Below are 55,728 nucleotides of genomic sequence, written 5' to 3' on the forward strand. Positions count from 1 at the left end.
CGCCCAGGTGGTGACGATCACCATCCACGGCACCAACGACGCGGCCGTCATCACCGGCACGGCGAACGGCGCAGTGATCGAGGCCAATGCGGCGCAGTCGACCGGCGGCACCCTGGTTGCCACTGATCCCGACAGCTCGAACGCCTTTGTCGTGCAGACCAACGTGGCCGGCAGCAACGGCTACGGCACGTTCTCGATCGACGCTACGGGTCACTGGACCTACGCCATGGGCAGCGCCCATAACGAGTTCGTGGGCGGCACCGACTACACCGACAGCATCACGGTGGCGACGGCTGACGGCACCTCGCAGGTCATCACCGTCACCATACACGGCACCAACGATGCACCTGTAGTAGATCTGAACGGCGCTTCAGCTGGATTCTCGACGACCTTGAACTATACAGCTGGATCTGCCGCCGCTGCCATCGCTCCTGCGGGAACAGTAACGGACATCGACTCCATCAACTTCGGCGGCGGCTCGCTCACTGTCGGGTTCACGGCAAACGGCGCGCTCACGGACCAGTTGACCATCCAGAATCAAGCCCCCGGCGCTGGCCAGATCACCGTCAGCGGCAACAGTGTGAGCTATGGTGGCACACTCATTGGTACCTTCACCGGCGGCACGAACGGGTCGAATCTGGTCGTGACCTTCAACGCCGCTGCTACGCAGGCGGCAGCGCAGGCCCTCGCCGATCATATCCTCTATGCCAACGCGACCAGCGCCACCATCGCCAAGACGGTGACCTACACGTTGGTGGATGGAGACGGTACGGCCAATGGAGGCGCGGATACCAGTAGCGTTACTGCGACGATCAGCGTTACGGGTAGCGACCTTACACCGCCGAACGTCTCGATAAGCCACCAGCTTTCGTCGAGCCAACAGGAGTCGACCTTCACTGTTCATGCGACGGATGCCAGCGGTATTCAGAGCGTTCAATTGTATGACAACGCTAGCGGTGCGCCCGTTCTCATCTATACGATGACCGCTGCGGAACTGGCTGCTGGGTCAGTGAGTGGAGACTACGTCCATACATTTATCGACGGCGCGCCTCCGTTCCCAGTCAGCAACTCTGTTCATCAAATAAGCGCGGTCGTCACCGACAACAGCTCGGCACACAATTCCAGTACGGCTGTGGACAGCGTGACATTCAAGACCAATGCTGGCGGTGGGAGCAGCTCCAAGTTCACGGCCCCCGCCGGCACGTCCGGCGAGCCTATCAACCTTGCTCTCACCGACCCCTCGCATGAAAGCGCGCTCATCACCGTCACGGTGAAGGACGTGCCTTCGGGCTGGACCATCGACGGTGCGACCCATAATGCCGACGGAAGCTGGACGACACAGACCAACGACCTGCACGGGCTGACCGTCACCACGCCGGTTAACTTTACCGGCGCCGCCGTTCTCGATGTCGAGATGACCTGGATCAATGCCGACGGCACCACGGGCACCGCATCGATCGCCGATAATGTCGAGGCCTACGCACCGGGTTCGCCGATCTTTGCCTGGTCCGGCGACGACGTGCTGACCGGCTCGCACGGCAACGATCTCTTCGTCTTCTCGCAACCGATTGGCGCCGACACGGTGCACAATTTCGATGCGGCCGCCGACCAGATCGATCTCATCGGCTATAACGGATTGGCGGACTTCGCGGACCTCCAGACGCATATCGCCGATGATGCCAACGGCAATGCGGTGATCGCGCTCGGCGACGGACAGTCGATCACGCTGGACGGCGTGCATTCGGGCGCACTCACAGCCAGCAATTTCGTGTTCGACCAGACGCCGGTGGTCAACAATTCAGGCACCATGACGATCGGCGACGGCGCGTTGCTGCCGCTCAGCGGCATTATCAACAACAGCGGCCTCATCTCGCTCGACTCGACCGGCAGCGATACGCTGCTGCAGGTCATCCAGCACGGCGTGACCTTGCAGGGGGGCGGGCAGATCCTGCTGTCCGACAGCGCCGCCAATATGATTTCCGGCACAGGGCCGGACGTCACTCTGGTCAACGTCGACAACACGATCTCGGGCGCCGGCCAGCTGGGCGGCGGCATGCTCAGCCTCGATAACCAGGGCACCATCATCGCCACCGGCTCGCACGCGCTGATCATCGATACCGGTGGAAGCGTCGTCACCAACTCCGGAACGCTCGAGGCAACGGGTTCGGGCGGCTTGACGGTCGCCGGCGGCCTGGCGAATTCAGGCATGCTCTGGGCCAATGGCGGCGACATCGTGATCCACGGCCAGGTTACCGGCGACGGCGATGCCACCATCGGCAATTTGTCGAAGCTGGAATTCGGCGGCGCCTCGTCGACGGACGTCACCTTCGGACACGACGCTGCCGGCACGCTGCAACTCGACGATTCCTTCGACTACAGCGGACGGATCGGGGGCATCACCAATGATGACAGGCTGGACCTCGGCGATATCCTGTTCGGTGCGGGAACGACGGCCGTCTATCAGGCAAACCAGGATGGCAGCGGCGGAACGCTGACCGTTTCGGACGGCACCCACGGCGCCGCGCTGCATCTGGTCGGCAATTATGATGCGAACGCCTTCAAGCTTGCCGATGACGGCCAGGGTCATACTGTCGTTTCGTACAATCCGGCGGAATTCACGCTGACCGGCATCGGCAATGGAGCGATTTCAAGCGACTTCGTGGTGTGAGCGAAAAGGGCCGCCGGCTACGGCGGCTCCCTGACCTGACGAGTATCGAGTGGGGTTCTGGAAGTGGATAGCAAGTCTCGAATTGTGAAGGATGCGCTTCGGGCATGCCGCCGCTATTTCCTGGTTGCGGCGGCATTCAGCCTCGCGATCAACCTGCTCTACCTCGCTTCCCCCCTCTACATGCTGCAGATCTACGACCGGGTTGTCACCAGCGGCAGCGAAACCACGCTCGTGATGCTGACCCTGGTGTTGCTGGCAGCCTTCCTTTCGCTGGCGGGTCTCGACCTGGTTCGCGCCTGGATCCTGACGCGTGCCAGCGCCCGGCTCGACCGTCTGCTTTCGGCAAAGATCCTCGCCGCGTCCGTCGAGGCCCCATCGCCCGGCTCCTCGCCGAGCCAGCCGATCCGTGACTTCGATACGTTCAGGCAGGTCATCACCGGCAGCGGCATCCACGCTTTGTTCGATCTGCCATGGTCGCCCATCTACATCGGCATCATCTTCCTGCTGCATCCGTGGCTCGGCTTCTTCGCACTGGGCTGCTCGCTGCTCCTGATCGGCATGGCCGTGCTCAACGAGTATCTCGTGCGCTCGCCGCTGAAGCAGGCCAACGAGCTGGCGACGAACAACTATAACTTCACCGAGATGAGCCTCAGGAACTCCGAAGTCGTTCGCGCCATGGGGATGATCGACGGTCTCATCCGCCGCTGGGGGCGCGACCGCAACCTCGCGCTGCGGCGCCAGGCGGAGGCAAGCGACCGTGCCGCCTTGATGTCGGGCCTCATCCGGTTCCTGCGGCTCACCATGCAATCGCTGATCCTCGGCCTCGGCGCCTATCTGGTCATCGAACGGCAGATTACCGGCGGCACCATGTTCGCGGCGAGCCTCCTGCTGGGCAGGGGGTTGCAGCCTGTCGAGCAGATCGTCGGCCTCTGGCGCAGCCTAATCCTGGCGCGGGCAGCGTTGGCAAGGGTCGAGAGGCTGGTCGACGGGGGCGCGCGCAACGAAAGAGCGTTCAACCTGCCGAAGCCCAGCGGCATGATTTCCGTCGAGCAGGTAAGCTTTGCAATTCAAAGCCAGCAGAAAGTGCTTCTGCGCGACGTGTCGTTTCGGTTGGAAGCAGGCGAGGCGCTCGGAATCGTTGGCCCCTCCGGTGCCGGCAAGTCGACCCTGGCGCGCCACCTTGCCGGCGTCATGCAACCCAGTCGCGGCACAGTCAGGCTGGATGGCGCCGACCTGTCGCAATGGGGGCACGACGCATTAGGTGATCACATCGGCTACCTGCCGCAAGATATCGAACTCTTCTCCGATACCGTCGCCGCCAACATTGGGCGCTTCAAGGCCAATGTCGACCAGGAGGTGATCGAGGCCGCGCGGCTCGCCGGCGTACACGAGATGATTATCCGACTGCCGCAGGGCTACGAGACGCAGATCGGGGAGGGCGGCGCCGTGCTGTCGGGAGGATATCGGCAACGGATTGCTCTTGCCCGGGCGGTGTTTGGAACGCCGAAACTGATCATTCTCGACGAGCCGAGTTCCAATCTCGACGCCGATGGCGATCGTGCGCTGAGCGACTGCGCGATCGAGCTCAAGCGCCGCGGCAGCACTGTTATCATCGTCTCGCACCGGCCCTCGACCTTGGCGAATGTCGACAAGATCCTGCTGTTGCGCGATGGCGCCGTCGAGGCGTTCGGCATGAGAAACGAGATCGTGGCGCTGCTCAACCAGCGCGCGGCTCCAATGGCGGTGGCGACCCAATGAGCTGTGGTCGGAGAGATCGATGAGCGACAGTGCCCTCACTTACCATAGCCTGCCTGGCGAGTCGGGCATCCTGGCTCCGGATTCCATCCGGGTGCCGGCCTATATTGGCCTGCTGATCATAATGGCCTTTTTCGGCATTTTCGGCGGCTGGGCGGCTTTTGCCCCTCTGAACGGTGCCGTGCTCGCCGATGCCATCGTCAAGGTGGAAGGCAATCGCAAGAGCGTCCAGCACTTCGACGGCGGTACGGTGAAGGAGATCCGCGTTAAGGATGGCGACGTCGTCAGGAAGGGCGACATAATGCTGAAGCTGGACGACACCAGGATTCGGTCCGAGTTCAATCTCTATGCCCAGCAATATGCACTGTTGCGCGCCACCGATGCCAGGATCCGCGCCGAATTGGACGGCAGCCAGGCGGTTGCCTTTCCCAAGGACATCCTCAAGGAGCACCAGGGCTACCTCAAGGACGCAATGGCAAACCAGATCGCCGACCTGGAAAGCCAACGCGCCTCGATGGCCGGCGCAAGGCAGATCCTCGAACGGCGCATTGCCGAGCTCGAGGAGCAGATACGGGGCAAGCAGTCTCGGGTCGAATCCTACCGGGCCCAGCTCAAATCGACGATCGGCGAGAAGGCCAGCCTGTCGAAGCTGCTCAAGGCCGGTTTGACGACCCGCCCACGCGTCCTGGAACTGGAAAGGTCGGCCTCGGATTTGCAGGGCTTGATCGATGATAATCTCGGCGCCATCGGCGGCACCCAACAGAGCAAAGCTGAGCTCGAGAGCCAGATCGCACAATTGACCAATGAGCGCCGGACCAAATTGTCGGCCATGCTGATCGATACGCAATCGAACCTGTCCGACCTCATACCCAAGATGTTCGCCGCCCAGGCCGCCATGGACCGGGCCGAAGTGCGTGCACCCTATGATGGCCAAGTGATGGATCTCAGCGTTTTCTCGATCGGTGCGATCGTGGCGCCGGGCCAGACCATCCTTGACATCGTGCCGACCGAGAATTCACTGATCGTCCAGGCACAGGTTCGCGTCGAGGATATATCGAACCTGCGTCCCGACATGGCCGCCGAAGTTCGTTTCACATCATACAAGCAGCGTTCGATACCCATAATTCATGGACGCGTCGCCCGCATTTCGGCGGATCGCATTACCGATACCAAGACCGGCTTTCCCTATTACCTCGCGGACGTAGCGGTCGATCCCGTGGAATTGGCGGCCGCCCCACAGATCGCGCTTTATCCGGGCATGCCGGCGTCAGTCATGATCGTTACCGAGCAACGCACGGCGCTCGACTACATTCTAGGCCCGCTGGTTGTGTCGTTCCACTCAGCGTTTCGCCAGAAATGACGGATCAGTCCATCACCGCACGCGGCGAGAACTCCCGTTAAACAAGTCGCGAAGAATGCGTGTCTCCGCGTTACGGCGCGCCTGCCATCTTGTGAAAAATCGAGGAGACACTCGGATATAGGTGCGGGCGTGATGTGCGCGCTGAATTGGTTCAGCCGCTTGCGAAGCCCAATATAGAAGGCTCTATGCTGTCTCGAGTGATGTCGACCGTCGCAAGGGTGACAGGCAGCTTAAACCGTCGTGGGCCAGCGCTGCCCGGATTTAAATAAAGCACGCCATCCACTGTCTCCATCCTCGGCACATGCGAGTGACCGGACACGATCAAATCGATGCCTTGGGCAACCGGGTCGATCTGCAGCGTCTTGAGATCATGAAGCACGTAAATTGCTCGCCCGGCGAGGCGTACGAGCTCGGTTTCCGCGTATGGCAGCGCCCAGCCACCGGTGTCTACGTTTCCTCTGATCGCGGTAACCGGCGCGATACAGCGAAGCGCCGTGATGATCTCAGGGCGACCGATGTCTCCTCCATGAATGATGTGGTCGACCCCTGCCAGGCAACGCGCCGCCTCCGGCCTCAGCAAGCCGTGCGTGTCCGAGATGACGCCAATTCTGAATGTCATGGCCCTGCCACTAGACGGTGAGGGTGGTGAAATCCGTTGCGATAAGGCTGTTCGCAAACGCCTGAACGGCTTCCGCGAGAATTTCTTCGTCGTAATAGCGGCCGGAGATGTGCGTAAGAACGAGCTGCTTTACATCGCTGGTCGCTGCCAGCGATGCTGCCTCCGCGGCTGTCAGATGTCCGTATTCGCGCGCCATCGCTGCATCTCGTTGCAGGAATGTGGCTTCGATGACAAGCAGGTCGGCGCCGCTCACCTTGTCGGCCAATCCATCAGTGGTTTCGGTGTCGCCTACAATGACCAGCTTCTTGCCAGCCTCGGGTGGTCCGAGGACTGCTTCGGGAGCAATCGTTCGGCCGTCGGGAAGAGAAATTGAGCGGCCTTCGGCCAAATCTTTCCGGATCGGACCGTCTGGCACACCGAGAGCTACCAAGCGGTCCGAACGGAGGTGACGACGCGCCGGCGTCTCGAAGACGAAGCCATAGCTGTCGGTGTCGCGATGGCGAACTTGAAAGCAATCGACGGTGAACTCATCCACCTCGAACACGCGTCCGGGGGCAAGCGGCACGAGTTGCAGCGGGATCGGCGCGCGTCCCTTACCCCAAAGGCCAGCGAGCATGCGGGCGACGACGTCAAGAGTGTCTGCGCTGCCATGAATGGTCACATGGTTCTTGCTCTGCCGGAGCCGAAGCGTCGAGAACAAGCCTGGAATCCCGAGCACGTGGTCGAAGTGCGCGTGCGTGAGGAGCAGGCGATCAAGTCGCCTGAATCCGGCGCCGCTGCGCAGAAGCTGACGCTGGGTGCCTTCCCCGCAATCGACCAGCACCCGTTGACTGCCGGCTTCAACGAGCAGCGCCGGGTGATTGCGCCCGGCCGAGGGCACGCTGGCCGAGGTCCCGAGGAAGGTAAGCCTGAATGTCATGCGAGCAGTCTACCTCGCGGGCAACGAGACCTCAAAGCGGGCGAAGGAGCGGTCCTAGATAGACTTCGCGTAACCGGCTTGGAGCGACAAAAGAGTGAGCGTGAGCGCATTCGGCATCGCGTGTCGCGTATCGCGCCAGATTATAGGCAGTGAGATAGCTCACAATCTTCTCCGATCCCTCTTCAAGAGGGCTGCGTTACACCAGCACCTTTGCTCAAGAGAACGGACAGCCAAGGCCCTCGTGTGGAAAGGGCAACGCTTTCACGCTTGCGGGAGCTGAGCCACTGTGGGGCGGATGACTCACTGTCAGGGCCTCAGGAACCGAAAGGCGAAGCGATCGGTCTTGCCCTTGATCGAAGGATCGAACACCTTGCTCGAGTGCGGATCGTCCTTGTTCGCCAGCATGGTGCTTTCCGCGTCCAGGACGAAACCGGCCGCCTCCACCTCCTCGCGAACGGATGCAGGCTCGATCCGATGTAGCGACTGTGCCTCGCTCGTGCCGGCCCCAACGGCGGCGGCGTGGTCCACGATAACGTAGGAGCCACCGGGCTTCAGCCGCTCGTAGACGGCTTGATTGAAGTCGGCCGCCGTCGCGCCCCCGGCTTGAATCAGAGCGGTGTGGAGATCGTGATAGAACAGATGCAGCCATATAACATCCGCTGGCTGCGTGACCTCCGGCATCGCCACAAGGTCCGCCGAGACGGCTTCGACGTTCTCTCGGCCCGGCTCCTTCGCGAGCGTCCGCATGCGGCCGACCGGATCGTCCTTGAAGTGGGCGACTTCGGCCGGCACGAAGCTGTAGACACGTCCTTGGGGTCCCACGATGTCTGAGAAGACGCGGGTCCAGTCGCCGTCGCCCGGGTAGACGTCGATGACGGTGAAGCCCGCATCTGGGCGTGCGAACCGGATCAACTCGGATAGCTTGGATTGGTCGTACATCGAGATCTCCTTTCGATTGAGCATTCGACGAGCGCGAGGCGTGCGAGGGGGCGATCCACGGCTGATCCGCCGTCCACCCCATTCCGATGGCCGCTGATGGCCAGCGCTACGCCGGTCCGGACGCGTCCATCTGCGAGGCACGTGCCAGTGCTTGTGTGTCGACGTATTCCCGGATGTTGGTCAATCTGCCGTCCCGGACCGTGATGGCGAAGGTCCAGTCGTCCTCGAACGTCTTGTTCGTGGCCTTGATCCTTCCCCTCGCGGAGCCCCTCACGGTCTGGATGGTCTTCTCGATAGTCATGGGAATTTCCCTATTTCGCGCGGACCGGATCACGCTCGGTCCGGTCCGTGCATCGTGACCCTGCCGGTGGGCAGGTCGTGTTCATCGGTCGAACTTGACCAGGTCCTTGAAGATCAGATGACCCCAGCTATTTCCGCGCGCCTGGACCAGCAGCCCACCTTCCGAAAGCCCGCCAAGTTTGATCGGCGAGAAGCCGAGATTTTCCGCGAGCGTACCAATCTCCGCTGCGGCAGCGTCATCGTCGCTCGCCAGGAACACGACTCTCCTGCCGCCATGCACTGCTGAATCTTGGTCAAGGGTGGCAGCGCCCAAATGGTTGAAGCCCTTGACCAGTCGTCCACCGGGGAAAGCCTGCGCGATGAACTTGGAAGAAGGCTGTCCTCCCAGCTTCTCAGGGGGCACGCCGTAGGCATTGGTCACATCGACGATGGTCTTCCCCTTCCAGGTGGACAGCGCCTTCGCGACATCCGGATGCGACTCGAAACGGACTGCCAAAAAGATGATGTCCGCCTTGACCGCGTCCGCCAGCTTTTTGGGGATGATCGTAGGCCCGATCGCGGCCGCGTCCGCGGCAAAGCTTTCCGGGTCGCGCGTGGTTGCGACGGATACCTCGATGCCCTTGCGAGCAAATGCCTTGGCGAGGGCTCGGCCGATATTGCCGAAGCCGATAATTGCGTAGCTCATGATGTTTCTCCGATCTTGTGTGATGCCGAGGTCAGACCTGGGCCATGCCTCCATCGACGGCGAAATCTACGCCGGTGATGTAAGAGCTTTCGTCAGAAGCAAGGAACGTGACGGCAGCCGCGATTTCCTCTGGCTTGCCCCTGCGACCCATTGGGATCTGTGAAGCAAACTGGGCGGCCGCTTGCTCGGCTTGCTCGGGGGTAAGGCCCGTCGTTGTCGCCAATGCCGGGGTCTCGATTGGTCCGGGACTCATTGAATTCACGCGAATTTTGCGATCTTTCAGTTCCAGTGTCCAAGCGCGCGCGAAGTTTCGCACCGCCGCTTTACTCGCTGCGTAGGCGCTGAACCCTGGCAGCCCCAATACGTTGGAGACCGAAGAGGTCAGGATGATCGAACCGCCGTCACTGAATAGTGGAAGCGCCTTCTGTACCGTGAAAAACAACCCCTTCACATTCACATCGAAGGTTTGGTCAAAATGGGCCTCAGTCGCTGCCGCGAGCGGTGCGATTGTCCCTGCGCCTGCGTTCGCGAAGAGAATGTCGATGTGGCCGTGTTTCTCTTTCACGACGGCATAGACCCGGTCCAGATCCTCCAAGCGCGACACGTCGCCTGCGACCGTCGTAACGTTTCTCTCGATGAAGGCCGCGGCCTCCTTCAGCTCTTTCTCTCGTCGCCCGGTGATCACGACGTGCGCGCCTTCTTCAACGAAGCGCTTGGCTGTCGCCAAGCCGATCCCGCTGCTTCCGCCGGTGATGACAGCGATCTTACCTTGTAGCTTTTTCATGATCTTCTATCCTTCGTTGTGTGAGCCAGGCGCGGGACGCGCCAGCGTCAGAGTTGCGCCAGGCCGCCATCAACGGCGACCTCGCTGGCGGTCATGAAGCTGCTGTCCGACGACGCGAGAAAGGCAGCCACCGCCCCGATTTCCGCCGGATCGGCCATGCGCTGGAGCGGAGTCATCGAGGCGAAGACCTTCTGTCCTTCCTCGCCCAGCGCTTCCTTTGCGAGGTCGGTCGCGGTCGCCCCGGGCGACAGCACGTTTACGCGGATACCGGTGCCCTTCAGGTCCTCCGCCCAGGTCCGCGCGAGGTTGCGCACTGCCGCCTTGCTCGCGCTGTAGGCAGTGAACCCCGGTGCGCCCGTGGTGCCGGCGCTCGATCCGGTCACGATGATCGAACCCCCCGGGCCCATCAGCGGCAGCGCCTTCTGGACCGTGAAGATCGTACCTTTCACGTTGGTGCCGAAGGTTTCGTCAATATGCTCGGCGGTGATCTGGCCGAGCGGAAGCGGGCCTCCAGCCCCGGCATTGGCGAAGACGATGTCGAGGCTTCCGCGTTCGGCCTTCACCGCAGCGTAGAGCCGGTCGAGGTCGGCCTCATCCGAGACCGAGCCTTTCACCGCGCGGGCATTGGGCCCGAGGTCCGCCACAGCGGCGTCGAGCGCTTGCTGCCGGCGGCCGAAGATGAAGACGAAGGCGCCTTCCTCGATGAAGCGCTTTGCAGCGGCGCGGCCGATGCCGGTAGCGCCGCCGGTGATCACGGCGGTCTTTCCATTCAGTCTGTTCATGTCGTGCGTCCTTCGTTTCGCCATCTCGGGTCTTTGGCTGTACGGTGGGTCAACCCGAGAGCCTGAACATGGGATCGCCGAAGTCGGGCGGTGAGTGCGGAATCGTGCACATCGGTGGTGCGAAAACGATCCAGTCAGACGATTGAACGCCGCAACAGTCGCGCACATTACAGCTCGGCGTGCTAGAATGGGTTTCGGAAGGCGCAGCTGGCGGCGCGGGAATGCACCATGATTGACTGGGATGACGTTCGCTACTTTCTTGCCGCCGCGCGCGGCGGCTCGGTGCGGGCTGCCGCCGAGCGCCTCGGCGTGTATCACTCGACCGTGCTGCGACGCATCGCTCAACTTGAGGAACGCCTCGGGGCGCAGATGTTCGAAAAGCTGCCTTCGGGCTACCGCCTGACGGCTGCGGGCGAGGAGGTCCTCGAGCTCGCGAACCAGATGGAAGCGTCGTCGCACCAGCTGGAGACGCGTGTCTTCGGTCGCGACCAGAGCGCGCGCGGGCTTTTGCGGGTGACAGTTCCACCGTTCCTCGCCACACACCTGCTCATGCCGGATCTCGCCGACTTCGCGCGTATGCATCCGGACATCGAGATGGAAATCTTGACCACTGGCGAGGTGGCGAATCTGACTAACCGAGAGGCCGACGTCGCGATCCGCATTGTCGCCGACCGCAAGACCCTGCCGCTCAATCTTCACGGCCTGAAGGGACCGGAGGTGTTCAGCGGCGTCTACATGTCTCGCGATCGACTACCCGCGTTGCGTGCGGGCACGCCTGATCCCCTCCGGTGGATCGCAATAGACAATCATGGAATTCCGGACTGGGCGCGCGAGGGAGAAGTTCACATCACGGGAGCTCCGTTCAGGACTCCGGATGCCGAGACGCAGATCATCGCGGCGCAGCAAGGGATCGGGATGACGAAACTGCCGTGCTTTGTCGGAGATGCCGACCCCCTGCTCGTGAGGGTGCCGGGCACCAACCCGCCCATGCATGGGACACTCTGGATTCTCACGCAGGGGGAGACACGCAAGACGAAGCGCGTTCGGCTTTTCACGGAGTTCGTATCCCGCAGGCTCGCCGCGTACGCTCCGCTGATCGCGGGACTGTCCGTAACGCGTGACTAACGCCCGTCTGGGACTTGGCGGTCGCCTGCCCTTCATGAGACATTTCGGGATCTCGATCGTCCATCAAAATTTTGGGTTGGTTGCCCGCCAAGCCTCGTACTCTTCGGTCGCACTTGGGTGCAGCGGATAATAGCGTTGCAACGACCCGCCCTCCATGAGCTTCATGCGTGAGAACTCCTCCCAGTCGTGATGTTTCTGGGATTCTTCGATCACCTTCGCGGCCATCGCAAGGGGTAGCACCACCACCCCATCATCGTCGGCGACGATGATGTCGCCGGGGATCACGGTGACACCGCCGCAGGCAATCGGAACGTTGACGGCATTGGGATAAATGCTGGTTTGCACATGGTAGTTGGGCGTCCAGCCGCGCAGCCATAGGGCCAGATCGAGCTTTTCGACATTGGGCCGGTCGCGCATGCAGCCGTCGATGACGATGCCCGCGCCGCCTCTGCCCTTGAAATACGTCGACATCATATCGCCGAAGACGCCCGAACTCATGTCGCCGCGCGCATCGACCACGACCACATCCCCTTCCTGTGCGTGGTACAGCACATGCCGGTGCAGCTGTGTTTCCGGATCGGCATATTCTCCCTCGTTGAAAAGATCGGGCCGCTGCGGCAGGAACTGCAGCGTCAGCGCCGGCCCGACGATCGATCTCCCGTGGTTCTGCGCCACCGGGCCGACCATATGCGGATTGCGGAAGCCCATATGGCCAAGCGTGCCGGCAACCGTCGCGGCGCCGATCTCCTTTAGCGCGTCGATCAGATCCTTCGGCGGCCGCGTGATGTCGGAAGTATGCGTCATTGTGGACTCCGATTGAAAGGGAACTACCAGTTCGTGACAGAACCATCGCGGCGCTTGAGGTGGGGCGCTTCCCAGAAACGGAAGCTCTGCGCCTGGACGGCCTCTTCGTTGACCTCGACGCCGAGCCCCGGCAGATCGCCCACCGGGTAGTCGGGGCCGTCGAGCCGTGGTTGCACCGGGAAAAATTCGGAATTGTCGAAGCCGAGCCTTGCTTCGGGGGCCCTGGTTTCGAGCCACGCGAAGTTGGGGACCGCGGCGGCCAGATGCACGGTCGCGGCCGTGCACACTGGACCAAGCGGATTGTGCGGCATCAGGTCCACATAGTGTGCCTCGCTCCAGCCAGCGATTTTCATTGCCTCGGTGAACCCGCCGGCATTGCAGATATCGAGCCGGTTGAACTGGTGGATGCCGCGCTCGATATAGGGCAGGAACTGCCACTTGCTGGCAAATTCCTCGCCAATGGCGAAGGGGATGTCGGTCATCGTGCGGAGGGATTCGTACGCTTCTGGCGTCTCGTCGCGTATCGGCTCCTCGAGAAAATCGAGCACGCCGCGGTCGAGCTTGTTGCAGAAGCTCGCCGCCTCCGCCACCGACAGCCGATGATGATAGTCGATGCCGAGGACGACATCGTTACCCAGCGCCCGGCGCGCCTTGTTCAGCATGGTCGCGGTAGCGCCGATCGACTCGCGTGGCTCGAAAACATCCCTGCTGTTTTGCCCGACGGGAAAGAAGCGGATCGCCTGCCAGCCTTGTGCGCGCAGTTCGCGGGCCCGCTCGATGGCAACGTCGCCCTCGGCTTCGTCTCCGGTCGAGGCGAAGGTGGGGATCCGGTCGCGCTGCTTGCCGCCCAGCAGCTCGTAGACCGGCACCCCCAGCGCCTTGCCCTTGATATCGTGGAGGGCGATATCGATGGCCGAAATAGCCGCCTGCAGAACCCGCCCGCCTTCGAAATACTGGCTGCGATAAACCTCCTGCCAAATCCGCCCGATCTGCATGGGATCGCGGCCGACAAGAAACTCGCGATAGTGCTCGACCGCGCCGGCCACGGCCTTCTCGCGGCCGCTCAGGCCGCTCTCGCCCCAGCCGAAGATGCCCTGGTCGGTCTCGACCTTGACCAGCATCTGATTGCGCGTTCCCACCCATGCCGGATAGGGTTTGATCGCCGTGATCTTAAGTTTCGTAGTCATCCACGCCCGCGTCCCACACGCATCCGCCCTGTCTCAGTCGACCTCGAGAGCCATCTCGGTCTCACCGTCGAACAGATGCATCCGCTCCTGGTCGAACTCGAGCCAGATCCGCTCGTCGGGCGCGACGGCAATGTTGGGCGGCACGCTGACGTTGACGATGGCACCGGACAGGAAGGCCTGCACGAAGGTGACGTCTCCGGTTGGTTCCACCGTGTAGACCTTGGCCGGGATGCCGCCTTGCACCGCGCTCTTGTGCAGCTTGATCGTCGAGTGGCGTGCGCCGAGCACGATTTTCCTGGTCGTTGCCCCCGTGACCTTCTGGACGTTGCGCGGCGAGAGCCCGAGGCTCCAGCCCTCCGCGCTGGTCAGCACGGTGTTGCCGTTCGCCGTCAATGTCTCCAGCGGAATGAGGCTCATTGCCGGGCTGCCGATGAAGCTGGCGACGAACATGTTCACCGGATGGGCAAAGACCTGCGCCGGTGAATCGTATTGCTGCAGGAAGCCGCCGTTCATCACCGCCATCTTGTCGGCCATGGTGACGGCTTCGAGCTGGTCGTGCGTCACATAGATGATCGTCGCCTTGAGGTCCTGGTGGAAGCGCTTGATCTCCGACCGCATCTGTACGCGCAGTTTCGCGTCGAGGTTGGAGAGCGGCTCGTCCATGAGAAACACCGCGGGATCGCGCACGAGAGCACGGCCCAGCGCCACACGCTGCTGCTGCCCGCCCGAAAGTTCGCGCGGCTTGCGCTCGAGCAGGTGCGTCATGTCGAGCACGCGCGCCGCTTCCTTAACCTTCTTGTCGATCTCGTCCCTGGGCAGTTTGCGCATCTGTAGCGGGAAAGCGAGGTTCATGTAGACCGACTTTTGCGGATAGAGCGCGTAGTTCTGGAACACCATTGCGATGTCCCGGTCCTTGGGGTCGAGATCGTTGACCACCTGGTCGCCAATGAGGATGTCGCCCGATGTGATCGGGGTCAGCCCGGCAACGAGATTGAGCGTGGTCGTCTTTCCGCAGCCTGAAGGGCCGACAAGCGCAACGAACTCGCCGTCGTTGACCGTCAGTGAAACGTCGTTGACGGCCTTGAAGCCGCCATAGGTCTTGACGAGATCTTTGAGGACCACGTGGGCCATCGGCAACTCCCTAATGCTTGACCGCGCCTTCTGTCAGGGCGCGTACGAAGTATCGCTGCAGGACGAGGAACAGCACCACGACAGGCACGCTCATCATGAAGCTCGCCGCCATCAGTCCCGGAAAGTCCGTCGTGTTTTCCGAGAAGAAGCGCTGGATGCCGACCGGCAGGGTCAACTGTTCATTTTTGGAGAGGAACGTGTAGGCGTAGATGTACTCGTTCCACGCGCCGATGAAGGAATAGATCGCGGTGGCGATGATCCCCGGCGTCGAGAGCGGCATCACGATCATGATGAAGGCCTGGAACCGTGTTGCCCCATCGATACGCGCCGCCTGCTCGAGCTGCACCGGGATGTTGTCGTAAAAACCCTTGAGCAGCCAGATCGCCAGGGGCAGGCCGAAGGTGAGATAGGTCAGGATCAGCGAGCCATGCGTGTTCACCAGCCCGATCGCACGCATCAGGATGAAGAGCGGCACGAGAAAGATCACCGCTGGGAACATGTTGCGCAGCAGCACGGCGAAGAACAGGAAGTTCCGGCCGGGGAAGGTGAAGCGCGAAAACGCGTAGGCCGCGGGGACGGCAACGATCACCGAAAGGATTGTCGTGACGGTCGACACGAACAGGCTGTTCCAGAAGAAGCGCAGGAAGTCCTGGCCGACGCTGTTCTGCGGATCGAGCAGCTTCTTGTAGCTGGCAAGCGTAGGCTCGTTTGGCCACCATTGCGGCGGGAATTGCGTCGCCGCGAAGCCGGACTTGATCGAGGTGATCAGCATCCAGATCATCGGCACCGCGGTGTAAATCAGCATGAACAAGAGGAAGATGCGCCCGGCCCAGCGCCATCCGTCGACGCGCATGCGGCGATGGGGCCGGCCTCGGGAGGCTGTCTCTGCAAGCGTGCTCATGTGCTCCCCTCTTTCCGCTCGTTGCCGCTTAGCGCCCGGACGTAGAAATAGCCCAGCGTCATCAGGATGAGGAACAGGAGCACCGAATAAGCCGATGCCACGCCCCAGCGCTGGCGGCCGAAGGCGAGCTCATAGATGTGGGTTATCCAGATATGCGATGCGTTCGACGGCCCGCCTGCGGTCATGATCCAGGGGATGATGAAGGAATTGAAGTTGGCCACCGCGAGCAGCAGGATCGTCACCACCGAGACGTTGCGCAAGTGCGGGAAAGTGACGTGCCAGAAGCGCTGCCATGCATTGGCCCCGTCGACCTTGGCGGCCCGCAACAATTGCTCGGGGACTGTCTGCAGGCCGGCCATCATCATGATCATGGCAAACGGAAACTCGCGCCAGATATTGACGACGATCAGGGAGGGCAGCACCGTGCTGACGTTGTCGATGAAATTGGGTGGCCGGTCAGTCAATCCGAGGCCGACCAGCACCGCGCCGATGATGCCGAAATCCGAATGGTAGATCCACTTCCAGATATAGGAGGCGGCAACGGCGCTGATCACCCAGGGAATGATCAGGATGGCGCGCAGGACGCCGCGGCCGACAAAGTCTCGGTGCAGCGCCAGCGCCGTGGCAAACCCCAGGACAAAGGAGATGAAAGTGGATCCGAATGTCCAGATCAGGGTGTTCCAGGTTACTTTCCAGAACACATCGCTGGTGAGGATGGTGGTGTAATTGTCGAAGCCGATGAAGGTCTTGTCGCGGAGCTGCAGACCGGGCGGCGTCTTATAGAACGACAGCTCGATCGTGTAGTAGATCGGATAGGCGATGACGACGAGCATCACGGCGATCGCCGGGAGCACGTATGCGTAGTCGGCGCGATGGGCCCAGACGTTCCGCAATGCGCCTGACCCGCCGGGTTGCGATTTTCGGCGAGCCTCGGCCTTGCCGGTCACGATCGTCACTGTGGCGTGCCCTTGTTTTTCGAAAAGAACCGGCTGCGCTCTTGGCGCAGCCGGTTCGCAGGTCAGGTTGGGACTAGAGCCCGCCCATTAGGTCTTTCACCTTCTTGGCCGCATCGTCCGCTGCCTGGTCGACGGTCATCGCGCCGGTCAGCGCATTCTGCAGCATGTCCGGGACGATGATATTCATGATCTCGGGGGATTCCGGCAGCGCCGGGAAGGGGATGCCATAGGGCAGCATCGAAGTCGTGACATCGAGGAACTTGATATGGTCCAGACGTTCCTTCATCCATTTGGTCTTGAAGCCGTTAAGATTGCCCGGGTTCGAGCCGGCATAGGCCATCTTCAGCGACCATTCGGGGCTCGCCCACATGCAGATCATCGCCTTCGCGGCCGGCTCGTCCACCTTGCCACCCTCTACATACTCGGGCTTCAGGATGTGAATGTTCGAGCCGCCGAACACGACGGCGCGCTTGCCGTCAGGACCGGTCGGGATCAGGCCGTAGCGCATATTGTCGATGACGGTCTGCGCCTTGTCCTTGTCGGTCCCGGTCGCCTTGGCCTGCAGGTCGAGCATGACGTTGTAGTCGGACGGGTGGGAAACCATCATGCCCAACTGGCCGGCGACGAACAGAGGCTGGTTGTCGGCCTGCTGGTTGGTAAGTGCCGAAACCGGAACCGACTTGTCGCGGACATACATGTCGTATGAGGCTTGCAGCGCCGCCTTGCTCTGCGGGCTGTCGAGTTCCACCTCCTTGTAAGTCGGGTTCGCGGTGGCTTCGTCGAAGACGCCGCCGCCATAGGCCCACAGCTGTGGCATGAAGCGATAGGGCGTATTGCCGGCATTCTTGCGAGCCACGAGGCCGTAACCGGCAATGCCGAGCTTGTCGTGGATCTGCTTGGAATATTTGACGACGTCGTCCCAGGTTGCGGGAGCCTTGTCCGGATCGAGACCCGCACGCTTGAAGATGTCGGCATTCCAGATGAACGCCATCGTCTCGTTGTTCGTTGGAACGCCGTATGTGACCCCATCCCAGGTCACGGCCTTCATGGCGCCGGGCCAGAAATCCTCGGTCGAATAGCCCACATCCTCCGGTTTGAGCGGCTGTAGATAGCCTTTCGAGGCGAATTCGGTACCGCCCAGGATTTGCAGGCGCACCGCCATCGGCGCGGCATTGCCCAGGAGCGCGGTGCGGAACTTGTCGAGAAGGTCGTTATAGGTGAGGGCCTGTTCCTCGAGCTTGATGTTCGGATAGGTCTTGCGGAAAGTCTCGAAGAAATCCTTGTAGTACTGGCGCAGCAGGTCGGGATCGCCCTCGAACACGCCCTGATACCAGAAAGTCAGTCGCCCCTTGTAATCCAGCGGCGTGACCTTGGCGCAATCGCCGGCCGTGTCGAAATCCTGTGTTCCCGCGATGGAGCGCACATATTCGGGCGACCATTTGCTGAGGTCGACCGGTGGCGCACCCAACGCCGATGTGGACATAAGTGATGCCGTCAAAATACCGACGACAGTGCCGCGCAGGACCGCACTGCCGAGCATGATCCTCGTCATAGGTATCCTCCCTGGTTCTCCGCCCTGCGATCGCGAGGATGGTTATTGCAGTACGGTGTATCCTCTCGACCACTTGGTACGTTTTCAGAACATGGATTGCCTGTCAACGCACGAGATCGTACATTGTTTATGGGAACCGTGCGTGATATCGGACAGACTGTGTATTAATTTGGGGAGCCGGCCCTTGGCCGAAACAGACGATTTCAAAGCCAAGCCACCCCCGGGGATCGACGCCACCGGAGCCTCCAGCGAGGGTGCCTCGCTTTACGAACTGATCAGGGAAGACATCATCGAGGGACGGCTCGCCGCCAACGAACGGCTTGTTGTGACCGATCTCGCCCGCCGCCACGGCACGTCGACCAATCCCGTGCGCGAGGCCCTGCAACTGTTGCGGGGCGAGGGGTTCGTCATCTTTTCTCCCAACCGCGGGGCGCGTGTAAGGCCCATCGATCAGGATTTCGTCCGCGATATCTACGAGATCGGAGTTCTGATCGAGCCAGCCCTGACGCGATGGTTTGTAGGTATGGCCACCGGCGAGGACATCGCCGAACTCGAACGCATCCAAGGCCTGATCGAAGAGAACAATTTCGCCGACACGTTCAGGCACAGTGAACTGGATACCGCATTTCACACGGTGATGTACCAGCGGCACTATAACCGCCATGCCGCCGAGCTCTGGTGGAAGCATCGCGAAGTGCTGCGAGCGGTGAGCCGGCGTTTCAATTTCACGCTCGCGCGGCGTGCCGCGATCATTCGTGAGCATCGCGAACTCATTGCGCTCATCAAGGCCGGGGAGGCCGACAAGGCGGCCGAACTCATCTCCCGCCACGTCGAGGGTTCCGGCCGGCATGTTCTCGAACAGATGCGTGCACGCAACGCCGCTCGGGCCGGATAGGACGAGGGGTCAGGTCTGGAACAGCGTGGTTGACCACTAGTGAAAAGGCAGTTGAAATGAAAATCACGAGCGTTCGGCCGTGGCTGATCAAGTCTGGTGCTTCCTATTGGGGGGAATTCCTGTTCGTCGAGGTAACGACAGACGAGGGAGTGAGCGGCTGGGGAGAGATCACCACCACCACGAAGCTCGCCAACCGCGCCCTCTGCACGATCCTTCGACAGATCGGAGCCGCCGTGACAGGCGAAGATCCGGCGCGTATCGAATGCCTCTGGCACAAGATCTTCCGCGGCTTCACCTATATGGGTAGCCGTGGCGCCGCGGTCGAATGCGTGAGCGCGATCGACATAGCCCTCTGGGACATCAGGGGCAAAGTCCTCGGCAAGCCGATCTACGAGCTGTTGGGCGGGCCGGTCCGCGATGAGATCGCGCTCTACACCCATCCCAACCAGGCCAAATTCACCAGCAAGGACGCTGTGGTGCGCGAAATCCTGGACATCGTCGAGTCCGGACATACTGCTCTAAAGTTCGACCCCTTCCCCCACCAGGGTCGCGATGCCGACGGTGTGTCGCGCGAACAGCGGGACGGCTATCTCGACGGCGGCATGACCCGCAAGGACGAGCGCGAGGCTGCCGAACTCACGGCTCTGATCCGAGAAACGGCAGGCCCCGACATCGACATCCTCATCGATGCGCACGGCCGCTTCGATGTTCCGACCGCCATTCGCCTCTGTCGCAGCCTCGAGGAAGCCGGCCAGATCGACTGGTTCGAGGAGCCATGCCCGCCCGAGAGCCTTAACGCCCTCAAGCAGGTTCGCGAGAAGGTCAGTGCCGCTATCTCTTGGGGCGAGCGTGGCCACACAAAGTGGGATTTCGTGCCGGTTCTTGAGAACAAGCTCGCCGACTACATCATGCCTGACGTCACCTGGACCGGCGGAATTACCGAACTCAAGAAGATTTCCGCCCTGTGCGAAGCCTACTACATCCCAGTCTCGCCGCATGACGCCGCGGGACCGATCAACGTGGTTGCGGGAGCGCAGGTGATGATGACCGTTCCGAACTTCTACAAGCTCGAAACGTCGGAGTGGAATTTGGGCAAGTACGATCATCTTATCGACAAGCCGCTCGATGTTTCGAACGGTAGCCTCAAGCTCTCGTTGAGGCCGGGTCTCGGCATCGAGATGAACCGCGATTACCTGCAAGCCCATGAGATCGAACTGGGCTAGCAACGCAATCGGCAGCATGCGGGCGACAACCCGCAAATCAGAACGAGGATAAGTCATGCCAAGGACCGATGGAGCCGACGAGGCCCTCAACCGGGTCAACACCGACTCGAAGCCGTCCGAGCTTCGCATCACCGACATGCGGGTGGCCGAGATCGTCGGTGCGCCGTTCACCTCGGCGCTGCTCAAGATCTATACCAACCAAGGCATCGTCGGGCTTGGCGAGGTGCGCGACGGCGCCAGCGCCACCTACGCGCTGATGCTGAAGAGCCGGCTGCTTGGCGAGAACCCCTGCGACATCGATCGCCTGTTTCGCCGCATCAAGCAATTCGGCGGGCACGGTCGGCAGGGCGGCGGCGTCTCGGCGGTCGAGATCGCGCTCTGGGATCTCGCCGGCAAGGCCTATGGCGTTCCCATCTACCAGATGCTCGGCGGCAAGTTCCGCGATCAGGTGCGCGTCTATTGCGATACCGATGCCGAGAAACCGAGCGGCACCGAAACCGGAAAGCGCCTCAAGCAGCGCATGGACCGTGGTTTCACCTTCCTCAAGATGGACCTGGGCTTGATGCAGATCGCCCATGTCCCGGGCGCCGTATCCGCGCCCGCCGGCGCGCTCGAAGGGTTTCATGCCAATCCGCGCGGCCGTGGCGGCACGCTTGAGGAGCGCAAGGCCCGCAATCTCGCCTACGACGCGCAGAACGTGCAGCACCCGTTCACCGGCCTGCATTTCACCGAGAAGGGGATCGACCTGCTCGAGCAGTACATCCACGAGGTTCGCGAGGTGATCGGATACGAGATCCCGCTCGCCATCGACCATGTCGGCCACATCTCGCTGCAGGACGGCATTCGCCTGTCGCGTCGCATCGAGAAATACGCCCCGGCCTGGCTGGAGGATGTGATCCCCTGGCAACACACCGAGCAGTACCGGCAATTGCAGGGGGCCACCACGGTGCCGATGTGCACCGGCGAAGACATCTACCTCAAGGAAGGCTTCGAGCCGCTGCTCAAGAGCGGCGGCCTCTCCGTCATCCACCCGGACCTGCTCACCAGTGGGGGTATTCTCGAGACCAAGAAGATCGGCGACATGGCGCAGGATCACGGTGTCGCCATGGCCATCCATATGGCCGAAAGCCCGATCGCCGCGATGGCCGCCGCGCATGTCGCGACCGCTACCGAAAATTTCATGGCGCTCGAATACCACTCCGCCGATGTCGACTGGTGGGACGATATCGTCACAGGCCTTCCCAAGCCGCTCGTCAAGGACGGCTTCATCACCGTGCCCGACAAGCCGGGGCTGGGCATAGACGATGTGGTCGACGAGGTGATCAGCCAGCACCTGCAGCCCGGTGTCGCCGGGATATGGCAATCCACCGAGCATTGGGACAATGAATATAGCTGGGACCGGACCTGGAGTTAGCCCAGACTCCTGCCCTCACTCTCCTTGGCTCACAGGGCCGACGACTGACCATTCGTGTCGACCTCTCCCAAGGGAGAGGCGAAGAAAGAAACGGACGAAACCATGATCTATGAACTGCGCATCTATGACTGCCTGCCGGGCAGGCTGCCGGCGTTGCTCAAGCGCTTTTCCGAGCAGACGCTGGCCATCTGGGAGAGGCATGGCATCCGCCAGGCCGGGTTTTTCACCACGGTGATCGGCGAAAACAGCAATCGCCTCACCTATTTCCTAGCCTGGGAATCACTGGCCGAGCGTGAGGCGAAATGGACGGCTTTCGTCACCGATCCGGCATGGCACAGGGCCCGGGACGAGTCCGAGCGCGACGGGCAGATCGTTGCCAATATCAGCAGCCAGCTGCTCACGCCGACAGCTTTCTCGTCCGTGAGATAGGACTGCGCGATGAAGATCACCGACCTTCGCTGTGCCGTTATCGGCAAGCACCCCATCGTTCGCGTCGTGACCGACGAGGGCCTCTATGGACTGGGAGAAGTCGAGTTCACCAAGACCTACCTCAAGCCCTTTGTGCTGCATTTCCGCGAGGCGCTGATCGGCGAGGATCCGACCGATGTCGAGCGGGTCATGTTGAAGATCCGCCAACGCGGTTCTTTCAAGCCCTACGGCGCGACGGTCAGCGCTATCGAACATGCGCTTTGGGACATTGCCGGCAAGGCCGCGGGCGTGCCGGCCTATAAGCTGCTCGGCGGCAAGGTGCGCGACAAGGTACGCGTCTATAACGGCTCGATCCGCCAGAAGCGCACAGGCGACCGGCCGGAGGACTATGCCGCAGACGTCAAATGGATGATGGAGCAGCCGCAGAACTTCTTCATGGTTAAGCAAGGAATCTCGTTCCATTCCAACATGAAGGACACCATCGAGGACTTCCATTACGGCGTGACGCAGAAGAAGGCCGGCTATCACGGCGCCATGGATCAGGGCGTGATCAGCGAACGCGGTTTCAACCACATGCTCGACTGCGTGATCGCGATGAAGGAAGTGCTGGGCGACAAGGTCAGCCTGGCACTCGACTGCGGCCCGGGCTGGATGCTGCCCGATGCGATCAAGTTTGCCCGCGCGGTCGAGAGGTACAATTTGATGTGGCTGGAGGACATGCTGACCGGCGACTATGTGCCGTGGGTCAATCCGCAGGCCTACCGGGAACTGACCACCTCCACCTCGACGCCGATCCATACCGGCGAGCAGATTTACCTCAGGCAAAATTTCAAGGAGCTGATCGAGACACAGGCGGTGCGCGTCATCGGCCCCGATCCTGCCGACATCGGCGGCATTGCCGAGCTCAAATGGGTCGCCGAGCACGCCTATATGCACTCGATTCTGATGGCGCCGCATGGCACGGCGAATGGCCTGCTGGGCCTCGGCGCGCTGATCAACGTCTGCGCCACCTTGCCCGCCAATTACGTGGCGTTCGAATACCCCAGTGCCTCGGACCCCTGGTGGAACGACATCGTCATCGGCCTGCCCAAGCAGATCGTGAGGGACAGCATGGTGGATCTGCTGGAAGCACCGGGGCTAGGCCTCGATATCGACGCCGAAAGCGCCAGGAAGTATTTGCTGGCGGAGGATGCCGGATTCTTCGATTGACCGGCGACGGTGGCCCTCGATCTCACCGACCGAGGGCCCGCTTCAAAGACTCGTGGATGCACATCCCATCACAACAGAAGCCGGCGCATTGTTGACGCGCGCCGACCTTGCTTAATTATGGCGGATCTCGGTCCCGAGCACCTTCAGGCATTCGCGGATGAAGGCAGCGAGGGCTGTCCATCCCTTGGCCGACACCATGGTTCCGTCGACATACGCCTCCGTCGGCGAGAGGTCGATGTAGGTGCCGCCGGCCAGCGTCACTTCCGGTTCGCAAGCGGCGAGCGCGCCGACCTTCTTGCCGCGCACGACACCGTCCACGGCAATCAGAATCTGGACCCCATGGCAGATCGTGAAGATCGGCTTCTGGCTATCGTGGAAGTGGCGCACCATGGCTTGCACCCGTTTGTCGGTGCGGATGTATTCCGGGCCGCGGCCGCCGGCGCAATATACGGCGTGGTATTGATCGAGCTGCTTTTCCGCCTCGGCAAACGTCTTGTTGATCACCTGAAAATGGCCGAGCTTTTCGGTGTAGGTCTGGTCGCCCTCGAAGTCGTGCAGGGAGGTCTTGATGAGGTCTCCTGCCTTCTTGTCCGGGCAGACCACGTGGACCGTGTGACCGACGGCTTCCATTGCTTGCTGGTAGACGAAGATCTCGTACTCCTCGGTGAACTCGCCGGTGAGCATCAATATTTTCTTGCCTGACATGATCATGTCCTCTGTCGTGTGAAAGGGGCGGGGCGAGTCATGCTGCGCCCCGCATTGATTGCGTTCTTCAGAACGGAGAGTCGGGGAAGAAGTATTCCTTGGCGTTGTCCTTGGTGATCAGCGGCGCGTCCAGCTTGACGGCGCCGCGAACCGGGGCCTGGCCAACCAAATTGGCCATGGTCATGTATATGGCCGTCTTGATCATGGACGGCGGGTAGGGAGTCTCGACGGGGGTCATGGTGTCGCCGTCGATGACCTTCTTGACGATGTCCTTCATGCCGTTGCCGCCAAGCGCCAGCTTGATATCGGTGCGGCCCGACTGCTTGACCGCCTCGAGCACCCCCAGCAGCATGTCGTCGTCGTTCGCCCACACCGCGTCGATATGCGGATATTTGGCGAGGTAGTCCTGCATCAGCTTGAAGGCTTCGTCGCTGTTCCAATGAGCGTACTGAATGTCGAGAACCTTGAGGCCGGTCCCGGCGATGGCGTCCTGAAAGCCCTTGATGCGCTCGTCGTCGATCACCGTTGGGATGCCGCGCAGGACAACCAGGTCGCCCCTGCCGCCAAGCTTGTCGATCATGTATTTCGCGGTGTTGCGCCCGACGGCGATGTTGTCGCCGGCGACGTAGAGGCCCTGGATGGTCGGGTCGGTCAGGCCACGGTCGACGACGGTGATGAAGGTGCCCTTCTCCTTGATGGCCTTGACCGGTTCGGTCAATTCTTCCGAGGAGTAAGGCAGGATCACCAGCGCATCGATCTTGCGTGAGGCGGAGAGATCCTCGATCGCCGACACCTGATCGGCCGCCGACGGCGACGTCTTTACGATGACCTCGACGCCGGGGAAAGCCGCGTTGATTTCCTTGGCGGCCGTCTGCGCGTGATAGACGACGCCGGCGGTCCAGCCGTGGTCGGCGGCCGGTATCGAAACGGCGATGACTTTCTTGTCCTCGGCCATGGCATGGCCCGTGAGCAGCAGCGTGCCGAGCGCGGCCGCAGCCATCCATTTTTTACTGAACATTTTCTTCTCCCAGATTGGACCTGCAAAGACGCACCCGTGTGGTCCGGACACGGGGCTATTTCGAATTCGAGAACCTCTGAATGAGCATCGCGATGATGATGATGACGCCCTGAACCGCGGCGACCAGGTACTCGGAGACGAAGTCCGACAGCACCATGAGATTGGCGATCAGCTCCAGAATGACGGCGCCGGCGACGGTTCCCCAGACATGACCCTTGCCGCCACGCAGCGCGGTGCCGCCGATCACCACGGCGGTGATCACCTGCAGTTCCCAGAGCTGCCCGGTGGTCGGCGTTGCGGCACCCAGTCGCGGTACGTAGCAGATCGCGGCGATGGCCACGCAGACGCCTTGGACGACGTAAGCAATGGTGCGCGTCTTGATGACGGAGATGCCGGAATAGCGCGCGACGTCCTCGTTTGCGCCGACCGCCGCACATTTGCGCCCATACTTCATCTTGTAGAGGACGAACGATGCGACCGCGGCGACGGCGACGGATATCAGGATCGGGATCGGGACACCGCCGACGGTGCCGAAATAGACCGGCCGATATGCTTCGCGCAGCGACCGGTCTATCGGTATCGTGCCGCCGTCGGTCAGATAGGTGATCAACGCGCGGAAAATGCCCATTGTGCCGAGCGTCGCAATGAACGGTTCGATCCGGCCTATGGTGACGATCAGGCCGTTGGCGAGGCCACACATAAGACCGACCAGGGTCGCCACGAGCATTCCAGCCGGTATCGCCCACAGGCCGGCGTGCGGCGCCACCGCGTTCATGAACATGATGGTGATGCCGGTGACGAAGGCGGCCATCGAGCCGACGGAAAGATCGAGCCCTCCCGACGAGATAACGAACGTCGCGCCGACAGCGATGATGGCGATGAAGGCGCTGCGGGTGATGACGTTGGCAAGGTTGGTCGCGGAGAGGAAGTCTGGATTGATGAGGAAGCCGACCACCAGCAGGGCGGCCAATGCCAGGAAGGGACCCACGTCGGTCCAGGTGATGTTCAAATCACCGACGCGATGTGTGGATGGGGATCCGGTCATGACAGCCATTCTGTTCCTCCCTCGGCCTTCGGCCTCGGTTTCGGGCCGCTTGTCGCCAGCAGCGCCACATTGCTTTCGGTCATCTCGGCGCCTTGGACCTCGCCCGTCAGGCGGCCTTCCCGCATGACGAGGATGCGGTCGCAGATGCCGATCAGCTCCTGCATTTCCGACGAGATGACGATGCAGGCTTTGCCGCTGCCGACGATGGCGTGGATGAAGGCGTAGATCTGAGCCTTGTTGGCGATGTCGATGCCACGGGTCGGTTCATCGATGACGACCACAGAGGGGTTGGTGAGCAGCACCTTGGCGAGCAGCAGCTTCTGCTGGTTGCCGCCGGAAAGCTGTCCCGCCTTCACGCCAGGGCTCTTGAGCCGGATATCGTAGCTCCGGACGGCCTCTGTCAGCGCGGCCGACTCGCGGCGTCTGCTGAGAGCCAGTGCGGGATGGAACCGTTCAAGTGCGGAAAGCGTGAGGTTGGGCGCCAGCCGTTCCTCGAGGAGCAGGCCCTTGCTCTTTCGGTCCTCGGTCAGGTAACCGATGCCTGCGTCGATCGCTTCGCGTTGCGAGCGGATCCGGACGGGCCGTCCCTCGAGTTCGATCACGGCGTGGGCCGGACGCAGGCCCACCAGCCCTTCGAACAATTCCGTGCGGCCCGCGCCGATCATGCCGGCAAAGCCAAGAATTTCGCCCCTGTGAACGGTGAAAGAGACGTCTTCGGCGTAGCCCGGGACGGTGGCGCTTTTCACGCTCAGCATCGGCTCATCGGACGGTGCACTCTTCTGCGGGTAGAGCGTTGCAAGCTCGCGGCCGACCATCAGGCGTGCCATGTCCATCTGCGTCAGGGCCGTGCCCGGATAGGTGCCGATCATCCTGCCGTCGCGCAGCACGGTCACCTTGTCGGCAAGCTGCTGCACCTCATCCAGCCGATGGCTGATATAGAGGACGGCCGTGCCGTGGGCCTTTAGCTGCCGGACGATTTCGAGGAGCCGATCCACTTCCTCGCCGGTCAGCACGGCGGTCGGCTCGTCGAAGATCACGACCTTGTAGTCGTCGAGCAGCGCGCGGGCGATCTGGACCAACTGGCGGTCGGCCAGCGAGATGTCGCGCACCAGCGCGGTCGGCGAGACCGAGCAGCCGATCCGTGCCAGCTTTTCGGCTGCCAGGCGCCGCATGGTGCGGTCGTCCATCACATGGCGGCGCGAAAGCTCGCGGCCGAGAAATAGATTGTCCGTCACCGTAAGCGCTTCGGCGAGCAGGATCTCCTGGTGGACGAGGGCGATACCGGCTTTCTGGGCCTGGTCGGGCTTGGCGAACGTCACCGGCCGACCGGCCATGGACAAGGTGCCGCGGGTTGGCTCGGCATAGCCGGACAGCAGCCGCATCAAAGTGGATTTTCCGGCACCGTTCTCGCCGATGATGGCGTGGATTTCGCCCGGCAGTATGTCGAGCGTGACGTCGGAGAGCACGGTCACCGGCCCATATTGCTTCGAGAGACCCTGAGAGCGCAGCACCGGCTCCACGGCCCCAGGCGCATTGCCGCCGGGCAGCGCACTTCCTCCCTCTCCGGCAATATTGGCGGTAACGGACATTCGTTCAGGCCTCAATCGAAGGCCGGCAGCAGGCGATCGCGCGAGTGCTCGATGTGGGCGCGCATTGCTTTCGCGGCGGCATCCGGATCGGCAGAGCCGAACGCGGCGAGGATCGCCTCATGCTCGTCCAGCGCCTCCTCGGTCACGCGGGAATGGTACATCAGGCGGAAAATGTGGAAGTGGGTGTGTTGATAACCCAGCGTCTCGCGGATGAGCTCGTTTTCAGCGTATTCCATGATCTTGTCGTGGAAGATCGCGTCCTGCCGGGCGAAGTTCGAATAGCGCAGGCGCTCGTCCTTGCCCTCGCGGCGCGACATCACGCCTGCGGCCTCCAGCAGCGTGCCGAGTTTGGCCTCGTCCATCGTGGCAGCGGCTTTCGCCGCGCCGTGCGGTTCGAGCAGGAGACGCATTTCGTACAATTCGTCGAAACGACGCCGCGTGATCTGCGGCGCGGCGCGATATCCGATCAGGTGCGTCTTCAGAACCAGTCCTTCGCCTTCGAGACGCCCCAGCGCCTCGCGGATCGGCGTATGGGAAACGTCGAATTCCTTGACCAGATTGTCGACGGTGATGCGCGAACCGGGCGCGATCTTCAGCGACATCAGCTGGGCGAAGATGGCCTCGTAGACGTCCTCGGCCAGGCTGCCGGCCCGCTGAATGCGGCCCGCTCCCGTGGGCGCTTCACCATTATTGCTCAAACTGACAGATTGCATTTTTCGCCTCTCGACTGGGGAGACTGCTAACACGAGGGTTTGACCGATGCAATACTATATCCTATACGATTTTATCGGCGCCGCTCAATTGAGGATTTTCGGTGCGGATTTTTGCAATGTGTTTCTCCGAAACTCCCCAAGGATGCAGCCTGTCATGAGCCTTCTCACAGCCCTCCGGCTCCCACGCGAAATTCTATTCGGAAAGGGACAACGTCATGCGCTGCCAGCCGTGGCCGGCCGCCATGGCCGCCGCGCCCTGGTCTGCACCGACGAGCGTTTCGCCGGCACCGGCGTGTTCGCCGAAATGATGGAATCCCTGCGGTCGGCATCAATCGACGTGCTGGTTCACGACGGTGTTCTCCCGGACGTGCCGCGCGATTCGGTGGCGGTCTGCGTCGAGGAAGCGAGGGGCTTCCGGCCAGATATGGTGATCGGCATCGGCGGCGGCAGCTGTCTCGATTTCGCCAAATGTGCCGCCTTGCTGATCAGCCACGGCGGCGAGCTGCGGGACTACTACGGCGAGTTCAAGGTCCCGGGGCCGATGCTGCCGCTGATCGCCGTGCCGACAACGGCTGGCACAGGATCGGAGGTGACGCCCGTTGCAGTGATATCGGATCCGGACCGGACGCTCAAAGTCGGCATATCGAGCCCCTATCTCATTGCTGCCGTTGCCGTCTGCGACCCCGAACTGACAATGACTTGTCCGCCGGGCCTGACCGCGGTTGCCGGTGCCGACGCGCTCACGCATGCGATCGAGGCCTTTACGGCCATGCGCCGGGACGGGGACTTCAGCCTGCCGCAGCGCCACGTGTTCATCGGCAAGACGCCGATGACCGACCATTTCGCGCTGCTGGCCGTCAAACTTCTCGGCCGCAGCCTGGAGAAGGCGTGCATTGACGGCGGCGACGCCGAGGCGCGCTCCGACGCGATGATGGGAGCGCTGGCTGCGGGTTGCGCATTCGGCACCGCCGGCACGGCGGCAGCGCACGCGGTGCAATACCCGGCCGGCGCGCTCACACATACGCCGCATGGGCTGGGAGTGGCGACAATGATGCCTTACGTCATGAGCTACAACAGCCGCGTGGCCGCGGCTGAGATCGCCGAGATAGGGATTGCTCTTGGCCTGGAGCCGAACGGTCGTGGCGTCGACGAAATGGCGGACGCGACCATCGAGGAGATCAGGCGCTTATTTGCGGCGATCGGCATCACCCCGACGCTGGCCGGTCTGGGGCTTCCGGCCGACAAGCTCGACTGGACCGCCGAGCAGGCGCTCGGCATCGATCGCCTGATCAAGAACAACCCGCGCCCATTCGACCTTGCCGCCATGCGCCGCCTTGTCCAGGCGGCCTATGACGGCGATCTCACCGCCTGCGCCATGTGAACGTCAGGAACAAGACGATGAACCTTCCCTACAATGCCTTCCCTCTCGATCAGGATCCGTACGACGTTCGGGGCTTTCCGCACCGGCTCTATATTGGCGGACAATGGCTGCCGTCGTCCGACGGCGGGCTCATCGAGGTCACCGATCCATCCTCCGGCGCGGTGATCGCGGCGGTCCCCGATGCGACCCTGGAGGATGCCGCCGCCGCGGTCGAGGCGGCGGCCAAGGCCGCCAAGGGGTGGCGCGAGACAGCGCCGCGCAAGCGCTCGGAGATTCTCAGGCGCTGTTTCGAGCTGATGGTCGAGCGGTCGGAGACGCTTGCCATGCTGATCTCGCTGGAGAACGGCAAGGCCCTGCGCGACGCGCGTGGCGAGGTCGCCTATGCAGCTGAATTCTTCCGCTGGAACGCCGAGGAAGCGGTTCGTATCACCGGCGAGTTCGGCACCGCCCCGTCCGGCGCGAACCGCATCGTCGTCGACTACCAGCCGATCGGCATCTGCGTCCTCATCACGCCGTGGAATTTCCCCGCCGCGATGGCGACGCGCAAGATCGCACCGGCACTCGCGGCAGGCTGCACGGTCATTCTGAAACCGGCCAGCGAGACGCCGCTGACCGCCTATGCGCTGGCCGCGCTCTACAGCGAAGCCGGCGTACCGGACGGTGTCGTGAACGTGCTGACGACGTCGACACCCGGCCCCCTGACGTCGGCCATGCTGGCCGATCCGCGCGTCAGGAAGCTCTCCTTCACCGGTTCGACCGGGATCGGCCGGGCCTTGCTCGCCGAGGCCGCCAAGCATGTGATTTCCTGTTCCATGGAGCTTGGCGGCAATGCACCCTTCATCGTCTTCGACGATGCCGATCTCGACGCGGCCCTCGACGGCGCCATGATCGCCAAAATGCGCAATGCCGGCGAAGCCTGTACGGCTGCCAATCGCATCTACGTCCAGTCCGGCATCCACAATGCGTTCGCCGACGGTCTTGCGCGGCGCATGGCTGCGCTCAAGATCGGCGCCGGCACCAAGGCGGACACCGAATGTGGACCCATGATCACCAAGAAGGCGGTCGACAAGATCGACCGGCTGGTCAAGGACGCGGTCAACCGTGGTGCCAAGGTGCTGTGCGGCGGCTCGGTGCCTGAAGGGGATGGCTTTTTCTATCCGCCGACCGTCTTGTCCGAAGTCTCGCCGGACGCCGACATGGCGCATGAGGAGATCTTCGGCCCGGTGGCGCCCATCACCCGCTTCGAAAACGAGGCGCAGGCCATCCTCCACGCCAACAACACCGAATACGGCCTCGCCGCCTATCTCTATACCCGCGATGTGGCGCGCGGCATGCGGGTGGCCGCCGAGATCGAGGCCGGCATGATCGGCCTCAACCGCGGCCTGATGTCGGATCCCGCCGCGCCCTTCGGCGGAGTCAAGCAGAGCGGCCTCGGGCGGGAAGGGGGCCAGCATCACGGCATCGCCGAGTTCATGGAGGCCAAATACATCGCTGTAACCTTCTGAGCGGACACCATGTCGAAGGACCCTTTTCGCACCCGTGACCACGTTGCCGATTTCGATGACATCGTGGCCGACATCGTCGCCCGCAGCACCGCGACGCGGGCTTCGCTGCCGATGCTGGCGGACATCGCCTATGGCCCGCACGAGGCCGAACGCCTCGACCTGTTCTTTCCGGAGGGACCGCGCAGGGACCTCCCGGTGCACATCTTCATCCATGGCGGCTATTGGCGTATGTTCGCCAAGAGCGACTATTCCTACATTGCCGAAACGGTGACGAGCGCAGGGGCAATCGCGGTCGTGATCGACTACGCGCTGATGCCCGCCGTCAGGATGGCGGCAATCGTCGACCAGGTCCGGCGCGCGAGGCAATGGGTGCTGGATAATATTGCCAGCCATGGTGGCGATGCCGGTCGGCTAAGCGTCAGCGGTCATTCCGCCGGGGCGCATCTGGCGACCTTTTTATTTGACGAGGGGTCGGCACATCCGCCCTCGGCGGCACTCCTGCTCGGCGGGCTCTACGATTTGAAGCCCCTCCAGCAATCCTTCCTTGAGCCCTTGATAGGCCTGACCGACACGGAAGTTGAGGCGTATTCGCCGATGAGCAAATCCCACTCGTCGCGGACAAAGGTCACGCTGCTGGTCGGCGAGCGGGAAACGGAACCGTTTCACCTGCAGGCCAAATTGTTTGCCGATCGCCTGACGGAGCAGCGCCTGACGGCTTCGAGCGACATCGTCGAGGGGCGCAATCACATGGACAGCGTCCGGGATTTGGGTGTCAGGCATACAAAAGCGGGCACTTGGCTGTACGACATGATCCGAGCCGCTTGATCGATCCTGTCTCAGCCGAAACCTTCCCCCGTTAAGCCTTGCGCAACTCATGGCGCGTAATCTGCCTGCCAGATTGCGAGGCACCATGAAGCGCCAACCACTATTGCTTTTCGCCTTTCCTGCCTGTGTCCTGCTGATCCTGGCGGCGGAGCGAATGGCCACGCTCCTGCTCGGAACTTACCCCGCAAGCCCCGACATGTGGAAGATCTGGCTCGCCTTGCATCCCTCGTCGGGCATGGTCTGGCAGCAGGTCGATGTCTATCTGGGAGGGTCGATGGTCCTGGATTTCGCTCTGCTGGGCGCGGCCCTGGTGGTCTGCTGGATGGCAAGCCGGGCCAGAAGGTCGGCCGCATTCTTTCTTGCCAACCACGGCATCTTGGTCCTCGCGGCGTCGATGATTTTCATCGGTGGCCGTTCGCAGACCGCCAGCACCATCGCCGCGTTCACGGCGCCGAGCGGCTTTCGGTTCTCGCTGATGATGGACTTCACCTGGCTGAACTGCCTGCTGGCGGTCATCGGGGTCACCGCCTGCGCCTATTGCCACCTTGCCTATATCCGTGAACTCGGCATGCGCGTTGAATCGCGGCGCGTCCGGATCATGGCACTGCAGCGGGATTTCTAGACCAGCGCAGCGCTACGGGGCCGCGCGCAGGTCCCGTCCTAGTTTATCTTGTGATAGGTGACCTTGCCTTCCGGCGATACGCTCCGCTGGTAATTGGAGCTCGGCGCGGGAGGCGCTGCCGGTGCCGACCGCCTTCGCGTTACCCGCGGCATATCCCCGATGGCGGGCTCCGCGTCGGCGGCGCTGGCGACCGCCGCCATGTCTTCGGCGGGCGAGGGGAGTTCCACGACGCGCGGCTCGTCGCCACCGTGATTTCCCGACATCTCCGGGGGCTGCCGGGCGATGTTGGCGTTGACCTCGCCGAAGCTCGCCCGCAGCCGGTCGTCCAGCGCCTCGAACCGGCTTTGAAATCCATTGTTGACGGTGTCGAGCCGCGCGCTCATGCGCTGCTCGAACTGGCCGAGGTCCTCCAGCCGCGCCTCGATTGCGCGCAGATCGTTGATGCCGCGGTAGAGATAGACGGCCGTGGTGGCGTTCAGCAGGGCAAACAGCGCCAGGCCGACAGAGACGGCAATGGCGAGCCTGGATCGGCTCTTCTCCCTGTCGAGCAACAGCGGTTCGACCGCTATCACAAGGTCGTCGGGATCGCTGATCGTCGTCATTGGACCACCACCTTGGTGCCGACAGGCACGCGCCTGAAAAGATCGATGACATCGGTATTGGTCAGGCGAAAACAGCCCGACGTGCCGTCGAACCCCACGCCCGAAGGGTCGTTGGTGCCATGGATGCGATAGAGCGTGTCGCGGCCGTCCCGAAGCAGATAGAGCGCCCTTGCGCCGAGTGGATTGTACGGGCCCGAGGGCACCATGTCAGGCAATTCCGGCTGGCGGGCGCGCATTTCCCTGGGCGGTCGCCACGCAGGCCACTCGGTCTTGGCTCCCACCTGGACCGTACCCGTCCAGCCAAATCCATCGCGTCCGACACTGATCCGGTAGCGCAGGGCCTCGCCCTTGCCGGTCACCAGATAGAGCGCTTTGTCCTGCTTGCGGATGATGATGGTCCCAGTCTTCTCCTGGGTGGAAAACGCCACCGTCTTGCGCAGGCTGGGGCCCATGGCCGGCAGAGGCGGGCGGCTGTCCGCCAACGCGGTCTGCCCGGCCGCGGGCGCCAGCGCCAGGCCAAGCAGGCAGGCGGCTGTCAGCCGCAAGCGATGGCCGCTAGCGGGCCGCATCGTCGAGCCGCTCGCGGAACATCTTCTTCAGGTCCTTGTTGAAGCGCGCCCGCCCATCCACTTCGGACGGCAGCATGGCGCGGTTCAGCGCGTCGGCCAGCAGGGCGTTGTCGAGGCCGACCGACTTGATGTGCGGCGCCTTGAAGATCTTCTCCAGCTCGCTGCGCGAGAAGTGGTTGCCGAACCATTTGCGCTTGTGCTTGTTGGCCACCAGCGTGATCGAGACGGCATTGCCGCGCAGCTCGCGGATCTTCTTGTAGAGCCGTTTGCCTTGCCGCAGCGAAGCGACATTGAGCTCGAAGACGATGAAGATCTCGTCGCTCGTCGACAGCACGGAATTGTGCCAGGGCGTTTCGATGTTCGGCAGGTCGATGACGATGTCGTCGAAACGGTAGGCGACGAGGTCGAGCAGCCGGAAGACGAAGTCGGCGCCCTGCGGCTCGAACGGCAGCTGCGGCCGCTCGAAGGCGTAGAGCGTCAGGCCGGAAGGCCGCGACAGCTTGATGACATCCATCAGTTCGACATCGAGCCGTTCCGGCTGGCCGATGATGCCGCCAAGGTCGAACTGGTTGAACAGGTTGAGATAGGCGCCGCAATTGGCGCTCTGGAAATCGAGGTCGACCAGGCAGGTCGAGGCCGCGCGCTCGGTCGATTTCGAGGCCAGGAATTCGGCCGCCGACAGCGCCAGCGTCGTGGCGCCGGCGCCGCCGCTGGCGCTGATGAAGGTGATGATGCGGCTCTTGGCGCCCTGGTTGCCGCTGTCATGGAAGGTGACGGCGTTGAGCAGTTCCTTGCCGTCGAGCGGCTTGTGCAGCCAGTCCGAGGCATTCATACGCACCAGGACACGCGTCCGCTCCGAGGTTAGCTCGTCGGAAACCGCGATCAGCGGCACATCAGCCCACAGCGCGCGCGCCTCGACGATGCCTGGATTGCCGAGCAATTCGCCATTGCCGAGGTCGAGGATGACGATGCCCGGACGCGTGTCGGCCGGCGGCCCCTTGAGGAAGTCGCCCGTCTCGGCAACCCGCACATCATAGATCGCCAGCGCATCGAGCCGCGTCGCCACATCGCGCTTGAAATTCGGATCCGAGGAAAACAGCGCAACCTGCTTTCGCTTGGTGGGGGTAACCTTAGTGCTGATGGCATTCATGGCCAGGTGCTCTTGATGTCTTCGCCCGTAACCGTGCTCAGCATGGAGGGCATGTTGATGTTGGCGAAACCCATCAGTCCTTGGAGGAAGAAGAACTGGAAAGTCCTGTTTTGCAGGCTGACGGCGATTGTCGGCACCGGCCCTCCAAGCCGGGTCTGATATCCAAGGCCGCTGGCCGTGTAGGTGATGACGACGTTGCTGCGCAGCAGGCCCGGGAAGAAGTGGCACATTCCAGCCCGCTGGTTTGCAGCCAGATCGGGGCAGGCGTCGTCATTGGTGTTTGCGGTGTCGCCACGAAAGATGCGGCTGAAATTGGCGGCGCTGAAGCCGCCGCTATTGCTGCAGGCGCCCGTGCCGGCGGTGTAGGTGCAGACGAAAGGTCCATAGGCGTCGGCGATAATCGGGGCGCCGGGAGACGAGATCGGGCCCGCGGTCGCGAGGTTGGTTGCCACCGCATCCGATATCGAAGCCAGCCGGGCGCCGACCTGAACGGCCTTGGTTGCTGCGTTCCATTGGTAGAACGCGTAGCCGAAATCGACGAAGCCCAGGACAAGTGAGAACAGCAGCGTCGATACAATGGTCATTTCCACCATCGCCGCGCCGTCTTCTGACTTTGTGAAACTCTGGATCATGGTCAAAACCGGATCAACCGCTCGTCATGGGAGCCTTGCAGCGTTATCGGACCGACACCGATGAATGCCAGCATCCCGACACCGGTGTATGGGTAGGTGCCGGACGCGCGCACGGTGCAGACTTGTGCCGTGGTGGAGCGATATTGGGTAACGCCGGCCACCACGGTGTCCTGGCACCCATAGTTCGTGGTCACGGTGACATTCGAGGTCTGCCAGCCGGCGACACGTGCGGGCGCCGTCCCTGTCGGGTTGCCGAACACCGCTATATTCGCGGCAATCGTCGCACAGTTGATGGCTGCCAGCCCGGAGTCGGTATACAATTGACTGTTGCAACGCGCGGCATAGCGGGCGGCGTCGGTAAGGCCGGCCTCCATTAGCAACTTGTCATGGATCAGATTGCCGAACTCGAACACCCCGGCCGACAAGATCAGCATCAGTGGCGTGATCAGTGTCATCTCAACAAGCACCGCGCCACGTTGGTCGTGCCTAAATCGATCGAGATATCGAGACAGCATCGCGAACATGGTGGTCACCGGTAGAGCTGCGCTTCATCGCGCAGGTAGTTGTCGAGCGTGCCATTGCCGCCTTTTCCGGTGATGTCGACCAACTCAACGTAAATATTCTTACCGTCCTTGATCGGCTCGGTGATGAAGAAGCTGCCGAATCTCCTCACCGGAATACCCGTCTGGCGGCCGCTGAAATTCGTGCCCGAAGCCTGCAACGCATTGCAGTCCAGGATTGCGCCGTAAAGCAGCCGGCGGTCGGGCGTAGAGATAGGGGTGCGGGCTTCTGCGGGCGGTGTGCCTCTTTCACCTCCAACCGCGGCATCGCCGGCAATACTGTCATCGGTGAGAGGGTTGCCGTCGGGATCGTTCTCATAACGATAGACCTCATACCGCGTCGGCAGGTTGGCACCGGTTCCCGACAGAGCAGCAGGCACAGCACGTGTGGGATGATTGGCGGCCCAGTAACGCGCGAAATTCCAATCTCCGGCGCCCATGCGACCGCCCATCAAGGTGCAGTTGCCGGCGATCTGGCACGAGTCACGTTCAAGGCCGACCCCCTTTGTCGGGTCCGTTTCATAGGTGACCTTGTTGCTCTTGACGTACTGGTCCCAGTTTGTGGCACCCTTGCGCACATTGGTCGCAGGACCATCCGAGTAGCTTGACGAATCGATGCCGAAACGCGAGTTGATACCGTTCTCGACAGGGCCAGCGTTCTGTCCCGGCTCCGTATCGACGCCGTCGCGCGAATAACAATTCTGCGGCTTGGAATCGGCGAGCATCTTTTCGAGCTGATTGGCGCCGTTGCCAAATGGCGAAGCCAGGAAAGCGAAGTTGCCGGGAAAATAGGATCCGTCTCCGCGCAGCATGATTTGGCGGCGACGATATTGCCTGGTTTGTGCCGCCTGCTCAAGCGTGACGCCGCCGGTGATGGTTGTGTCCTCATACGGGTTGCACATGAAAACGGGCGTGTAATCGCAGACGCCCGACGTGAACCCTGCCGTCGCACGGGCAGCAACGTTGAAGCTGTTGCTGGCCGAATTGCTCGTCAGAAACGACGCCGGGAATATTGCCGCGAAGCCGGTCGGAGCCACCCTCACTTCGATGAATGCGGTTTCATCTTCGCCGATGGATTGCGTTGCATTGGCATAGTTCGCGCTGGTGACCGGCGCTCCGTCAGACGCGGGCAAGGTTTTGAGGAAACACCACGAAATGTTGGCGGCGCTGTTGCATTGTGCGGTGCCGCCCGGCTCCCCGGACTTCAAGGTGAACCGGCCGGTAGCGCCAACGGTCGAGAAAGTGGCATCGTTGGCGACCAGTTTCGCCATGGCGCGTTCGGCTCTGGCCCATGAACCGGGCAAGCCATCAAGCTCGGCGGCGCCAGCCAACGCAAATGCGTCCGCTGCCTTCTGCAGATCGTTGTGCAGATTGTTGACCCGGCTCATATCGATTGCCAGCAGCGAAAATCCGATGATCGCCGGCAGCGTAACGCTGACGAGGATCAGCGCTATTCCCCTCTGATCGTGCCAGAAGGCGCGAATGGTCCGCAACATGGCCTTACTCTTTGCTCCCCTGACGCCAGGTTTCCTCGTACAGCCTGGCGCACTGAAACCGCATCCTTCCATTCAGTTCACTGCGTCGTAGTCGTCACACCCGACCCGCCGACATTGACTGTGATGGCCGGCGGCGGCGGCGGCGGCGGCGGATATTTGTAGTTGTTGGCGAGAGCTGCAGCGCGCGTGCCGTCGCCTTCGATATGCGTATTCCGCGAGGCTGGATTGAGCGGATCGACCGTCTGCAGCATCGAGTTGTATTTCTGCGTGTCGCCGGCGGCCAGCGTCACCGAATCATAGTGATTCAGATAGTCCGCAGCGCAGCCCGTCAGCAGGCCGGTGCACAGAGTGAGGACCAAAGCGCTATTTCTTGACATAGAGCATCTTGTCCTTCGATTTAAAGTTGAGCATGTGGCCATAGGGGCCGGTGACGCCGTCGCCCGTTTCATATTTCCGGATCATGTCCTTGTTCACTTCGAGCTGGCCGAGCACGAAGAATTCCGGATCGTTGGCGGGCCGTGTCTTGTCAAACGGCGTCTCGAGCTGCTCACCCGGCTTCACCGGCCGCACGATGTGCGGCGTGACGATGACCACCAGCTCGGTCTCTTCCTTCTGGTTGCTCGAATTGCGAAACAGCGTTCCGATCACCGGCACCTGGCCAAGCCATGGCACCTGATTCTGCAGCTTGGTGTTCTTGGTGGACAGAAGTCCGCCGACCGCGAAACTCTGGCCGTCGCGCAACTCGACGACGGTCGACAGTTTGCGGTTGGTGAAGATCGGGTCGCCGGCGGTAGTGAAGCCGGTCAGGTCGCTGACCTCCGGCGCCAGGTTCATGTGGATCTTGCCCTCGTCGAGTACGACCGGCGTGAACACCAGATTGACGCCGAACTGCTTGTACACGATGCTAATTTCGTCATTTTTGTCGAGCGTGCGAATAGGGACTTCGCCACCGGCGTTGAAGCTGGCTTGCTCGCCGGAAAGCGTGGTGAGATTGGGGTTGGCGAGCATGCGCACCGCGCCCTTGGCTTCAAGCGCCTCGATGTACAAATCGACTTTGATGTTGCTGTCGACAACGCGAGTGAGCAGTGCTCCGAAGGGCGTGGAGGTGGACAACAGGTCGCTGAGAAAACCTCCGGTGCCGAGCACCACCTTATCTTTGTCGACGGCGGTAATCCCGGTTCCAACTAGAGTTGTGCCGTCGCCGTTGGAGCTCCTGATCGAGACGCCAAGATCCCGGCCCGCGTTGCGCTTGGCTTCCAGCACGCGTACTTCAAGATTGACCTGCTGGCTGTCATCAACCGACACGGAATTGATGATATCGTCGGGACCATATTGCTTTGCAACTTCCAGGATGGCCGCCAGCGTCGCGCCGTCCTTGACATGACCGCCAAGCCTGACTCGACCGTTGACCGATCCGACTTCGATGCGCGACCTTGGCGCCACCTGACGGATCGCTTGCGCCATGTCGCTGACGTCGACGCCGACCTCGATCTGGATGACGCCGAGCGAACGTTTGTCGGTGGAGAACAGATTGACCGTGGTGGTGCCTGCGCTCTTGCCGATGACATAGAGCGTGCGGTCGGTCATCGGCTGGGCATCGGCGATCTTTTGGTCGCCGACGACGATATCGCCGAGGGTGGCATTCACCTGGATTGTCACCGATTGCGATGCCGGCAGGAAAACACGGTGGACACTCGGATTGGACACGTCGATAAAGCGGTCCGCCGCCTGCGTTGCGGATGCCGCGAGCACGCCCAATATGACCAGTAGGGCGCCCGCCAATCTCTCCAACATTCCAACCATTCCCTCACCTCGTTGCCCGCATCGGGCAGTCCCCACCTGGTCGAGCCGATTGTTATTGCTGTCTCGGCACGTCATATGATTCGAGCACCACACCCCGATACACGCCGACCGTGGCGCGCACCGGTGGTGGTGGCGGCTCCGCCGCTACATATTTAACCACTTCCTTCACGACCTCGCGCGCCGCCGGTGCTGGGGCCGATACCACGACGGGAGCCGGCTTCACCTTGCTCAACTGATCGAGTTGGCTTCCCACTCGGTCCACGGCCTCGGCCAACCCTGTGATCTTGGCGTCCGCGCGTTTGCGCTCATCCTCCGCGCGCTGACGTTCGGCCGCGGCGGCAGCGTCGGCTGCAGCTTGCCTGGCCAGTTCAGCCTGCTTTTTGGCAACGTCAGCCGGCATTTCACCGGTCAGGTCGGAAAGCGTTACCCGCTCGGTTGCCTCGCCCTTGCTGGCGGCCGCCTGGCGAAGGGCCAGAGACAACTGACCGGCGCCGGCTGCTAGAGTGAGTTTTTGTGCATCTTTCGTGCTGGCTTCCAGCGTTACCGATTTGACGACCGTCGGGCTATCCTTGCTTTCGTCGGCCACCTGGTCGACCGCGAGCACCTTCATGCCCTGCAGCAGCACATCGACAAAACTCTGGTCCGCGCCCTCTTCGCTGCGCACCGTTCGCGTCAACAACACATCGACCCTGTCGCCAGGGAAGACGAAGCCGGCGACGCCAAGCACGTCGTTGACCCTTATCGACACGGCTTTCATGCCCTCGCCGAGCACAGCCGAAAGCGTGGCGCGCTGGCCTGGGCCGGTAATTTTGCTTGCAAGGACGGGTTCGTTGACACCGATCGCCTGCAACGCCTGCTTGGGGCCTCCGCCAGTGGGAACGTCTTTGGTCAGGAGCTCTTCCGTCGTCTTGAATGCGCCTACCGGAACCGCTCCCGCTGGCCATGCGACTTCGCGCAATTTGTCGGCGGACAGCGTGTCGCCGAACTTCAGCGCCACCGCGGCCACCACCACCGTATCGCGCTGGACATTATTCGTCTGCGCGATCGCGCTGCGCTGATTGGCCAGCCAGATGTTGGCGAGCACCACTGCAAGCACGCCGAACACGCCGGCAAGGACAATCATGATGACAGTATTTGCACGCATGACCCCAACCCACCCTTTCGACTACGTGCCCCAAGGGGTCGCCTGTCTGTGGTTAAAAAGAGGCAGGCCATGCATTTGCGCCCAAGCCTGCCAGAGTATCACTAAGCAGCGCCAGCAAGTGCCGTGTTAAGTGTTGTCCACTGGGTGCCAACCCATGCGCCGACCGTAATCACGGTGCCGATGACCGCTACCGTGATGATACCGAGCAAGATTGTATATTCGACCATGGCAGCGCCGTTCTCATCGTCGCGGAACTGCCGGGTCATCGTGATGAACTTCCTCACGCCATTTTCTCCCTTTGGAGGTTGAACCCGACGAGACGAGCTGAGGATGAAATTCATACTCAAGCATCATCCGTCATCCTCAAGTCGACGGCCAACACGCCAAACAAACATCGAGAGCGATTACTATGCCGATATTTGAGCGTATGCTGCCTGTCAACCGACTGCGATTGCACCGGAGGCCGATCGACTTCTGGTGAGAGCGACTGGCCCAAACCTTTCGGCTCGGGCCAGTCAGAGAATTACGCCGCCGGAAGTGCACCAGCGAGCGCGGTCCATCTGCCGCCGACCCACGTGCCGACCGTAATGACGGTGCCGATGACCGCTATCGTAATAATGCCGAGCAAGATGGTGTATTCGACCATAGCAGCGCCGTTTTCGTCGTCGCGGAACTGCCGGGTCATCGTCATGAGCTTCTTCATGTCAATTTCTCCCTTTGGAGGTTGAACCCGACGAGACAGAGCCAAGGATGAACTCCATACCCAAGCATCCCCCGTCATCTCGATCCTAGGTCCCAAGAAATTGCGGAGTCAAACGGGATTAACGGTTCCTTAACTTCCCAATACATGAAATCTCGAGTTCAGGACGCCTCTAAATTTCAGCAAGAGCTTGATTCGTCTAATTTTTCAAGCGTTCTTAACCATTCGTTCACAATTATGCATGTGTCCTAATTGAGTAACAGGTAATTTAGCAATATCGCATAACCCTTTATATCTAAGGGGTTATAGCCAGATATGGAGCGGATTGCGATGTTAGAGCACCCAAGCGCGATAGGGTGCTCTGGACGCCTATTCACTCCGTCATGGTTGGCAGCGCGGAGCTCATAAATAAAAACGATATTTTTTTGGTGCGCTCCTTAACTATGTTGAAAGTATTGGCGGTACGTGAGGCGCCTCGGCGCTTGTGCGTCGCGTGGTTAACGTTTAGTTTCCGCTAATATGTGCTGAAGAGGTATAAGGGATTATGCTGGGACGGTTTATCAAGGGAGCAAGCGAGCAGCAGGCGGCGACAAAGGCCGAGCCGCTGACTGTACTGCCCATCGTTCCGGCGGTTTCTCCAGTTGCTGATATTGAACCCCACGGCGAGGACTTCCTCACGCTGAAAGTCGAACTGCATCGTCATTTGATAGACAGGTTCAATCTCTCCGCGCTCGAAACCGCGTCCAAGGATGAGATACTGAACGAGATCCGCCCCATCGTGCGCGAGTTCGTGCGCAGCCACAGCGTGCCGCTGAATGCGCGCGAACTCGATCAGTTGACCAGCGACACTGCCGACGAAATGCTCGGCCTGGGACCGATCGAGCCATTGCTGAAAGACGATTCGATCGCCGACATTCTGATCAACACCCACAAGCGCGTCTTCATCGAGCGATATGGCGTGATCGAGGAAACCGCGATCCGCTTCCGCGACGAGGCGCATCTCTTACGCGTCATCAACAAAATCGTCTCGGCCATAGGTCGGCGTGTCGACGAATCGGCGCCGATGGTCGATGCCCGGCTGGCAGACGGGTCACGCGTTAACATCGCGGTGCGGCCGATTTCGGTGGACGGGCCGCTGGTCTCGATCCGCAAGTTCTCCAAGAACCCTTATTCTCTCGAACGTCTGATGGCGTTCAACTCGATCCGACAGCCGATGGTCGATCTGCTGCGCATCGCCGTGCAGGCGCGCAAGTCGATCCTAGTGTCAGGCGGCACCGGCAGCGGCAAGACGACATTGCTCAACGCGTTGTCGAGCTACATCCCGTCCAGGGAGCGGCTGATTACGATCGAGGATGCGGCTGAGCTACAGTTGCAGCAGCCGCATGTCGGCCGGCTGGAGACGCGGCCACCCAATGTCGAGGGGAGGGGCGAGGTTCGCCAACGCGAATTGCTGAAGAACGCGCTGCGCATGCGACCGGACCGCATCATCGTCGGTGAGGTGCGCGGCGAGGAAGCGTTCGACATGCTGCAGGCGATGAACACCGGCCATGAAGGCTCGATGACCACAATCCACGCCAACACGCCGCGCGACGCGATCTCGCGGCTCGAGCAGATGGTCGGTATGGCCGGCATGCCGATGACCAACGATTCCATTCGCGCGCAAATCGCCTCGGCCATCGATATCATCGTACAGACACAACGGCTCTCGGACGGCGGCAGGCGTGTCACCTCCATATCGGAACTGACCGGCATGGAAGGCAATGTCGTCCAGCTTCAGGAAATCTATCAATTCGTTCGTCGCGATGTCCGCGCTGACGGCGCGATTGTCGGTGAATTTCGCGCCACCGGTGTGCGGCCGCGTTTTGCCACCGAAGCTGCGGCAATGGGGTATCATTTCGCAAAAGATGCGTTCAATCCGCAGGTTCCACTCTGATGCCGACCGGTCAGACCCTCCTTTACTTCATCTATGTGCTGGCGGCGGCGTCGGTCATTCTCGCCGCTGAATCCTTCTTTGTTTCGATCGCCGGGCGGCGAGCACGCGCAGGCATCATAAATCGACGCTTGCAGCGACTGGGAGAAGAAAAGCCGGCCGAGCAGAGTTTGCAGGGACTGCTGCAGGAACGCGGGCTGACCGCATCGGGGGACTTCATTTTCGGCGCAATCGCGCTCAACCGGCTCTATACGCAATCCGGCATCACCGGCAATCCACTAACTTTCCTGGCAGTTTTCCTGCTCGCCGGCTTCGTGCTGGCACTTCTTTTGCCGTTGCTTCTGCACTTATCCGTCATTGTCGCCGTCGTCGTCTTCCTGATGGTCGGATTTGCCCTGCCGATTCTCGTTTTGCGAAGAGCCAGGAACAAGCGCATCAATAAATTTGCACTCCAGCTTCCAGATGCACTCGATATGATCGTGCGTTCTTTGCGCGCCGGTCACCCAACCACCGTCGCGATAGGACTTGTCGCGCGTGAAATGCCCGATCCGCTCGGCACAGAATTTGGCATCGTTTCCGACGAAATCAGTTTTGGCCTCAGTCTGGAGCAGGCGGTTCGAAAATTGTCGGAGCGGGTCGGTTTTGAGGGCCTGCATCTGCTTTCGGTTTCGCTTTCCATTCAGGCCAAGACCGGCGGCAATCTCACTGAAATACTGTCGAATCTGTCGACAGTATTGCGTGAGAGGAGGAAATTGCGCATGAAGATCAGGGCTCTTTCCGCCGAAGGCCGCATGTCCGCCTGGATAATATCGCTATTCCCACTTATAATGCTTGGGGTGCTGTCAGTTCTCGCTCCGAGCTTTTACGGCGATGTCTGGGGTAGCCCAATTATCATGCCGGTGTTCGTGATCTTTGGTGCGTGGGCATTGTTGGGCGATTTTGTAATGTACCGAATGGTCAATTTCGATTTCTAGTGTGGGCATGGACGTGTTTACCAACATAGGGAATTCGGCTGCGCTGCTCTCTCTCGCCATCTTCCTGGCGGCAGGGGCATTTTTCTTGCTAGGCGCCTTTATCCTCATCCCGGTGTTCCAGACAAGGAAGCTCGTCACTCAAACCCTTTTAGCCGAGGGAATCACCAGTCGCCGCTCGCTCCATGCCCAGCAGGAGCTCAACAGGATTTCCGCGCAGCGGCCGGTCGATGCCTATTTCCGCGGCCTGGAAAAGGAACGTGGCGAGCCGAATGCCCTGGAAGCGAAATTGTTCCGGGCGGGGTTCTATCAATCAAGCGCACCGGCAATTTACACGATCACTCGCCTCGGCGCGGTCTGTGTTGGTTTCCTGGCCTGTTACGCCGTTCTATCGCGTATTTTGCCGACGCAATTGCCTGGTTTCCTGGCATTTGCGGGTTCAGCCTTGATCGGGCTTGGCTGCCTGGTCATTCCCAGCATTGCTCTCGACCGCTTCGAGAGCGGGCAAAAACAGGTTTATCGGCGCGGCTTTCCCGACTTCATGGACATGATGATCACCTGTGCTGACGCTGGGATGAGCCTCGAAGCGGCCGTGGAGCGTGTTGGCGCTGAATTGGCTGGCACCCACAAATGGCTGGGCATTCAACTCTCGATCGTGACCCTGCAGTTGCGTGCGGGCAAACCGTTGCGCGAGGCACTGCGAGAACTCGCGGACCGCATCGGGCTGGAAGAGGCGCGCGCCTTGGCCGTCCTGTTTCGCCAATCGGAAGAACTGGGCACCAGTCTCACAGACGCCTTGCGCATTTATAGCGACGAGATGCGCACCCAGAGAATTATGAACGCCGAGGAGCGTGCCAACGCCTTGCCGGTCAAGATGATGATCCCGTTAGGGCTCTGCATCTTTCCAGTCGTGATGATGGTCGTCATGTTGCCCGTACTCATTCGCATGAAGGGCATTTTCTTCTGAGTAGGTATATGCTTTGGTTCTAAAAAACAGAGTCGGAGGACTCTTGGGGGATAAAATGAAAAGGCCAATGTGCCTCGCAGCCGTAGCCGCAGCCAGTCTTTTGATGGCGCTTGCCGGTTGCCAAACCAATAGTGCGGACACCACCGGGGGGGTCGCCCGCACCAACGAGCCGTCGAAGGGCGACGTGACGTCCTTTGGCGATGCCTTTGACGGGCTGAAGACGGTCAGCGATGTCGAATATTACGCCTCGGACCAGGCAGTAGGAGAAGCCACGAACCAGTTCCGCGCCGAAAATTACGGCAATGCCGGCGCCTTGTTCTTCAAGGCGACGCAACTCGCCCCTAACGATGGTGGCGCCTGGATGGGGCTGGCCGCTTCCTGCGACCGCATCCGCCGTTTCGACCTTGCTGACCGTGCCTATGCCAGGGCATTCAGGCTAGTTGGCGCGTCGCCCGAATATTACAACAATGTCGGCTATTCCTACCTGCTGCGTGGCAAGCTCCAGGACGCGCGAACGAGTTTCCTCAAAGCCTATGAACTAGCGCCAAAAGACCCGACCGTGGCCAACAATCTGAAGCTGCTGTCGTCGAGCGTGCAGAACGTCGAGCGCTAGCATGCTGCTTGTTGAGGTGCTGCTGCTGAAGGCGCTCGCGATACCCTTGCTCGCAAGGGTTGCCTGGCTGGACTTCACGACACAGAAGATAGCCAATCGCGACGCGCTGCTGCTGCTCTGCCTGGGGGCGGGGTCGCTGCTGCTGTTGTCGCTGCAGTCCGGATCGTGGTGGAACATGGGGCTGAGCGCCATCGCCGCGCTTGTGTTGTTCGTGGCGCTCTTTCCATTTTGGGTGCTGCGAAAGGTCGGCGCGGGGGACGTCAAGCTGATGGGGGTGGTGCCGTTTCTAGTCGGCGGCAATGATCTCGCCGGGTTTTCCATCTTGCTGCTGCTTTTCGCCCTCGCCACGGCCATGGTCGTGAAAAATCCGTTCTTGCTGCCGCAAGGTGCGTTCCGCCTCTACGTTGAACACCTGGATCGCAAAGGTGTCGTTCCGTTCGGCGTCCCGATCTCGGTGGCGTCGATTTGCATGATCGCCTTGCAAGTCGGATACGGCTTTTTGGTTCCTGGCTCTCTGGTGATGTGACAGCGACGGACGCTGGGCGGCCGATGCGCTGCTTCGTCTGGCTTATGTTTCGGCCGCCGGCTTTGCGATGGCATCCGCTGAATTTCGGCGTTGTTGGCCCCCACGCACGAACGGATAGCCGTGCTGGCCGATATAGTCCGCCGGGATCGGCTCATCGACCCCATATTTTTCCGGCATTTTCGAGCCCGGAACATGGAACGTTCCAAACAGCGCATCAATGACGGCAAGATGACTGGCGAAGTTCTTGTCATAGGCGTCGCGTTGATCCGCATGATGCCAGTGATGAAATTGCGGCGTTGCGATCAGCCATTTGAGCGGCCCGAATTTCATCCTGACGTTGGCGTGCAGCAGTAGCGCATGCCCGGTAGCAATAATGAAGTACACTGCGATTGCCTTTGACGAAAATCCCAGAAAGAACACCGGCAGAAGCGAGACGGCCTTGGTGACGATTTGGTCTACTGGATGGGCCCGGAAAGCAACCATCCAGTCCAACTCCTCGACCCCATGATGAATTGCGTGGAATCGCCACAGCGCCGGGATTGCATGGAACGCTCGATGTGAGGCGTAGACGCCGATATCGGCCAAGACAATGATCTCCATGACCTGGAGCCATGTCGCCTGACTGCTCACCGTCACCGTTATCCTCTGCGGAACCAATATCGCCGAGGCGCTCATTGCCGCTGCCGCGATTAGGACGAGGCAGATCTTGAGGAACGCGCCGTTCACCACCGCGTAGATCACATCGGTGCCGAGACCCTTTCGGAGTATCTTTTGCTGCGTCCGGAGCGCGAGGATGTGTTCAAGCGGCACGAAGATCAGAGCACAAATAAGCAGCGCTTGCAGACCAAAGAGGTCCATCGGCTCCATCTCTCTGTTATCCACGACATCGTCCTGGAGAGGAGTGAACCACTTCGTGATCCGGCACACAAGGCAATGGTGTCCAAACAGTTAACTGGCGCGCCATGACCTTTAGCCCGGAGGCTTTGGCGGCTTCGAAGTACATTTCGACTAAGGGTCAATTTGCCGTTAACGCTCAGGAAACCATTTGCTTGTCGCCGCGCGCAAGTAGTGCTTCAGTGCCGCTTTGAGGGGAGGGCGAAATGTTGAATGAGGATTTTCTCGGCCGTATCGCGATCGTCTGTATCATGACGGTCCTGGCGGTTCTCAGCGCGATTCCTCTGTTTGCCTATTTCCATCAGAACGTATCGGCAAATGCGCTTGCAGTCCTGAATCAAATTCTGGCGACCGTGTTGTCTGCCTTGCAGGTCTTCCTGACTATCAGCCGACTCCCGCCAAAAGGAACCGCTCAGGGAATCGAACCGAGGATCACAGCGATGGCCGGGACGTTCATGGTCGTCGTTGCAATGTTTCTGACACCGGCATTGGAAAGCGACGCCGTGCAAATGGTGGCGCTCGGCTTGATTTTCATCGGGATGGTCAGCTCGGTGTTTTGCCTCTATTGGCTGGGCCGCTCCTTCTCGATCATGGCTACGGCCCGACAGCTGGTCACCTCCGGTCCGTACTCGGTTGTTCGCCATCCGCTATACGTTAGTGAGTTGGCATTCGTTCTCGGGATGATCCTCTCGCATTTTTCAGCGCTGATGGTGGTCCTCGGTGCGCTTCAGTTTCTTCTGCAGTACCGGCGCGCCCGCAACGAGGAAGGTATCCTTCGACAGACCTTCCCTGAATATGAGGCATATGCCCAACGCGTCCCAATGCTGCTCCCGCGTTTCCGTCGAGCGGCGCCTGCGCCCGGCCACTGATGTTCGGTCCTCCTGAACGGAGCCGCATAGCGCATTAAGGCGCGATCGCGCGCTTGATCTGCGTGGCGATCCAGCGCCCAACGCCGACCGCTGCAAGCAAACCCAGGCGCGCCGAAAGCGTTCGCATCGGCACAAGAACCCATCCATGAGAATTTGGCCGAAGAGCGTTTCACTCGGAACATATCCGGGAAAGACAGGTTTGGTGGAAGCAGTACACAACCAAAGGAGATGCTCCAATGATCACCAAACTTCTCTCCGCCACCGTGCTTACGGTCGCTCTGGCCACGTCGGCCATGGCACAGTCGAACGGCACCGGTTCAGGCTCGACGTCCGGCGCCACCAGTGGTGGCACCACGACCGGCACCGGCGTCGGCACGGGTTCCGGTGCGACGACCACGCCCGCCGACCCGAGCACGACAAATTCGACAACCAAGTCGAACGGCATGACCGACCGCTGCAAGGATGCCGCGGGCAACGACATCGACAACAACACCGCCACCGGCAACACGACGTCGAACGTGCAGAACTGCAACAAATGAGCCACTGGCTCGGAGCGCCGCCCGAAGTCGTTCTTCTCCCTGGGGGCGACTGATCGGGCGGTGTTCTTGCTGCAGGGGCGCCGATGAGCCGCGATGGCGCCAGGCAACGCCGTCCGCTCGATCGGGTTGGCAGGCGCGTGCCGGACCTGCATCCTTCATCACAAGAAATCGTGACATGTTGGAAAGCGGCCGCCGGCGCCTTGTGGAGAACCGGCTCATCATGACCAGTCACGCAAGATCATGGACGGTTCCGGAAGGCCGGCAAGCTGGTTCCGGTAGGTCGCTGGACATGAAATATGTTCAGGCGTGGTGGAACATCGGCGATCAACTGTCGTTGACACGCTCGTGAAAGAAAGGACACCGTCCATGTCAAAATTCCAGGCTGCCACTCCGGATCGTCTGCGGCAACTCAAGCTTGAAGCGTCGGCTTACTTCACCCCGATGATGCTGCACGAGGCATTGCTGCGCCTTTCCCATGCCTGCGGCGGTGAAAGCCTTGGGCGGTTCGAGAAGGCCATGGTCGATCAGATAGAGGCGACGAAGGACGATCGGCCCGATTTCGAAACGGTCAAGGAATTCGCGATCGAGCAGCTTTATGCCTTGATCCGCGAAGCCAATGAGTCACCAAAGAAGAAACAGTCGCTGGAGAAGATGGATACACGCAGGACGCCCGGCCGCTCCGAAGAACCGCGGACGCTCGAGGATCAACTGCAGGCAGGGTTGGAGGATTCTTTTCCGGCAAGCGACCCGCCCGCGGTGGTGTCCACGGCAATTCCAGGCGGAGCAAAGAAGCTGGTCGGGACCGACGAGGTCCTGAAACAGCAGCGAGAACAGGCCGCCAGAGGGGCCCGCCAACCATAGGGTCTAGGCATGGCTGCATACCGGGCCTTGCAGCCATGCGCCGGTATGACAGCGCATGGCTCTCCGCATCAAAGCTTGACGGCGGTCTCCCGTGCCCACAGCCGCAGTTTGCGGCACGCCTCTATAAACGTCTTCACGGAACTTGCGTTATCAAGCCCGATCAGCCCCTCATCGGCATCGGGCGCCACGCCCGCCTTGGCCAGGAGAGGTTGGGCTGCCGCTGTGAAGCCGATGAATTTGCAATGGGCGAACGCATCTGACACGAAGTCCCTCGCGGCCGCCTCGTCGAGCAGCATCTCGGCACCCTCCTCGGAGAGGAGCAGCACCACGGCGTCGAACAACACAGACGGGCCGCCGTCGATCATGTGTCTGGCCTCGATGTGGGTGCCGTCAGCCGCGTCGACGCCGCCCACCTTGGGCGCGATCACCTCCATCACGGCCCCTTCCGTTTCGATGGCGGAACGGAGCTCTTCGAACAGCGCGGGGTCGGTTCCATTGCTAAGCAAGACGCCGACCTTGCGGCCCCTGAAACTGTCAGGCCCGTTCTCGATGATGCTGAGCGCCGGCGAAGGCGGCAGGTCGTCGCGCGTCGGAACGGCTGCCTCCGCAGGGTCGGGCATATTCCGAATGCCGAGCTTGTCCGCGACGGTGGTCGCCAGGGTTTCGTCGATGTTCAGCAGATGCGAAACCATGCGTTCGCGGATCGCCGGTGCCTGGACCTTGCTCAATTCGAAGGTCAGCGCCATGGCGATGTGGCGCTGCTCCGGTGGTGTCTGGCTGTTGAAGAATTGCCGGGCCTGGCTGTAGTGATCGGCGAAGCTTTCCGCGCGCAGACGCACCTTCTGCCCGTCCTCGGCATCGGCGAAGGAACGGAAGCCGCGTTGCGGATCCTCGCGCGGTCCCAGCCCCCATGAATTCGGTTCATAGTTGGCGCGACCGACCGGATTGCGCATAGCCATGTGTCCGTCCTGTTGGAAATGGGCGAACGGGCACTTCGGCGCATTGATCGGAAGATGAGTAAAGTTCGGGCTGCCCAGCCGTTTCAACTGGGTATCGAGATAGGAGAAGTTGCGGCCCTGCAGAAGCGGATCGTTGGAGAAGTCAATTCCGGGCGGCACATTCTGCGTCATGAAGGCAACCTGCTCGGTCTCCGCGAAGAAATTATCCGGCATCCGGTCAAGCACCAGCCGCCCGACCGGGATCGGTTCGAGCACCTCTTCAGGAATGATCTTGGTTGCGTCCAGAATGTCGAAGTCGAAGCTGTCGGCAAACGCCTGATCGAACAATTGCACCGTCAACTCCCACTCCGGGAAATTGCCGGACTGGATGGCGTCCCATAGATCGCGACGGTGAAAGTCTGGATCGGCGCCATTGATCTTGACCGCCTCATTCCAGACCACCGATTGCATGCCGAGCTTTGGCTTCCAAATGAATTTGACGAAGGTGGATTCGTCTTTCGCGTTGACCAGGCGGAACGTGTGGACGCCAAAGCCCTGCATGAAGCGGAAGGAGCGCGGGATCGCGCGATCCGACATGATCCACATCACCATGTGCATCGATTCCGGCATCAGGCTGATGAAGTCCCAGAAATTATCGTGAGCGGTCTGGGCTTGAGGAAAGGCCCGGTCCGGCTCCTGTTTGGCGGCATGGATCAGGTCGGGAAACTTGATCGCGTCCTGGATGAAGAAGACCGGGATATTGTTGCCGACCAGATCCCAATTGCCTTCCCTGGTGTAGAGCTTGACCGCGAAGCCGCGGACGTCGCGGGCGAGATCGAACGAGCCTTTGTTGCCGGCAACCGTCGAGAAGCGCACGAAGGCCGGTGTCTTTTCGCCGGCCCTCTGGAAAATATCGGCACGCGTGTATTTGGCCAGAGACTCGTAGGTTTCGAAGTAACCATGCGCGCCGTAGCCGCGGGCATGGACGACCCTTTCGGGAATGCGTTCGTGGTCGAAGTGGAAAATCTTCTCGCGAAAATGAGAGTCCTCGATCAGCGCTGGTCCGCGTTCGCCGATCCGCAATGTGTTTTGATCGTCGGAGACCGGTGTTCCGAGCGCCGTGGTCAGAGTGGGCGTCTCACCCCCGGCGATCTGGTGCAATTCCCCGCCGTTTCCGCGCGCGCTATCCGGTTCCTGTCCACTTGCCGATTGGCGAGCGGAGCGACGGGCGGATTTGGCCATGACATACCTCGTTTGATGCCGGAGGGGGGGTGGAAGTACTCAGGAGGTCAAACTGCCGGTGCGCGGCTTTGTTCCCGTGAAAGAACCGCTGCGCGCGCGTGCATCGCCCAAGGCGACATCCCTATCGCGGCGACGGCATGGGCCGATTGGGTAAGATGCCCCCGCTGCGCGGAATTTCTGAAGAGTTGTCTTCAGCGCGAGGAACGAACCAAACTTCCATGCATTTAGCAGGGGCTGCGTTCATACACTCTTCTTCTGGGAGCTGGACCATTGTCATCCGGAGGCTACATTTTGGCCGACCAAGAAACCAATGAAGTTTCCATCGTTGAGCTCATACCCGCCATGCGGGCTTTCGCGCGTACCTTCTGCCGCGTCCCCGACGATGCCGACGATCTGGTACAGGAGACACTGACCAAGGGTCTCGCCAACATCGACAAGTTCGAACCCGGCACACGCATGAAGTCGTGGCTCTTCACTATCATGCGCAACACGTACTACACCCGGGTCAAGATCGCTGCCCGGGAAGCGCCAGGCCTGCTCGACTGCGCATCGTCCCGACCGATTTCGGAAGCCACCCAGGAATGGAGCGTTCAAAGCAAGGAAGTCCACGCCGCCATACAAAAGTTACCGGAACACCAACGCGAGGTTCTGATGCTGATTGGCGTTCTGGGGGTGAGTTATGAAGAAACGGCCGAGATATGCGGCTGCGCGGTGGGGACGGTAAAAAGTCGGCTGAACCGTGCCCGCGCCAATATTCTCGAGTTGCTTGGGGAGAGTTCGTTGCAGACACTAATCGAAAGACGAAATCATCTATCGGATGGTCAACTCGATATGGAGGGTGACAGCCGCAGATAATCAGTTCTGCACGTCACGTCGACGTTTCTCAACCAGCGCGTTTTGCAACTCCATGGCCAGCCTGGTTAGCCGGTCTGGAATTTTTTCCTGCTCTATGGCGTCCAGGAGAGAAGTGATCTCCTGATCCATGGCCAGACCGAATTGCGGGTCCGCGGTATCGTCGCTCGAGTGAGACATCCATATTCTCTTGATAACCAGCAGTCCCTGACTTTAGTGTGGTGACAAACGCCGGACATTACAAGGCGATGTCCGCCCCCGGCAGGGTTGCCGCCAATCCTTGCACAGCTTTATTTCCTTGGCCTTACGCTGCAGGCAAAGGACATGGGGTGACGGCGTTCTTCGGCGCCTGGTCGGCGGCATGATCCTGATATTGATCGGACTTGACGAGATTGCGGTCCAGCCCACGCTCATCGCCGTGCTGCTTCCCGCAGCCGATCTTTCTTGCCGCGGGTGCCATGATTTCCTCCTTCGGGTCGGTGCCGATCTTCGGCGCCTCTGGTTCGACGTCCGAACTGGCGGCGCGCAGTAATGTTCCGCCGCCACGAGCAAGTAGGAAAGCCTCGCCATCCCATGACCGAAACGGCTTCTCGCCATTGATGACGACCCGCATTTGGTGAGCTTCCGCCAGGCGGCCGATGTCGGCGCGGTCCCACGAAAGCGATCCGCGATAGGAATAGTTCAGCAAGGCGAGCCAGCCAGGCCGTTTCAGAACGCGTGCGATCTCATCGAAATGCCCCTCGGCCATGCCCGCCAGAACCAGATAAGGAAAGCTGTCGACCGCCAGCACGCAATCGAAACTGCCGTCGTCGAATTCGCTCAAATCGAGACCGGAGGTTTGCCGCAACTCGACATTGCCCAGCGCGGCGCACCGTTCGGAGGCGATGGAGATCATCCGCGAGGATATATCGATGCCGATCATGCGGTTGAAGGAGTTGGAAAGCGCATGCTCGAAACGGCCGATGCCACAACCAATGTCCAGAATATCCCGGCGGGTTCCGGAGAAGTCCTGCTGCTTGAGCCAGGCGACGACTTCGTCGGTCGTGGCCGAGAGCCTTTCCTCATCCCCTAGGGATGCGAGCTGGACACTTGCTGTCTCCGAAATCGCTGCCGCCGCATCGAAGCTCGAGGCCAGCCGCGTGACGACGGCGGCACCGGTCTCCCCGTCGTCGCGTGTGTGCCGAACGGCCGCTCCCGTCGCTCGCAACGTTGCAAAAACATCAGGCTTGCGGCGAAGCAACCCGGCTATCTCTTGCAGCCTTTCCGCGTCTCGCGCATTCGACGGAACGATATCCAGCACGATCTTTGCCAGTTCCGCCGCCCTGATCCCCGTCTGCAGGTGAAGCGCCAGCCTGGCGACGACTGCTTCGGCGCAAACACCATCCGCCATGCAGTCTTCAACAGCCGATCTGATCGTTGTGCGGCGCGGAGCGGATTTTGGCTTGGTTGCAGGCATGGTATCAACTCCGCGTCCAGACCCTGCGCATCGTCCACCTGTCGATGGCGCCCCAGCCATATTTGTAGGCTTCCTGGCCGCGCAGGAAATCGAACTCGCGCGCACCTTCGCGGATCGATTCCGCGATCGCGTGGCCGATCAGGATCGCCCCTGGGCTCTCTTCGGCATAGGCGGGGTCGAAGCCCCCGAGATAGGCATAGGCACGACCGCGATGGTGGAAGCCGTAATAGGCCCCGACCGTCCTGCCATCGATTGCCAAAAGCCAGCATCGGACCAGGCCGCGAGCGTCGAGCAAGGGAAGTGAGCGCCTGTGGAATTCCTCTGCAGCCGCGTCGGCCAACACGCCACCTCCGTGTCCGGCCCAGCGCGCGTCGTGCAGGCGGATCAACTGATCGAGGAAGGTTTGAGGATCGCCTCGTGCCGACGACAACGCGATCCGGCCGCGTCTGGATGCGGCCTGCCGCGCCCGTCGCAACTGGCGCCGGCGCCGGGAGGGTACACAGCCTGCAAGGGTATCGTCTCCGGCGATGGCGAGCACGGGGCAAGCACCATGAGTGGCTGGCCGCCCCGCCTTCAGATCGGGATGCGCAATCGCAAGACCGGCGCCGCCTTCCGGCAAATCCGACAGGATCCACTGCGACCAGCCGACCGAGAGGATCTTTTCGGCAACAATGGCCGCGACCTGGTCTTCGACGCCGGGAACACACAGGATATCCAGATAGTCGCTGAGCGAAATGCCGACCGGAAGAAGTTTCGAGCCGGCGGTCCCGTGCTCCAGATAAAGCGGCGCCAGCCCTATCAGTTCGCTTCCGCGCCAGACCGCGACCGTCGCCAGGTCGCCGGGCCCGAATGTGCGCCACCATGGCACCAGCCACGCAGGAGATTGAAACGGCGTCGCCGAGGAACTCTGCTCCCACAGTCCCCACCAATCCGCCGCAAGCGCATCGAATTGCGCCGGATCATCAATGATCTGACCGCGCAACACAGGCTCGCTCACGGCGTGACGGCGAGGCGCCCGGCATCGGTGCCAAGTCGTGCCAATGCTTGATAGGCATCCATGTAAGACGAGATCATTCGCTCCAGCGAGAACCGCCGTCGCGCCTCGGCGCGGCATGTCTCGACGTCCAGGCTTGACGCCGCAACGATGGCTTGTGCCATCTCGTCGACCGTATTGACGAGAAAACCGGTCTTGCCGTGCTCAATCACGTCCGGAAGCGCACCATTCGGAAAGGCGATCACCGGTGTGCCGCAGGCCAGCGCCTCCATGGCGACGAGGGAGCTGGTCTCGGCGGCAAGGCTCGGGATGACCAGACAGCGCGCTGCGTTGAGAAAGCGTCGCTTGGCGGTGAAACCGAGCGGACCAAGAAAGCGGCG

Annotated in this window: 56 protein-coding genes and 1 pseudogene (1 of these 57 only partly in view); 22 read left to right on the forward strand and 35 right to left on the reverse strand. The window is 61.3% G+C overall.

Annotated features, from left to right (window positions below):
* Positions 1–10: 10 nt before the first annotated feature.
* From FJ954_RS31770 to FJ954_RS30170, 3 genes are all read left to right on the forward strand, one after another.
* Positions 11–2,668: a VCBS domain-containing protein gene (locus tag FJ954_RS31770; RefSeq protein ID WP_246681170.1), complete on the forward strand. Its 2,658-nt coding sequence runs from the start codon at positions 11–13 to the stop codon at positions 2,666–2,668.
* Between the two features lie 63 nt (positions 2,669–2,731).
* On the forward strand, positions 2,732–4,426 hold the full coding sequence (locus FJ954_RS30165; RefSeq protein ID WP_140665576.1) for a type I secretion system permease/ATPase: 1,695 nt from the start codon (positions 2,732–2,734) through the stop codon (positions 4,424–4,426).
* Positions 4,427–4,445: 19 nt separating this feature from the next.
* Positions 4,446–5,783: an HlyD family type I secretion periplasmic adaptor subunit gene (locus FJ954_RS30170; protein ID WP_140665579.1), complete on the forward strand. Its 1,338-nt coding sequence runs from the start codon at positions 4,446–4,448 to the stop codon at positions 5,781–5,783.
* 151 nt (positions 5,784–5,934) lie between these two features.
* On the opposite strand, the gene FJ954_RS30175 is transcribed toward FJ954_RS30170, so the two are convergent.
* The 7 genes and pseudogenes from FJ954_RS30175 to FJ954_RS30205 form a co-directional block, all read right to left on the reverse strand.
* Positions 5,935–6,402: a metallophosphoesterase family protein gene (locus FJ954_RS30175; protein WP_140665582.1), complete on the reverse strand. Its 468-nt coding sequence runs from the start codon at positions 6,400–6,402 to the stop codon at positions 5,935–5,937.
* Between the two features lie 10 nt (positions 6,403–6,412).
* Positions 6,413–7,321 carry a ribonuclease Z gene (locus tag FJ954_RS30180; RefSeq protein ID WP_140665585.1) on the reverse strand — a complete coding sequence of 303 codons (909 nt, stop codon included), beginning with the start codon at positions 7,319–7,321 and terminating at the stop codon, positions 6,413–6,415.
* Positions 7,322–7,627: 306 nt separating this feature from the next.
* The gene (locus tag FJ954_RS30185; protein WP_140665588.1) at positions 7,628–8,260 is read right to left on the reverse strand and encodes a class I SAM-dependent methyltransferase; all 633 of its coding nucleotides are present in this window, start codon (positions 8,258–8,260) and stop codon (positions 7,628–7,630) included.
* 106 nt (positions 8,261–8,366) lie between these two features.
* Positions 8,367–8,522 (reverse strand): annotated as a pseudogene (locus tag FJ954_RS30190) (nuclear transport factor 2 family protein); the annotation flags it as partial.
* Between the two features lie 120 nt (positions 8,523–8,642).
* Positions 8,643–9,245, reverse strand: coding sequence for an NADPH-dependent F420 reductase (locus FJ954_RS30195; RefSeq protein WP_140665590.1), 603 nt, complete (start codon positions 9,243–9,245; stop codon positions 8,643–8,645).
* 31 nt (positions 9,246–9,276) lie between these two features.
* On the reverse strand, positions 9,277–10,029 hold the full coding sequence (locus FJ954_RS30200; RefSeq protein ID WP_140665593.1) for a glucose 1-dehydrogenase: 753 nt from the start codon (positions 10,027–10,029) through the stop codon (positions 9,277–9,279).
* A gap of 47 nt (positions 10,030–10,076) precedes the next feature.
* On the reverse strand, positions 10,077–10,811 hold the full coding sequence (locus tag FJ954_RS30205; RefSeq protein WP_140665595.1) for an SDR family oxidoreductase: 735 nt from the start codon (positions 10,809–10,811) through the stop codon (positions 10,077–10,079).
* Between the two features lie 228 nt (positions 10,812–11,039).
* On the opposite strand from FJ954_RS30205, the gene FJ954_RS30210 reads away from it, so the two are divergent.
* The gene (locus tag FJ954_RS30210; RefSeq protein ID WP_140617578.1) at positions 11,040–11,936 is read left to right on the forward strand and encodes a LysR family transcriptional regulator; all 897 of its coding nucleotides are present in this window, start codon (positions 11,040–11,042) and stop codon (positions 11,934–11,936) included.
* 63 nt (positions 11,937–11,999) lie between these two features.
* Here FJ954_RS30210 and FJ954_RS30215 read toward each other — a convergent pair whose 3' ends face one another.
* From FJ954_RS30215 to FJ954_RS30240, 6 genes are all read right to left on the reverse strand, one after another.
* Positions 12,000–12,740, reverse strand: coding sequence for a ribonuclease activity regulator RraA (locus tag FJ954_RS30215; protein WP_140665598.1), 741 nt, complete (start codon positions 12,738–12,740; stop codon positions 12,000–12,002).
* 23 nt (positions 12,741–12,763) lie between these two features.
* Positions 12,764–13,927: a mandelate racemase/muconate lactonizing enzyme family protein gene (locus FJ954_RS30220; RefSeq protein WP_140665601.1), complete on the reverse strand. Its 1,164-nt coding sequence runs from the start codon at positions 13,925–13,927 to the stop codon at positions 12,764–12,766.
* Positions 13,928–13,960: 33 nt separating this feature from the next.
* The gene (locus FJ954_RS30225; RefSeq protein WP_140665604.1) at positions 13,961–15,058 is read right to left on the reverse strand and encodes an ABC transporter ATP-binding protein; all 1,098 of its coding nucleotides are present in this window, start codon (positions 15,056–15,058) and stop codon (positions 13,961–13,963) included.
* 10 nt (positions 15,059–15,068) lie between these two features.
* The gene (locus FJ954_RS30230) at positions 15,069–15,959 is read right to left on the reverse strand and encodes a carbohydrate ABC transporter permease (RefSeq protein WP_015319199.1); all 891 of its coding nucleotides are present in this window, start codon (positions 15,957–15,959) and stop codon (positions 15,069–15,071) included.
* A complete protein-coding gene (locus FJ954_RS30235; RefSeq protein WP_140665607.1) occupies positions 15,956–16,915 on the reverse strand; it encodes a sugar ABC transporter permease in 960 nt (319 codons plus the stop codon). The genes FJ954_RS30230 and FJ954_RS30235 overlap by 4 nt, the downstream gene beginning before the upstream one ends.
* Positions 16,916–16,988: 73 nt before the next feature.
* The gene (locus tag FJ954_RS30240; RefSeq protein ID WP_015319197.1) at positions 16,989–18,467 is read right to left on the reverse strand and encodes a sugar ABC transporter substrate-binding protein; all 1,479 of its coding nucleotides are present in this window, start codon (positions 18,465–18,467) and stop codon (positions 16,989–16,991) included.
* A 184-nt stretch (positions 18,468–18,651) separates the two neighbouring features.
* Here FJ954_RS30240 and FJ954_RS30245 point away from each other — a divergent pair, with 184 nt between their 5' ends.
* The 5 genes from FJ954_RS30245 (at position 18,652) to FJ954_RS30265 (ending at position 23,637) form a co-directional block, all read left to right on the forward strand.
* Entirely contained in the window at positions 18,652–19,362 is a 711-nt protein-coding gene (locus FJ954_RS30245) for a GntR family transcriptional regulator (RefSeq protein ID WP_140665610.1), read from the forward strand.
* A gap of 56 nt (positions 19,363–19,418) precedes the next feature.
* Complete coding sequence (locus FJ954_RS30250; protein ID WP_015319195.1) at positions 19,419–20,585, forward strand: mandelate racemase/muconate lactonizing enzyme family protein; 1,167 nt, start codon at positions 19,419–19,421, stop codon at positions 20,583–20,585.
* Positions 20,586–20,640: 55 nt separating this feature from the next.
* Entirely contained in the window at positions 20,641–21,999 is a 1,359-nt protein-coding gene (locus FJ954_RS30255) for a mandelate racemase/muconate lactonizing enzyme family protein (RefSeq protein ID WP_140665613.1), read from the forward strand.
* 102 nt (positions 22,000–22,101) lie between these two features.
* The gene (locus tag FJ954_RS30260; RefSeq protein WP_015319193.1) at positions 22,102–22,428 is read left to right on the forward strand and encodes an NIPSNAP family protein; all 327 of its coding nucleotides are present in this window, start codon (positions 22,102–22,104) and stop codon (positions 22,426–22,428) included.
* A 9-nt stretch (positions 22,429–22,437) separates the two neighbouring features.
* The gene (locus tag FJ954_RS30265; RefSeq protein ID WP_140665616.1) at positions 22,438–23,637 is read left to right on the forward strand and encodes a mandelate racemase/muconate lactonizing enzyme family protein; all 1,200 of its coding nucleotides are present in this window, start codon (positions 22,438–22,440) and stop codon (positions 23,635–23,637) included.
* A gap of 111 nt (positions 23,638–23,748) precedes the next feature.
* Here FJ954_RS30265 and FJ954_RS30270 read toward each other — a convergent pair whose 3' ends face one another.
* The 5 genes from FJ954_RS30270 to FJ954_RS30290 all read right to left on the reverse strand — a co-directional run bounded on the left by FJ954_RS30270 (position 23,749) and on the right by FJ954_RS30290 (position 28,707).
* A complete protein-coding gene (locus tag FJ954_RS30270) occupies positions 23,749–24,342 on the reverse strand; it encodes a DJ-1/PfpI family protein (RefSeq protein WP_140665619.1) in 594 nt (197 codons plus the stop codon).
* A gap of 67 nt (positions 24,343–24,409) precedes the next feature.
* Positions 24,410–25,360, reverse strand: a complete 951-nt coding sequence (locus FJ954_RS30275; protein ID WP_140665623.1) for a substrate-binding domain-containing protein — start codon at positions 25,358–25,360, stop codon at positions 24,410–24,412.
* 55 nt (positions 25,361–25,415) lie between these two features.
* Positions 25,416–26,405 carry an ABC transporter permease gene (locus tag FJ954_RS30280; protein ID WP_181177950.1) on the reverse strand — a complete coding sequence of 330 codons (990 nt, stop codon included), beginning with the start codon at positions 26,403–26,405 and terminating at the stop codon, positions 25,416–25,418.
* Positions 26,402–27,994: a sugar ABC transporter ATP-binding protein gene (locus tag FJ954_RS30285; RefSeq protein WP_140665628.1), complete on the reverse strand. Its 1,593-nt coding sequence runs from the start codon at positions 27,992–27,994 to the stop codon at positions 26,402–26,404. The genes FJ954_RS30280 and FJ954_RS30285 overlap by 4 nt, the downstream gene beginning before the upstream one ends.
* 11 nt (positions 27,995–28,005) lie before the next feature.
* Complete coding sequence (locus FJ954_RS30290) at positions 28,006–28,707, reverse strand: GntR family transcriptional regulator (protein WP_140665630.1); 702 nt, start codon at positions 28,705–28,707, stop codon at positions 28,006–28,008.
* Positions 28,708–28,861: 154 nt separating this feature from the next.
* On the opposite strand from FJ954_RS30290, the gene FJ954_RS30295 reads away from it, so the two are divergent.
* The 4 genes from FJ954_RS30295 to FJ954_RS30310 all read left to right on the forward strand — a co-directional run bounded on the left by FJ954_RS30295 (position 28,862) and on the right by FJ954_RS30310 (position 33,040).
* Positions 28,862–30,088: an iron-containing alcohol dehydrogenase gene (locus tag FJ954_RS30295; protein ID WP_140665633.1), complete on the forward strand. Its 1,227-nt coding sequence runs from the start codon at positions 28,862–28,864 to the stop codon at positions 30,086–30,088.
* 17 nt (positions 30,089–30,105) lie between these two features.
* On the forward strand, positions 30,106–31,593 hold the full coding sequence (locus FJ954_RS30300) for an NAD-dependent succinate-semialdehyde dehydrogenase (protein WP_140665635.1): 1,488 nt from the start codon (positions 30,106–30,108) through the stop codon (positions 31,591–31,593).
* A 63-nt stretch (positions 31,594–31,656) separates the two neighbouring features.
* Positions 31,657–32,418, forward strand: a complete 762-nt coding sequence (locus FJ954_RS30305; protein ID WP_348641148.1) for an alpha/beta hydrolase — start codon at positions 31,657–31,659, stop codon at positions 32,416–32,418.
* Between the two features lie 154 nt (positions 32,419–32,572).
* Complete coding sequence (locus tag FJ954_RS30310; protein ID WP_246681171.1) at positions 32,573–33,040, forward strand: hypothetical protein; 468 nt, start codon at positions 32,573–32,575, stop codon at positions 33,038–33,040.
* Positions 33,041–33,078: 38 nt separating this feature from the next.
* Here the strand turns inward: FJ954_RS30310 and FJ954_RS30315 are convergent, their stop codons facing one another.
* The 11 genes from FJ954_RS30315 to FJ954_RS30365 all read right to left on the reverse strand — a co-directional run bounded on the left by FJ954_RS30315 (position 33,079) and on the right by FJ954_RS30365 (position 41,699).
* A complete protein-coding gene (locus tag FJ954_RS30315; RefSeq protein ID WP_140665644.1) occupies positions 33,079–33,642 on the reverse strand; it encodes a hypothetical protein in 564 nt (187 codons plus the stop codon).
* On the reverse strand, positions 33,639–34,211 hold the full coding sequence (locus FJ954_RS30320; protein WP_140665647.1) for a L,D-transpeptidase: 573 nt from the start codon (positions 34,209–34,211) through the stop codon (positions 33,639–33,641). Before FJ954_RS30320 ends, FJ954_RS30315 begins: the two co-directional genes overlap by 4 nt.
* Positions 34,198–35,361 carry an AAA family ATPase gene (locus FJ954_RS30325; RefSeq protein WP_140665650.1) on the reverse strand — a complete coding sequence of 388 codons (1,164 nt, stop codon included), beginning with the start codon at positions 35,359–35,361 and terminating at the stop codon, positions 34,198–34,200. The genes FJ954_RS30320 and FJ954_RS30325 overlap by 14 nt, the downstream gene beginning before the upstream one ends.
* Positions 35,358–35,993: a TadE/TadG family type IV pilus assembly protein gene (locus FJ954_RS30330; protein ID WP_140665734.1), complete on the reverse strand. Its 636-nt coding sequence runs from the start codon at positions 35,991–35,993 to the stop codon at positions 35,358–35,360. The genes FJ954_RS30325 and FJ954_RS30330 overlap by 4 nt, the downstream gene beginning before the upstream one ends.
* A 2-nt stretch (positions 35,994–35,995) precedes the next feature.
* On the reverse strand, positions 35,996–36,517 hold the full coding sequence (locus tag FJ954_RS30335; protein ID WP_224582593.1) for a TadE/TadG family type IV pilus assembly protein: 522 nt from the start codon (positions 36,515–36,517) through the stop codon (positions 35,996–35,998).
* A 5-nt stretch (positions 36,518–36,522) separates the two neighbouring features.
* Positions 36,523–38,049 (reverse strand): pilus assembly protein TadG-related protein, encoded by a 1,527-nt coding sequence (locus FJ954_RS30340; RefSeq protein ID WP_140665654.1) that lies wholly within the window; start codon positions 38,047–38,049, stop codon positions 36,523–36,525.
* Between the two features lie 77 nt (positions 38,050–38,126).
* Positions 38,127–38,426 (reverse strand): hypothetical protein, encoded by a 300-nt coding sequence (locus FJ954_RS30345; RefSeq protein WP_140665656.1) that lies wholly within the window; start codon positions 38,424–38,426, stop codon positions 38,127–38,129.
* Positions 38,413–39,843, reverse strand: a complete 1,431-nt coding sequence (locus FJ954_RS30350) for a type II and III secretion system protein family protein (protein WP_224713060.1) — start codon at positions 39,841–39,843, stop codon at positions 38,413–38,415. Before FJ954_RS30350 ends, FJ954_RS30345 begins: the two co-directional genes overlap by 14 nt.
* 61 nt (positions 39,844–39,904) lie before the next feature.
* Positions 39,905–40,996 (reverse strand): Flp pilus assembly protein CpaB, encoded by a 1,092-nt coding sequence (cpaB, locus tag FJ954_RS30355; protein WP_140665662.1) that lies wholly within the window; start codon positions 40,994–40,996, stop codon positions 39,905–39,907.
* Positions 40,997–41,097: 101 nt separating this feature from the next.
* Positions 41,098–41,280, reverse strand: coding sequence for a Flp family type IVb pilin (locus FJ954_RS30360; RefSeq protein WP_224582599.1), 183 nt, complete (start codon positions 41,278–41,280; stop codon positions 41,098–41,100).
* A gap of 239 nt (positions 41,281–41,519) precedes the next feature.
* Positions 41,520–41,699 (reverse strand): Flp family type IVb pilin, encoded by a 180-nt coding sequence (locus FJ954_RS30365; protein ID WP_140665668.1) that lies wholly within the window; start codon positions 41,697–41,699, stop codon positions 41,520–41,522.
* A 541-nt stretch (positions 41,700–42,240) separates the two neighbouring features.
* Here FJ954_RS30365 and FJ954_RS30370 point away from each other — a divergent pair.
* The 5 genes from FJ954_RS30370 to FJ954_RS30390 are packed head-to-tail and all read left to right on the forward strand — an operon-like array spanning position 42,241 to position 46,703.
* A complete protein-coding gene (locus FJ954_RS30370; RefSeq protein ID WP_140665671.1) occupies positions 42,241–43,629 on the forward strand; it encodes a CpaF family protein in 1,389 nt (462 codons plus the stop codon).
* The gene (locus tag FJ954_RS30375) at positions 43,629–44,600 is read left to right on the forward strand and encodes a type II secretion system F family protein (RefSeq protein WP_140665674.1); all 972 of its coding nucleotides are present in this window, start codon (positions 43,629–43,631) and stop codon (positions 44,598–44,600) included. The genes FJ954_RS30370 and FJ954_RS30375 overlap by 1 nt, the downstream gene beginning before the upstream one ends.
* Before the next feature lie 7 nt (positions 44,601–44,607).
* Complete coding sequence (locus FJ954_RS30380) at positions 44,608–45,564, forward strand: type II secretion system F family protein (protein ID WP_181177949.1); 957 nt, start codon at positions 44,608–44,610, stop codon at positions 45,562–45,564.
* A 55-nt stretch (positions 45,565–45,619) separates the two neighbouring features.
* Positions 45,620–46,177 carry a tetratricopeptide repeat protein gene (locus FJ954_RS30385; protein ID WP_140665676.1) on the forward strand — a complete coding sequence of 186 codons (558 nt, stop codon included), beginning with the start codon at positions 45,620–45,622 and terminating at the stop codon, positions 46,175–46,177.
* A 1-nt stretch (position 46,178) separates the two neighbouring features.
* Positions 46,179–46,703: a prepilin peptidase gene (locus FJ954_RS30390; RefSeq protein ID WP_140665678.1), complete on the forward strand. Its 525-nt coding sequence runs from the start codon at positions 46,179–46,181 to the stop codon at positions 46,701–46,703.
* A gap of 42 nt (positions 46,704–46,745) precedes the next feature.
* On the opposite strand, the gene FJ954_RS30395 is transcribed toward FJ954_RS30390, so the two are convergent.
* Entirely contained in the window at positions 46,746–47,570 is an 825-nt protein-coding gene (locus FJ954_RS30395) for a sterol desaturase family protein (RefSeq protein WP_140665680.1), read from the reverse strand.
* Between the two features lie 233 nt (positions 47,571–47,803).
* Here FJ954_RS30395 and FJ954_RS30400 point away from each other — a divergent pair, with 233 nt between their 5' ends.
* From FJ954_RS30400 to FJ954_RS30410, 3 genes are all read left to right on the forward strand, one after another.
* Positions 47,804–48,466, forward strand: a complete 663-nt coding sequence (locus FJ954_RS30400; RefSeq protein ID WP_140665683.1) for an isoprenylcysteine carboxylmethyltransferase family protein — start codon at positions 47,804–47,806, stop codon at positions 48,464–48,466.
* Between the two features lie 236 nt (positions 48,467–48,702).
* The gene (locus FJ954_RS30405) at positions 48,703–49,005 is read left to right on the forward strand and encodes a hypothetical protein (RefSeq protein WP_140665686.1); all 303 of its coding nucleotides are present in this window, start codon (positions 48,703–48,705) and stop codon (positions 49,003–49,005) included.
* A gap of 366 nt (positions 49,006–49,371) precedes the next feature.
* The gene (locus FJ954_RS30410) at positions 49,372–49,866 is read left to right on the forward strand and encodes a hypothetical protein (RefSeq protein WP_140665689.1); all 495 of its coding nucleotides are present in this window, start codon (positions 49,372–49,374) and stop codon (positions 49,864–49,866) included.
* Between the two features lie 68 nt (positions 49,867–49,934).
* Here FJ954_RS30410 and FJ954_RS30415 read toward each other — a convergent pair whose 3' ends face one another.
* The gene (locus tag FJ954_RS30415; RefSeq protein WP_140665691.1) at positions 49,935–52,046 is read right to left on the reverse strand and encodes a catalase; all 2,112 of its coding nucleotides are present in this window, start codon (positions 52,044–52,046) and stop codon (positions 49,935–49,937) included.
* 291 nt (positions 52,047–52,337) lie between these two features.
* On the opposite strand from FJ954_RS30415, the gene FJ954_RS30420 reads away from it, so the two are divergent.
* Positions 52,338–52,901: a sigma-70 family RNA polymerase sigma factor gene (locus FJ954_RS30420; RefSeq protein WP_015319164.1), complete on the forward strand. Its 564-nt coding sequence runs from the start codon at positions 52,338–52,340 to the stop codon at positions 52,899–52,901.
* Here FJ954_RS30420 and FJ954_RS30425 read toward each other — a convergent pair whose 3' ends face one another.
* From FJ954_RS30425 to FJ954_RS30440, 4 genes are all read right to left on the reverse strand, one after another.
* Entirely contained in the window at positions 52,902–53,078 is a 177-nt protein-coding gene (locus FJ954_RS30425) for a hypothetical protein (RefSeq protein WP_015319163.1), read from the reverse strand.
* 124 nt (positions 53,079–53,202) lie between these two features.
* Entirely contained in the window at positions 53,203–54,288 is a 1,086-nt protein-coding gene (locus FJ954_RS30430; protein WP_246681172.1) for a class I SAM-dependent methyltransferase, read from the reverse strand.
* Positions 54,289–54,358: 70 nt separating this feature from the next.
* Positions 54,359–55,339 (reverse strand): GNAT family N-acetyltransferase, encoded by a 981-nt coding sequence (locus FJ954_RS30435; protein ID WP_181177951.1) that lies wholly within the window; start codon positions 55,337–55,339, stop codon positions 54,359–54,361.
* An 8-nt stretch (positions 55,340–55,347) separates the two neighbouring features.
* Positions 55,348–55,728: the 3' end of a glycosyltransferase family 4 protein gene (locus tag FJ954_RS30440; protein ID WP_140665700.1), read on the reverse strand. 684 nt of this gene lie beyond the right edge of the window; only the last 381 of its 1,065 coding nucleotides appear in the window; the start codon falls outside the window, past its right edge — the gene reads right to left on this strand; its stop codon occupies positions 55,348–55,350.

It is taken from the genome of Mesorhizobium sp. B2-3-15, assembly GCF_006442875.1.
GTDB lineage: Bacteria > Pseudomonadota > Alphaproteobacteria > Rhizobiales > Rhizobiaceae > Mesorhizobium > Mesorhizobium australicum.

What these genes read in the sequence shown, in the direction of transcription:
- FJ954_RS30280 (WP_181177950.1), bottom strand. Translation starts at nt 26,405, where the DNA reads ATGACCGGATCCCCATCCACACATCGCGTCGGTGATTTGAACATCACC.
- FJ954_RS30240 (WP_015319197.1), bottom strand. Translation starts at nt 18,467, where the DNA reads ATGACGAGGATCATGCTCGGCAGTGCGGTCCTGCGCGGCACTGTCGTC.
- FJ954_RS30330 (WP_140665734.1), bottom strand. Translation starts at nt 35,993, where the DNA reads ATGATCCAGAGTTTCACAAAGTCAGAAGACGGCGCGGCGATGGTGGAA.
- FJ954_RS30220 (WP_140665601.1), bottom strand. Translation starts at nt 13,927, where the DNA reads ATGACTACGAAACTTAAGATCACGGCGATCAAACCCTATCCGGCATGG.
- cpaB (WP_140665662.1), bottom strand. Translation starts at nt 40,996, where the DNA reads ATGCGTGCAAATACTGTCATCATGATTGTCCTTGCCGGCGTGTTCGGC.
- FJ954_RS30385 (WP_140665676.1), top strand. Translation starts at nt 45,620, where the DNA reads ATGAAAAGGCCAATGTGCCTCGCAGCCGTAGCCGCAGCCAGTCTTTTG.
- FJ954_RS30205 (WP_140665595.1), bottom strand. Translation starts at nt 10,811, where the DNA reads ATGAACAGACTGAATGGAAAGACCGCCGTGATCACCGGCGGCGCTACC.
- FJ954_RS30325 (WP_140665650.1), bottom strand. Translation starts at nt 35,361, where the DNA reads ATGAATGCCATCAGCACTAAGGTTACCCCCACCAAGCGAAAGCAGGTT.
- FJ954_RS30370 (WP_140665671.1), top strand. Translation starts at nt 42,241, where the DNA reads ATGCTGGGACGGTTTATCAAGGGAGCAAGCGAGCAGCAGGCGGCGACA.
- FJ954_RS30345 (WP_140665656.1), bottom strand. Translation starts at nt 38,426, where the DNA reads ATGTCAAGAAATAGCGCTTTGGTCCTCACTCTGTGCACCGGCCTGCTG.
- FJ954_RS30290 (WP_140665630.1), bottom strand. Translation starts at nt 28,707, where the DNA reads ATGCAATCTGTCAGTTTGAGCAATAATGGTGAAGCGCCCACGGGAGCG.
- FJ954_RS30390 (WP_140665678.1), top strand. Translation starts at nt 46,179, where the DNA reads ATGCTGCTTGTTGAGGTGCTGCTGCTGAAGGCGCTCGCGATACCCTTG.
- FJ954_RS30375 (WP_140665674.1), top strand. Translation starts at nt 43,629, where the DNA reads ATGCCGACCGGTCAGACCCTCCTTTACTTCATCTATGTGCTGGCGGCG.
- FJ954_RS30350 (WP_224713060.1), bottom strand. Translation starts at nt 39,843, where the DNA reads ATGTTGGAGAGATTGGCGGGCGCCCTACTGGTCATATTGGGCGTGCTC.
- FJ954_RS30365 (WP_140665668.1), bottom strand. Translation starts at nt 41,699, where the DNA reads ATGAAGAAGCTCATGACGATGACCCGGCAGTTCCGCGACGACGAAAAC.
- FJ954_RS30425 (WP_015319163.1), bottom strand. Translation starts at nt 53,078, where the DNA reads ATGTCTCACTCGAGCGACGATACCGCGGACCCGCAATTCGGTCTGGCC.
- FJ954_RS30195 (WP_140665590.1), bottom strand. Translation starts at nt 9,245, where the DNA reads ATGAGCTACGCAATTATCGGCTTCGGCAATATCGGCCGAGCCCTCGCC.
- FJ954_RS30275 (WP_140665623.1), bottom strand. Translation starts at nt 25,360, where the DNA reads ATGTTCAGTAAAAAATGGATGGCTGCGGCCGCGCTCGGCACGCTGCTG.
- FJ954_RS30300 (WP_140665635.1), top strand. Translation starts at nt 30,106, where the DNA reads ATGAACCTTCCCTACAATGCCTTCCCTCTCGATCAGGATCCGTACGAC.
- FJ954_RS30405 (WP_140665686.1), top strand. Translation starts at nt 48,703, where the DNA reads ATGATCACCAAACTTCTCTCCGCCACCGTGCTTACGGTCGCTCTGGCC.
- FJ954_RS30215 (WP_140665598.1), bottom strand. Translation starts at nt 12,740, where the DNA reads ATGACGCATACTTCCGACATCACGCGGCCGCCGAAGGATCTGATCGAC.
- FJ954_RS30320 (WP_140665647.1), bottom strand. Translation starts at nt 34,211, where the DNA reads ATGCGGCCCGCTAGCGGCCATCGCTTGCGGCTGACAGCCGCCTGCCTG.
- FJ954_RS30175 (WP_140665582.1), bottom strand. Translation starts at nt 6,402, where the DNA reads ATGACATTCAGAATTGGCGTCATCTCGGACACGCACGGCTTGCTGAGG.
- FJ954_RS30170 (WP_140665579.1), top strand. Translation starts at nt 4,446, where the DNA reads ATGAGCGACAGTGCCCTCACTTACCATAGCCTGCCTGGCGAGTCGGGC.
- FJ954_RS30295 (WP_140665633.1), top strand. Translation starts at nt 28,862, where the DNA reads ATGAGCCTTCTCACAGCCCTCCGGCTCCCACGCGAAATTCTATTCGGA.
- FJ954_RS30335 (WP_224582593.1), bottom strand. Translation starts at nt 36,517, where the DNA reads ATGTTCGCGATGCTGTCTCGATATCTCGATCGATTTAGGCACGACCAA.
- FJ954_RS30260 (WP_015319193.1), top strand. Translation starts at nt 22,102, where the DNA reads ATGATCTATGAACTGCGCATCTATGACTGCCTGCCGGGCAGGCTGCCG.
- FJ954_RS30415 (WP_140665691.1), bottom strand. Translation starts at nt 52,046, where the DNA reads ATGGCCAAATCCGCCCGTCGCTCCGCTCGCCAATCGGCAAGTGGACAG.
- FJ954_RS30225 (WP_140665604.1), bottom strand. Translation starts at nt 15,058, where the DNA reads ATGGCCCACGTGGTCCTCAAAGATCTCGTCAAGACCTATGGCGGCTTC.
- FJ954_RS30380 (WP_181177949.1), top strand. Translation starts at nt 44,608, where the DNA reads ATGGACGTGTTTACCAACATAGGGAATTCGGCTGCGCTGCTCTCTCTC.
- FJ954_RS30210 (WP_140617578.1), top strand. Translation starts at nt 11,040, where the DNA reads ATGATTGACTGGGATGACGTTCGCTACTTTCTTGCCGCCGCGCGCGGC.
- FJ954_RS30180 (WP_140665585.1), bottom strand. Translation starts at nt 7,321, where the DNA reads ATGACATTCAGGCTTACCTTCCTCGGGACCTCGGCCAGCGTGCCCTCG.
- FJ954_RS30315 (WP_140665644.1), bottom strand. Translation starts at nt 33,642, where the DNA reads ATGACGACGATCAGCGATCCCGACGACCTTGTGATAGCGGTCGAACCG.
- FJ954_RS30310 (WP_246681171.1), top strand. Translation starts at nt 32,573, where the DNA reads ATGGCCACGCTCCTGCTCGGAACTTACCCCGCAAGCCCCGACATGTGG.
- FJ954_RS30430 (WP_246681172.1), bottom strand. Translation starts at nt 54,288, where the DNA reads ATGGCGGATGGTGTTTGCGCCGAAGCAGTCGTCGCCAGGCTGGCGCTT.
- FJ954_RS30410 (WP_140665689.1), top strand. Translation starts at nt 49,372, where the DNA reads ATGTCAAAATTCCAGGCTGCCACTCCGGATCGTCTGCGGCAACTCAAG.
- FJ954_RS30270 (WP_140665619.1), bottom strand. Translation starts at nt 24,342, where the DNA reads ATGTCAGGCAAGAAAATATTGATGCTCACCGGCGAGTTCACCGAGGAG.
- FJ954_RS30285 (WP_140665628.1), bottom strand. Translation starts at nt 27,994, where the DNA reads ATGTCCGTTACCGCCAATATTGCCGGAGAGGGAGGAAGTGCGCTGCCC.
- FJ954_RS30265 (WP_140665616.1), top strand. Translation starts at nt 22,438, where the DNA reads ATGAAGATCACCGACCTTCGCTGTGCCGTTATCGGCAAGCACCCCATC.
- FJ954_RS30200 (WP_140665593.1), bottom strand. Translation starts at nt 10,029, where the DNA reads ATGAAAAAGCTACAAGGTAAGATCGCTGTCATCACCGGCGGAAGCAGC.
- FJ954_RS30395 (WP_140665680.1), bottom strand. Translation starts at nt 47,570, where the DNA reads ATGGAGCCGATGGACCTCTTTGGTCTGCAAGCGCTGCTTATTTGTGCT.
- FJ954_RS30250 (WP_015319195.1), top strand. Translation starts at nt 19,419, where the DNA reads ATGAAAATCACGAGCGTTCGGCCGTGGCTGATCAAGTCTGGTGCTTCC.
- FJ954_RS30340 (WP_140665654.1), bottom strand. Translation starts at nt 38,049, where the DNA reads ATGTTGCGGACCATTCGCGCCTTCTGGCACGATCAGAGGGGAATAGCG.
- FJ954_RS30230 (WP_015319199.1), bottom strand. Translation starts at nt 15,959, where the DNA reads ATGAGCACGCTTGCAGAGACAGCCTCCCGAGGCCGGCCCCATCGCCGC.
- FJ954_RS30400 (WP_140665683.1), top strand. Translation starts at nt 47,804, where the DNA reads ATGTTGAATGAGGATTTTCTCGGCCGTATCGCGATCGTCTGTATCATG.
- FJ954_RS30185 (WP_140665588.1), bottom strand. Translation starts at nt 8,260, where the DNA reads ATGTACGACCAATCCAAGCTATCCGAGTTGATCCGGTTCGCACGCCCA.
- FJ954_RS30255 (WP_140665613.1), top strand. Translation starts at nt 20,641, where the DNA reads ATGCCAAGGACCGATGGAGCCGACGAGGCCCTCAACCGGGTCAACACC.